The organism is Hydrogenophaga palleronii (assembly GCF_031457455.1).
In the GTDB taxonomy this organism is placed as follows: Bacteria; Pseudomonadota; Gammaproteobacteria; order Burkholderiales; family Burkholderiaceae_C; genus Hydrogenophaga; species Hydrogenophaga palleronii_A.
Window position 1 is genome coordinate 1 of record NZ_JAVDWU010000011.1, and the last position, 57,671, is coordinate 57,671.

Consider the following 57,671-nt stretch of genomic DNA (forward strand, 5'->3'; position numbering starts at 1 on the left):
GCGGCGTCATCAAGGTCGGCGAAGAAATCGAGATCGTCGGCATTGCCGACACCCAGAAGACCACCTGCACCGGCGTGGAAATGTTCCGCAAGCTGTTGGACCAGGGCCAGGCGGGCGACAACGTGGGTATTCTGCTGCGCGGCACCAAGCGTGAAGACGTGCAGCGCGGCCAGGTGCTGTGCAAGCCCGGCTCCATCAAGCCGCACACGCACTTCACCGGTGAGATCTACGTGCTGTCCAAGGACGAAGGTGGCCGTCACACGCCGTTCTTCAATAACTACCGCCCGCAGTTCTACTTCCGCACCACCGACGTGACCGGTTCCATCGAGCTGCCAGAGGGCAAGGAAATGGTCATGCCGGGTGACAACGTGTCGATCACGGTCAAGCTGATCAACCCCATCGCCATGGAAGAGGGCCTGCGCTTCGCCATCCGCGAAGGTGGTCGTACCGTCGGCGCCGGCGTTGTGGCCAAGATCATTGCCTAACTTCCCCGTAAGGGGCACCAGCCAGTAGGGGTATAGCTCAATTGGCAGAGCGTCGGTCTCCAAAACCGAAGGTTGTAGGTTCGATTCCTACTGCCCCTGCCACCCAATGGGAACCAAATCCGGTTTGATCTGGTCCTGTTTAGTGGTCAACAAGCCCACCGAAGTCGTCAAGACCTCTGGTGGGCTTGCGTGTCTCAAGGTTTTGCCTTTCTGACACGTGTTTTTTTTGTAATGAGACCTTATGGCCACTTCTGAAGTTGAAACAGTCCACTCCGGCGCAGACAAGGCGAAGCTGGGTGTGGCCGTCCTGTTGCTGGCGGGGGCATTCGTTGCCTACTTCATGCTGGCCCCGCAGGGTGGTTACGCTCAATGGGGTGGTTTGCTGGTGGGGCTGGCGGCGGCGATTGCTGTCTTCCTTTCTTCGGAATCGGGTCGTCAGTTGCTTGCTTTTGGTCGCGATTCCTGGCGGGAAGTCAAGAAAGTGGTCTGGCCCGCCCGCAAGGAGGCGATCCAGATGACGGCGTACGTGTTTGCGTTCGTGTTTGTCATGGGCTTGTTCCTGTGGCTGACCGACAAGACCGTCGAGTGGGTTTTTTACGATCTGATTCTGGGTTGGAGATAAGCATGAGTGATCAGAGCAGCCCGGTGACCGACGGTGTGGCAGCTGAAGGCATGCGTTGGTATGTGGTTCATGCCTATTCGGGCATGGAAAAGGCAGCCGAGCGCAATATCGTCGAACGCATCAACCGTGCCGGCATGCAGGACAAGTTTGGCCGCATTCTTGTGCCCACTGAAGAAGTGGTTGAAGTCAAGAACGGTCAGAAGCGCACCACCGAGCGCAAGTTTTTCCCTGGCTATGTGCTGGTGGAAATGGTGATGGATGACGACACCTGGCACTTGGTCAAGCACACCAACAAGGTGACGGGTTTTGTCGGCGGTGCAAAGAACCGTCCGGCGCCCATTTCTGAAGAAGACGTTCAGAAGATCGTTGACCAGATGCAGGAAGGTACCGACAAGCCGCGTCACAAGGTGGAATTTGTGGTGGGCGAGTACGTTCGTGTCAAGGAAGGCCCTTTCACCGACTTCAATGGCACGGTGGAAGAAGTCAACTACGAGAAGAACAAGATGCGCGTGTCGGTGACCATCTTCGGTCGTGCCACGCCCGTCGAACTCGAGTTCAGCCAGGTCGAAAAGACCTGAGATTTTCAGGTGCCGGCGGGTCGACCCGACGCCGATGCCCTTGTTTCATTCGGGTCCCCAATCGCGAGGAGGTCGTTTTAGATGACGGCCGATTGCACTCGCAGGAGCTAAAAAATGGCGAAAAAAATCGTCGGCTTCATCAAGCTGCAAGTGCCAGCTGGTAAGGCCAACCCCTCTCCCCCGATCGGTCCGGCGCTGGGTCAGCGCGGCCTGAACATCATGGAGTTCTGCAAGGCGTTCAACGCCCAGACCCAGGGCGTCGAGCCCGGTCTGCCGCTGCCCGTGGTGATCACGGCATTTGCGGACAAGAGCTTCACCTTCATCATCAAGACGCCGCCTGCGACGACCTTGATCAAGAAGGCCATCAAGCTGGACAAGGGCTCCCCGGTGCCCAACAAGCAGAAGGTCGGCAAGATCACCCGCGCTCAGCTGGAAGAAATCGCCAAGACCAAGATGAAAGACATGACCGCTGCCGACGTGGACGCCGCTGTGCGCACCATCGCCGGTTCGGCCCGCTCGATGGGCGTGATTGTGGAGGGCGTGTGACATGGCCAAGCTGACCAAGAAACAAAAAGCCTTCGAAGGCAAGGTCGACAGCAACAAGCTGTACCCGCTGACCGACGCACTGGCCATCATCAAGGAGTGTGCGAACGCCAAGTTCGACGAGTCCATCGATGTGGCCATTCAGTTGGGCGTGGACGCCAAGAAGTCTGATCAGGTGGTGCGTGGTGCCGTCGTGATGCCCAACGGCACCGGCAAGACCAAGCGCGTGGCCGTGTTCGCTCAGGGTGCCAAGGCCGAAGAAGCCAAGGCCGCCGGTGCCGACATCGTCGGCATGGACGACCTCGCTGCCGACATCAAGGCCGGCAACATGCCTTTTGACGTGGTGATCGCCTCGCCGGACGCCATGCGCGTTGTGGGTACCCTGGGCCAGATCCTGGGTCCCCGTGGCCTGATGCCCAACCCCAAGGTTGGCACCGTGACCCCTGACGTGGCCACCGCCGTGAAAAACGCCAAGGCAGGTCAGGTTCAGTTCCGCGTCGACAAGGCCGGCATCGTGCATGGCACGATCGGCCGCCGTTCGTTTGACGCTGACAAGCTGCAAGGCAACCTGGTTGCGCTGATCGAAGCCCTGAACAAGGCCAAGCCTGCCACCAGCAAGGGTCAGTACCTGCGCAAGGTGGCCGTGTCGTCGACGATGGGTGTGGGCGTGCGCGTCGACACGCAATCCATCTCGGCGTGATCGCTGGCTGGTAGCGAAAAGAATTCGGGAGGCTTCGGCCGCCCGGGTGTGGTGGGTCCAGTGGCTTGGCAGCAATGCCAGCCGGTGGGGCCATCCAAGACCGTTGGTGTCGTTCAAAACCCTTTGGGGCAGCGATCGACTTAATTGTGAAAAGCCAACGCAGATGGCGATCCCGCTGCAGATGGAACGAGTTCCGGAAGACAGTTGGTCGCTGCAATGAGGCGTGCCCCAGGTCCAAGGACCGAAGGCACATTTAAGGAGTAGACCTTGAGTCTGAATCGCAGTGAGAAAGAAGCGGTCATTTCCGAAGTGACCAGCCTCGCCGCTAAAGCTCAAACGCTCGTGATGGCGGAATACCGTGGCATCACGGTCGCGAACATGGACAAACTGCGCGTCAATGCCCGCAGCAACGGTGTGAGCCTGAGTGTGTTGAAAAACACCCTGGCCCGCCGTGCGGTGGCTGGCAGCACGTTTGAAGTGGCCGCAGACCAGATGACCGGTCCGCTGATCTATGGCTTCTCTGAAGACGCCGTGGCCGCCGCGAAGGTGGTCGCCGAGTTCGCGAAGACCAACGACAAGTTGGTGATTCGCGCTGGCGTGTACGGAGGCAAAGTCCTGGATGTCGAGGGCGTGAAGCAACTCGCCAGCATTCCTTCGAAGGAAGTGCTGCTGGCCCAGTTGTGTGGCTTGCTGATGTCGCCCATGTCGCGTACGGCCGTTGTGCTGGGCGCGCTGGCGGCGAAAAAAGGCGAAGGCGCTGCCGCACCGGCAGCCGAGGAAGCCGCCGCAGCCTGAAGGCGCGGTGGATTCGTTTAACCAATTGTTAGGAAATCAAAATGGCATTCGATAAAGACGCATTTCTGACCTCGCTGGACAGCATGACGGTCATGGAACTCAACGACCTGGTGAAAGCCATCGAAGAGAAGTTTGGTGTGAGCGCTGCCGCCATGGCCGCCCCTGCCGCTGGTGGCGGTGGTGGTGCAGCCGCTGCTGCAGAAGAGAAGACCGAGTTCAACGTCGTGCTGCAAGAAGCCGGCGCCAACAAGGTGTCCGTCATCAAGGCCGTGCGCGAAATCACCGGCCTGGGTCTGAAGGAAGCCAAGGACCTGGTCGATGGCGCACCGAAGAACGTCAAGGAAGGCATTGCCAAGGCCGACGCCGAAGCTGCTGTGAAGAAGCTGGTGGAAGCCGGCGCCAAGGCCGAACTGAAGTAATTCAGCGCCTTTTCCGAGGCTGGAGTGCCCCAAAAGGGCCTCCAGCCTTCTGTGCTTTCAGAGCGCACCCACAAGCCTGGTCGCCGACCCCGTTTGTGAGTGTCTTCTGACCCCGACTGCAGAAGACGACTTGGTTCGGGCCTGTGTGCAACGCACAGGCCGTCCGCCAATGGTTGGTAGAGGCCAGCCACCAAGAAAAGCCCCTGGCGTTTGACGCGTCAGGCGGGCAAGACAGTCGCCGCAGAGCTCGGAGATTTCATGGCCTCAGCATCGAACTATTCATACACCGAACGCAAACGCATCCGCAAGAGTTTTGGCAGTCGCGAGAACGTTCTCGAGATTCCTTACCTGCTGCAGATGCAGAAGGACGCTTACACGGCGTTCCTGCAAGCCGACTCGGCGCCCAAGAAGCGCACCAACGAAGGCCTTCAGGCCGCATTCGAAGCCGCCTTCCCCATCGTCTCGCACAACGGCTTTGTCGAGATGAAGTTCGTTGAATACAACCTGGCCAAGCCCGCCTTCGATGTGCGCGAATGCCAGACCCGAGGCCTGACATTTGCATCGGCCGTGCGTGCGCGCGTGCAACTGATCATCTACGACCGTGAGTCCTCGACCAACCAGTCCAAGGTGATCAAGGAAGTCAAGGAGCAAGAGGTCTACATGGGCGAAGTGCCCCTGATGACCGACAAGGGTTCCTTCATCATCAACGGCACCGAGCGCGTGATTGTGTCGCAGCTGCACCGCTCACCCGGCGTGTTCTTCGAACACGACAAGGGCAAGACCCACAGCTCGGGCAAGCTGCTGTTCTCTGCTCGCATCATCCCCTACCGCGGCTCCTGGCTCGACTTCGAATTCGACCCCAAGGACGTGCTGTTCTTCCGCGTCGACCGCCGCCGCAAGATGCCGGTCACCATCCTGCTCAAGGCCATTGGCCTGACGCCGGAAACCATTCTGGCCAACTTCTTCGTCAACGACCACATGCGTCTGATGGACAGCGGTGCGCAAATGGCCTTCGTGCCCGAGCGCCTGCGCGGTGAAGTGGCCCGCTTCGACATCACCGACAAGTCCGGCAAGGTTGTGGTGGTGAAGGACAAGCGCATCACGGTCCGACACACGCGTGAACTGGAGCAGTCCGGCACCAGCCACATCAGCGTGCCCGAAGACTTCCTGATTGGCCGCGTCGTTGCACGCAACATCGTCGATGAGGACACGGGCGAAATCATCGCCAAGGCCAACGAAGAGCTGACCGAAGCGCTGTTGAAGAAACTGCGCGCCGCTGGCGTGCAGGACCTGCAAGTCCTCTACACCAACGAACTCGACCAGGGCGCCTACATTTCTCAGACCCTGCGCATCGACGAAACCGCCGACGAATTCGCTGCTCGCGTGGCCATCTACCGCATGATGCGCCCCGGCGAGCCGCCAACCGAAGACGCGGTGCAGGCTCTGTTCCACCGCCTGTTCTACAACCCGGACACGTACGACCTGTCGCGCGTGGGCCGCATGAAGTTCAACGCCCGCGTGGGCCGAGACGAATCCACCGGCCCCATGGTGCTGTCCAACGAAGACATCCTGGCCGTGGTCAAGATTCTGGTGGACCTGCGCAATGGCCGCGGCGAAGTCGATGACATCGATCACCTGGGCAACCGCCGCGTGCGTTGCGTGGGCGAACTGGCCGAGAACCAGTACCGCACCGGTCTGGCGCGTATCGAGAAGGCCGTGAAGGAGCGTCTGGGCCAGGCCGAGCAAGAGCCGCTGATGCCGCACGACCTGATCAACTCCAAGCCGATTTCTGCGGCCCTCAAGGAGTTTTTCGGTGCGTCGCAGCTGTCGCAGTTCATGGACCAGACCAACCCGCTGGCCGAGATCACCCACAAGCGCCGTGTTTCGGCGCTTGGCCCGGGTGGTCTGACCCGCGAACGCGCTGGCTTCGAGGTGCGTGACGTGCATGTGACCCACTACGGTCGCGTTTGTCCGATCGAAACGCCTGAAGGCCCGAACATCGGCCTGATCAACTCGCTGGCTCTGTACGCCCGCCTGAACGAATACGGTTTCATTGAAACCCCGTACCGTCGCGTGATCGAAGGCAAGGTCACGAACCAGATCGACTACCTGTCTGCCATTGAAGAAGGCAAGTACGTCATTGCACAGGCCAACGCCGCACTCGACGCCGAAGGCCGCCTGACCGGTGACCTGATCTCTGCGCGTGAAAAGGGCGAATCGATCCTGACCCCGTCCGACACCATCCAGTACATGGACGTGTCGCCGGCGCAGATCGTGTCGGTGGCGGCGTCGCTGGTGCCGTTCCTGGAGCACGACGATGCCAACCGCGCACTGATGGGCGCCAACATGTCGCGCCAGGCCGTGCCTGTGCTGCGTCCTGAAAAGCCACTGGTGGGTACCGGCATCGAACGCGTCGCCGCGATCGACTCCGGCACCGTGGTGACCGCCACCCGTGGCGGCAAGGTCGACTACGTGGACGCAACCCGCATCGTGGTGCGCGTGAACGACGCCGAAGCCGTGGCCGGCGAAGTGGGTGTGGACATCTACAACCTCATCAAGTACCAGCGTTCCAACCAGAACACCAACATCCACCAGCGCCCCATCGTGAAGAAGGGCGACATGCTGGCCAAGGGTGACGTGATTGCCGACGGCGCATCGACCGACCTGGGCGAGATCTCGATCGGCCAGAACATGCTGATCGCCTTCATGCCCTGGAACGGCTACAACTTCGAGGATTCGATCCTGATCTCGGAGAAGGTCGTGTCCGAAGACCGCTACACCTCGATCCACATCGAGGAACTGGTGGTCATGGCGCGCGACACCAAGCTGGGCGCGGAAGAAATCACCCGCGACATCCCCAACCTGGCCGAGCAGCAGCTCAACCGCCTGGACGACTCCGGCATCATCTACGTGGGCGCCGAAGTGCTGCCCGGCGACGTGCTGGTGGGCAAGGTCACGCCCAAGGGCGAGACCACCCTCACACCTGAAGAGAAGCTGCTGCGCGCCATCTTCGGCGAGAAGGCTTCCGACGTGAAGGACACCTCGCTGCGTGTGGACCAGGGTTCGCAAGGCACCGTGATCGACGTGCAGGTGTTCACCCGTGAAGGCATCACCCGCGACAAGCGCGCCCAGCAGATCATCGACGACGAGCTCAAGCGTTTCCGCCTGGACCTGAACGACCAGTTGCGCATCGTGGAAGCCGACGCCTTCGACCGGATCGAGAAGCTGCTGACCGGCAAGGTCGCCAACGGTGGCCCCAAGAAGCTGTCCAAGGGCACCACCATCGACAAGGCCTACCTCGACGACGTGGAGAAATACCACTGGTTCGACATCCGTCCGGCCGACGACAACGTGGCCGCCCAGCTGGAGTCCATCAAGAACTCCATGGAGCAGACGCGCCACAGCTTCGACCTGTCCTTCGAAGAAAAGCGCAAGAAACTCACGCAAGGCGACGAGCTGCCAGCGGGCGTGCTGAAGATGGTCAAGGTCTACCTAGCGGTCAAGCGCCGCCTGCAGCCTGGCGACAAGATGGCCGGCCGTCACGGCAACAAGGGTGTGGTCTCCAAGATCGTGCCCGTGGAAGACATGCCCTACATGGCCGATGGCACCCCCGCCGACATCGTGCTCAACCCGCTGGGCGTGCCTTCGCGCATGAACGTGGGTCAGGTGCTGGAAGTGCATCTGGGCTGGGCCGCCAAGGGCCTGGGCCAGCGCATTGGTGACATGCTGCAGGAAGAGGCCAAGGCCGCCGAGCTGCGCCAGTTCCTGGAGACGGTCTACAACCAGGCCGGCAAGAAGGAAACCTTGTCTGACCTCAGCGATGCCGACGTGCTGGAGATGGCCGACAACCTCAAGAACGGCGTGCCGTTTGCCACGCCCGTGTTCGATGGTGCCTCGGAAGACGAGATCCGCGCCATGCTGAAACTGGCCTACCCCGACGACATCGCCACCCGCAAGGGCCTGACCGAAACCCGCACCCAGGCGCAGCTGTACGACGGCCGCACCGGTGACGCTTTCGAGCGCAAGACCACCGTGGGCTACATGCACTTCCTGAAGCTGCACCACCTGGTGGACGACAAGATGCATGCCCGCTCGACCGGTCCTTACTCCCTGGTTACCCAGCAGCCGCTGGGCGGCAAGGCACAGTTCGGCGGACAGCGTTTCGGCGAGATGGAAGTGTGGGCGCTGGAAGCCTACGGTGCTTCCTACATCCTGCAGGAAATGCTCACCGTCAAGTCGGACGACGTGCAAGGCCGCACCAAGGTGTACGAGTCCATCGTCAAGGGCGAGCACTCGATCGACGCGGGCATGCCCGAGTCGTTCAACGTGCTGGTCAAGGAAATCCGTTCGCTGGGTATCGACATCGAATTGGAGAGGAGCTGACCCCCCTGCGCCGCTTCGCGGCTTCCCCCCAGGGGGACAACACCTGCGGCCCGGCCAAGCCGGTTCCGCGGTGTTCTTGGTCAAGTCACTGCTCTCCTAACGTTGTCTCAAGTATTTAAGGAAGTTCGATATGAAATCCTTGCTCGACCTGTTCAAGCAATTCACGCCCGACGAGCATTTCGATGCCATCCGCATCGGCTTGGCGTCGCCCGAGAAAATCCGTTCGTGGTCTTTTGGCGAAGTCAAGAAGCCCGAGACCATCAACTACCGCACGTTCAAACCCGAGCGCGACGGGCTGTTCTGCGCCAAGATCTTTGGTCCCATCAAGGACTACGAATGCCTGTGCGGCAAGTACAAGCGCCTCAAGCACCGCGGTGTGATCTGCGAGAAGTGCGGCGTTGAAGTCACGCAGACCAAGGTGCGTCGCGAGCGCATGGGTCACATCGATCTGGCCGCGCCTTGCGCCCACATCTGGTTCCTGAAATCGCTGCCATCGCGTCTGGGTCTGATCCTGGACATGACGCTGCGCGACATCGAACGCGTGCTGTACTTCGAAGCGTACGTGGTGACCGACCCCGGCATGACCCCGCTGAAGAAGTTCGGCATCATGAGCGAAGACGACTTCGACGCCAAGCGCAAGGAATTCGGCGACGAATTCGTGGCCAAAATGGGCGCCGAGGGCATCAAGGAATTGCTGCAGGCCATCGACCTCGACATCGAGATCGAGAAGCTGCGCAACGACCTGACCGGCTCCGAGCTCAAGATCAAGAAGAACGCCAAGCGACTCAAGGTGCTGGAAGCCTTCAAGAAATCGGGCATCAAGCCCGAGTGGATGGTGCTCGACGTGCTGCCCGTGCTGCCACCGGACCTGCGTCCGCTGGTGCCCCTGGATGGCGGCCGTTTCGCCACTTCCGATCTGAACGACCTGTACCGCCGCGTGATCAACCGCAACAGCCGGCTGCGTCGCCTGCTGGAGCTGAAGGCCCCTGAGATCATCGCGCGCAACGAAAAGCGCATGCTGCAGGAAGCCGTGGACTCGTTGCTGGACAACGGTCGCCGTGGCAAGGCCATGACGGGCGCCAACAAGCGCGCCCTGAAGTCGCTGGCCGACATGATCAAGGGCAAGAGCGGTCGTTTCCGCCAGAACCTGCTGGGCAAGCGCGTCGACTACTCGGGCCGTTCGGTCATCGTGGTGGGCCCAACGCTCAAGCTGCACCAGTGCGGCCTGCCCAAGCTGATGGCCCTGGAGCTGTTCAAGCCTTTCATCTTCTCGCGCCTGGAAGCCATGGGCATCGCGACCACCATCAAGGCCGCGAAGAAGGAAGTGGAAGCCGGCACGCCGGTGGTGTGGGACATCCTGGAAGAGGTGATCAAGGAGCACCCGGTGCTGCTGAACCGCGCACCCACGCTGCACCGCCTGGGCATTCAGGCGTTTGAGCCCATCCTGATCGAAGGCAAGGCGATCCAGCTGCACCCGCTGGTCTGTGCCGCCTTCAACGCCGACTTCGACGGTGACCAGATGGCTGTTCACATCCCGCTGTCGGTGGAAGCGCAACTGGAAGCCCGCACCCTGATGCTGGCCTCCAACAACGTGCTGTTCCCCGCATCGGGCGAGCCCTCCATCGTGCCGTCGCAAGACGTGGTGCTGGGCCTGTACTACGCCACCCGCGAGCGCATCAACGGCAAGGGCGAGGGCATGATCTTCGCGGATCTGGCCGAGCTGCAACGCGCACTCGACAACGAAGTGGTTGAAATCACCGCCAAGGTCAGCGTGCGCCTGGTGCAGTACACCCTGGACAAGGCCACCGGCGAGTTCACGCCGTTCACCACCCTGGTGGACACGACCGTGGGCCGCGCATTGCTGTCAGAGATCCTGCCCAAGGGCCTGCCTTTCGACGTGCTCAACAAGGCGCTGAAGAAGAAGGAAATCTCGCGCCTGATCAACACCTCGTTCCGCAAGTGCGGTCTGAAGGAAACGGTGGTCTTCGCCGACAAGTTGCTGCAGAACGGTTTCCGCCTGGCCACGCGCGCCGGCATCTCCATCGCGGTGGACGACATGCTGGTGCCCAAGGAAAAGCCGGGCATCATCGACCGCGCCGAAAAAGAGGTCAAGGAAATCGCCCAGCAGTACGCTTCCGGTCTGGTGACCGCAGGCGAGCGCTACAACAAGGTGGTGGACATCTGGGGCAAGGCCGGCGACGAGATCTCCAAGGTCATGATGGCCCAGCTGGCCAAGCAGAAGACCACGGACCGAGACGGCAAAGAAGTGGACCAGGAGTCGTTCAACTCCATCTACATGATGGCCGACTCCGGTGCCCGTGGTTCTGCCGCGCAGATCCGCCAGCTCGCCGGCATGCGTGGTCTGATGGCCAAGCCTGACGGCTCCATCATTGAGACCCCGATCACGGCGAACTTCCGTGAAGGTCTGAACGTGTTGCAGTACTTCATCTCCACCCACGGCGCCCGAAAGGGTCTGGCCGACACGGCGCTGAAGACTGCGAACTCGGGTTACCTGACCCGCCGCTTGGTCGACGTGACACAGGATCTGGTGGTCAACCAGCAGGACTGCGGCACCTCAAATGGCACGGTGATGCGCGCCATCGTCGAAGGCGGTGAAGTGATCGAATCGCTTCGCGACCGCATCCTGGGCCGCACCATCTGTGAAGACGTGGTGCACCCGGAAAACCGTGCGGTGATGTTCACGGCAGGCACCCTGCTCGACGAAGACATGCTCGACGAGATGGAAGCCGCTGGCGTGGACGAAGTGAAAGTGCGTACCGCACTGACCTGCGAAACCCGCTTCGGCATCTGTGCCAAGTGCTATGGCCGCGATCTGGGTCGTGGCGGTCTGGTCAACATCGGTGAGGCGGTCGGCGTGATTGCCGCCCAGTCCATCGGTGAACCCGGCACGCAGCTGACCATGCGCACCTTCCACATCGGCGGTGCGGCGTCGCGTGCGGCGGTGGCCTCCAGCGTGGAAGCCAAGTCCAGCGGTTCGATCGGCTTCAACGCCACGATGCGCTACGTGACCAACAGCAAGGGCGAGCTGGTGGTGATTTCCCGTTCCGGCGAAATCATCATCCACGACGAAATCGGTCGCGAGCGCGAACGCCACAAGGTGCCTTACGGCGCCATCCTGGCGGTCAAGGCAGACCAGCAGATCAAGGCCGGCGCGATCCTGGCCAACTGGGACCCGCTGACCCGACCCATCATCACGGAATTCGCCGGTCAGGTGAAGTTCGAGAACGTGGAAGAAGGTCTCACGGTGGCCAAGCAGGTCAACGATGTGACCGGTCTGAGCTCGCTGGTGGTGATCGATCCCAAGCACCGTGGTTCGGCCAAGGTGGTCCGTCCGCTGGTGAAGCTGCTCGATGCATCCGGCAACGAAGTGAAGATCCCGGGCACCGACCACTCGGTGACCGTGGGCTTCCAGATCGGCGCGCTGCTCGAAGTGCGCGACGGTCAGGACGTCGGCCCCGGCCACGTGCTGGCACGCATCCCGGTTGAAGGCCAGAAGACGCGCGACATCACCGGTGGTCTGCCGCGTGTGGCCGAGCTGTTCGAGGCCCGCAGCCCGAAAGACAAGGGCATGCTGGCCGAGATGACCGGTACCGTGTCGTTCGGCAAGGAAACCAAGGGCAAGGTCCGCCTGCAGATCACCGACCCCGAAGGCAAGATCTGGGACGAGCTCATCCCCAAGGAAAAGAACATCCTGGTGCACGAAGGCCAGGTGGTCAACAAGGGCGAGAGCGTGGTGGACGGCCCGGCCGATCCGCAGGACATCCTGCGCCTGCTGGGTATCGAAGAGCTGTCCCGCTACATCGTTGACGAAGTGCAGGACGTTTACCGTCTGCAGGGTGTGAAGATCAACGACAAGCACATTGAAGTGATCGTGCGCCAGATGCTGCGTCGCGTGATTGTCGAGAGCGTGGGTGATTCGAACTACATCGCCGGTGAGCAGATCGAGCGTTCGGAGATCCTCAACACCAACGATGCCTTGCGCGCCGAAGGCAAGATCCCCGCGACCTACAGCAACGTGTTGCTGGGTATCACCAAGGCATCGCTGTCCACCGACTCGTTCATCTCTGCCGCGTCCTTCCAGGAAACCACGCGCGTGCTGACCGAAGCCGCCATCATGGGCAAGCGCGACGAGCTGCGTGGTCTGAAGGAAAACGTCATCGTGGGTCGCCTGATTCCTGCAGGCACCGGCATGGCTTATCACGAAGCGCGCAAGGTCAAGGAGAAGATGGACGACGAAGAGCGCCGCGCCATCGCCGAAGCCGACGCCCTGTCGCTGGCAGCCGATCAGGCTGATCAGGCCGACCAGTCTGACGCTTCCAGTGCCAGCGAGGCTGCCGAGTAAGCTCGCGCAAAGCGGTACACGCTGAAGCGGCCCGGTGCCGCCTGAGCCATGAACGCCCCCGACCGTCAGGTCGGGGGCGTTTTTCTTGGTGATTGTTCACCCGGTCCCTTCGGGCCTTCGAAGGGGCTGGGGTATATTGCCTTCGATACCAACAGATTTTGTTACAGGTGAGGCGGTGTGGGTCGCTGATCCACCAACGGGTCGTTCCAAATTGAAGGAGTGAAAGACATGACGGTCACGCTGTGGGTCTTGCTGGCTGTGGCACTGGGGGTTTTCTTCTGGGCGGTGGGTGCCTACAACCGGTTGGTGCGACTGAAGAATGCCATCGCCAACGCTTTCGGGCAGATCGATGTGCAGCTCAAACGCCGCTATGACCTGATTCCCAACCTGGTGGAGGTGGCGCGCAAATACCTGGCGCATGAAGCCAGCACGCTCGAGGCGGTGATTGCCGCGCGCAACCAGGCCAAGTCGGCCGAACAGACCGCTGCCGGCAGCCCGCTGAATGCGGGTGCACTGGGTGCGCTGGCCGGTGCCGAACAGATGCTGGGGGGCGCCCTGGGGCGCTTGTTCGCCGTGGTGGAAGCCTACCCGGACCTCAAGGCCGACCAGAACATGCGCGAGCTGAGCGAAGAATTGGCCAGCACCGAGAACCGTATCGGCTTTGCGCGCCAGGCCTACAACGACCATGTGCTTGAATTCAACGACGCCGCAGCCCAGTTCCCGACCCTGGTCGTCGCCCGCCTGTTTGGTTTCCTGCCCCAGAGCATGCTGGAGTCCACCACCAGCGAGGTCGAGCGTCAGGCCGTCCGCATCGAAATCTGATGCGCAAAATGAAGCACCCCCCGCGTCGCCGTTGGCGCCACCCCCCTGAAGGGGGGCGACACCTGAGGCCCGGCAGAGCCGGTTCCTCGGTGTCTCTGGGTTGGCGCTGCTTCGCGCGCTGCGGGTCGGCAGAACGCTGACATGCGCTTTTTCGAGTTCCAGCGAGACGCACGCGGACAAACCCGCAAGCTGGTGCTCGCGTTTGCCGTCACCGTGGCGCTGCTCGTGGTGGCCGTGAACGCGGCATTGGCGCTTGCCTGGGGGTTGACCTGGGGGTTCTGGGTGCCTGGAGAGATGCACTATCCCCGCCACTACTTTGCGGTGAACACGGGGGTGACCTTGTTGTTCGTGCTGGGCGGTTGGTGGGTCGAGACCTCCCGTCTGGCTGGCAACGGTGGCGTGCGTCTGGCGGAACAGATGGGGGCGCGGCTGGCACAACCATCGGGCGACTTCGATGAAAAACGCTTCGCCAACATCGTCGATGAGATGAGCATTTCGTCCGGCATGAAGCGGCCCACCGCCATGGTGGTTCCGCGCGACGACGGCATCAATGCCTTTGCCACCGGGTGGGACGAGAACGATGCGGTGGTGGCCGTCACGCGGGGCGCGCTGGACAACCTCAATCGCGAAGAGTTGCAGGGCCTGGTGGCGCACGAATTCAGCCACATCGGCGAAGGCGATACCCGGCTCAACATGCGTCTGGCGGGCATGGTGTTCGGACTGGAGATGCTGTATCGCATGGGCCAGACCTTGTTCGAGCCCGACACGCGCGACCGCCGCATGGCCGCTGCGCTGATCGGCCTGGCCATCATGTGCGCAGGCTGGCTGGGCTGGGTGGCGGGGCATGCCCTGCAGGCCGCCGTGTCCAGACAGCGCGAGTACCTGGCCGACGCACGCGCCGTGCAATGGACCCGCAGCCGGGATGGCCTGGGTGGCGTGCTGCGCAAGGTGCTCAGCCAGCAGCGGGCAGGGGTGGTCTCGCGCCCCGTGGGATCGGTGGTTCAGCACATGCTGCTGGTGGCCAACGAAGCCGGTTCGGTCGCGCACTGGCTGGATTCGCATCCGACGCTGGACCAGCGTATCCGGCGCATCTACGGGCGCAGCATGGGGCCATTGCCTCTGGGTCGATCAGAAGAGCCACCGGTTCAAACTGCGCCGGCCCCCAAAGAAAGAAGCACCGATGCCGGCGACAAATCCCCTGACTGGACGCTGATTTGAGCAAGTCCGCACATCGACTCACCCCAGGCGCCCCGCCATCCGATTCATCCCCCAGTCTCGCGACCCAGCTGAGGCAGGCGGCGCGCTGTGTGCAGGCCGTCGAGCAGGGGCAATCCCTTGCCGATGTGCTTCCTCAGGTGCCCTCGCACCTGCGGCCTGGCGTTCAGGCCTTGACCTTCCACGCATTGCGGCAGTTGGGCACCACCCGCGCGCTGCTTGCCTGCCTGGTGCAGCGCAAACCCGACCCAGCGGTCCAGGCGTTGTTGTGCTCTGCGCTGTCGCTGCTGCTGACCGACGCTGACAACCCATCTCGTACGGTCGATCCAGATGCGCCCAGGTATTCCGCCCACACGGTCGTGAACCAGGTGGTGGAAGCCGCCAAGGCCGACCGAGGATTGCAGCGGCAGGGTGCGTTCATCAATGCCTGTCTGCGACGTTTTCTGAGAGAGCGTGAGGCATTGCTGGTGCACGTGGCCGAACAGCCGCAGGCACGCTGGAACCACCCGCTCTGGTGGATTGAGCGTGTGCAGCGCGATCACCCGGACCATTGGCAAGCCATTCTGGAAGCCAACAACCGACCTGGCCCGATGGCGCTTCGCGTGAACCGCCAAAAAACCGACCGGCAGGCCTACGCTGGCTCACTCGCTACCGCTGGCATTGCCGCCATGCCCTTCGGCGACGATGGTCTGGAGCTCCGCGTGCCACACCCAGTGGAGCAACTGCCGGGGTTTGACCAGGGTCTTTGTTCGGTGCAGGACGCTGCCGCCCAGATGGCTGCAGGCTTGCTGCTGGAGGGCCGGGACTGGGCACCCGCCGATCGGGTGCTGGATGCGTGCGCTGCACCGGGCGGCAAGACCGCGCATGTGTTGGAGCTGGCCGACGTCCAGATGCTGGCGCTCGATCTGGACCCGAAGCGCTGTGAACGTATCCACCAGAACCTGGATCGCCTGGGGCTTGCGGCCCAGGTGCTCAGCGCCGATGCCGCCCAGGCGGCGCAGTGGTGGGATGGCAAGCCCTTTGACGCGATCCTGCTGGATGCGCCGTGTACCGCCTCGGGAATCGTGCGGCGCCATCCGGATGTGCGCTGGTTGCGCAGGGCCACAGATGTCGAACAACTGGCGCGCACCCAGCGAAACCTGCTCGACGCCCTGTGGCCGCTGCTCAAACCGGGGGGGCGTCTGGTCTATGCCACCTGCTCGGTTTTCAGGGCCGAAGGTCAGGATCAGGTGCAGGCGTTCCTTGAGCGCCACACCGACGCCGTGCTTTGCCCTTCACCAGGCCATTTGCTCCCGGGCGATGCGTCTGCCGCCGAAGAGTTCAACGACAATCATTCGGGTGGACATGACGGATTCTTCTACGCCCGTTTCGACAAGGCCTCGCATTGAATCGGGGGGCTGGAAGGTGCCTGTGAAGATCTGCCGCCATGGCGGGTGCGCCCGCTGGCTGATGTCCTGGCTGCTGTTGCTCACACTCTGGCTGCCGGCACAGGCACAGCCCCTGTCGGTGATCCAGGAAGAGCTGTTGCGCACACCTGACGCGGTGCATCTGACGGCCCGCCTGCATATCGTGCCCGGGCCCTTGGTGGAAGACGCGTTGCTCAGGGGCGTGCCGCTGTATTTTGCGTGGCGTGCCGAGGTGATCCGCCCGCGCTGGTACTGGACCGACAAACGCGTGGCCAGCGCCTACCGCACCCTCAGGCTGGCCTACCAGCCCCTGACGCGACGCTGGCGCGTGAGCCTGTCCAATGAGGCCGCAGGTGGAACCAGTGGGGCGGGTCTGCAATACGCTTTGCACCAGAACTTTGACAGCCTGATCGAAGCCCTGGCTGGGGTGGGGCGGGTCTACCGTTGGAAAGTCGCCGACGGGGCGGGTGTGGCGGATGGTGATCCGGACGACTACCGGGTCGAATGGAGCATGCGGCTGGACCTCTCTCTGTTGCCCCGACCCTTTCAGATCGGCGTGGGCAACCAGCCGGAATGGAACATTGAGCGAGAAGGCCGACTCGTGTTGCCTCCCATCCACGCCAGCGAGCGGGTGCGAGCGGAAGAAACGGTCATCGGTGAGCCCTCGCCGCAAGCCGAACCGGATGCAGGTGTGCTGGGACGCTGACCGATCAGGTGATGGCGCCCGATTCCCGTACTCCCCGTGACCAGACCGACGTGAGCAGCGCCGGCTCCACGCACCATTCGCTCAAGCTTGGAAAGTCCGGCATGCGCTGGGCGGTGGCGACCGGTCTGGTATTCATGACCGGTGTGGGCATGGTGCTGCTGTTCCTGCTCACGGTGGCCACACGCAATCGCGCGCTCTACGAGCAGAATTTCTCCTGGCTGGTTGGGGTCAACGTGGCGGTGGCGGTGCTGCTGTCGCTGATCCTGCTCTGGCTCGTGGTGCGCCTGGCCTTGCGCCTGAAGCGCGGAAAGTTCGGCAGCCGGCTGCTGATCAAACTCGCCTCCATCATCGGTCTGGTGGGTGTGCTGCCAGGCTTGCTGATCTACACCGTTTCCTACCAGTTTGTTTCCCGCTCCATTGAAAGCTGGTTCGATGTGCGCGTGGAGTCGGCGCTGGCGGCCGGCCTCAATCTGGGCCGAACCACGCTCGACACGTTGGCGGCGGACCTCAGCGGCAAGACCCGCGTGGCCGCCGAAGGCCTGGCGCGCGTGCCCAGTGCTTCTGCGGTGCTGGCGCTGGAGCGGCTGCGTGAACAGCTGGGCGTGACCGATCTGGTGCTCTGGAATGCAGCGGGTCAGCCGCTGGGCAGCGCGGGAAGCTCACGGTTCGATCTCAGCCCCGAGCGGCCCAATCCCGCCCAGTTGCGCAACCTGCGCACGGTGCGGGTCATGGCGCAGATCGAAGGCCTGGAAGAAGGCAGCGACGGCGAAGAGGAAGCCAGGCTGGCCGTGGGGCAAGCCCGCATCAAGGTGATGGCGCTGGTCAGTTCACCTGACTTCGGCTTTAGCGCCGAGCCGCGCTATCTGCAGGTGGTGGCGCCGCTGCCCCCGGCGCTGGTAGCCGATGCACTGGCGGTGCAGGTGGCCAACCGCGAATACCAGGAGCGTGCCCTGGGACGGCAAGGCTTGCGACGCATGTACATCGGTACCCTCACGCTGGCGCTGTTTCTGGCGGTGTTTGGCGCCGTGCTGCTGGCCGTGCTCCTGGGCAACCAGCTCATCCGCCCCCTGCTGGTGCTGGCCGAAGGCATGCGGGAGGTCGCGGCTGGCAACCTCTCGCCCAAGCCCGCGCTCACTTCGCGCGACGAGCTTGCGGGCCTGACCCGCACCTTTGCGCACATGACCCAGGATCTTTCGGATGCCCGCACCGCCGTGCAGCGCAGCATGGAACAGGTCGATGCCGCGCGCGACAACCTGCAGACCATTCTGGACAACCTGACCGCAGGTGTGGTGGTGCTGGATGAGCAAGGCCGCTTGCAAAGCGTGAACCCCGGCGCAGCGCGCATCCTGCGCACACCGTTGTCGCTGCACATGGGACAACCGTTGTCTCAGGTGCCGGGCCTGGAAGCGTTTGCCAGCGGTGTGCTGCAGCAATTCGAACGGTTTCTTTCAGACCAGACACCCCACCAGGGCGGTCACTGGCAACAGTCGTTTGAGCTCACCGCCACGGGCACCACGCCGTTCGACGAAGGCATCACCCTGATTGCACGAGGCGCGCTGTTGCCGCGCAACGAGCGCCTGCTGGTGTTCGACGACGTGTCCGAGATGGTTTCGGCGCAGCGGGCCAAGGCCTGGGGCGAGGTGGCCCGGCGGCTGGCGCACGAAATCAAGAACCCGCTCACACCCATCCAGCTCTCGGCCGAGCGGCTGGCGATGAAGCTGGAAGGCAAAGTGCAGCCGCCCGAGCAGGCCATTCTGAACAAGTCGGTTCGCACCATCGTGGACCAGGTCGACGCCATGAAGCGCCTGGTCAACGAGTTCCGTGACTACGCCCGCCTGCCAGCGGCCCAACTGGCCGCCGTGGACCTGAACGCGCTGGTGCGAGAATTCATGAGTCTGTACGAACATGCGCCAGTGCCCGTGCGCTGCGAACTGGCCGAAGGGCAGGTCATGGCCATGGCCGATGCGCATCAGGTGCGCCAGATTCTGCACAACCTGGTGCAGAACGCGCAGGACGCCATGAGCGGGCAGCCAGGGGCCGAAGTGCAACTGCGCACCGCCCGATCCGAGTCGGGAAAATGGGTGCGGCTGGTCATCAATGACCGCGGCCCCGGGTTTGCCGAGCACATCCTAAAGCGGGCGTTCGAGCCTTATGTGACCACCAAGACCAAAGGCACCGGCCTGGGGCTGGCCGTGGTCAAGAAGATCATGGACGAGCACGGTGGTCGCGTGGACATCAGCAACCGCCAGATCGAGGGGCAGCCTGCAGGCGCCCAAGTATCGCTATCATTCGCAGTTGCGAATTGACAACATCGACAGAGAGAACGAACCGAGCCATGGCCACTATTCTGGTTGTAGACGATGAACTGGGAATCCGGGATTTGCTCTCCGAGATCCTGAATGATGAAGGCCACACGGTCGAACTCGCCGAGAACGCTGCCCAGGCCAGGGCCGTGCGCGCACAAATGCGGCCAGACCTGGTGCTGCTCGACATCTGGATGCCCGACACCGATGGCGTGACCCTGCTCAAGGAGTGGGCCAGCACCGGCCTGTTGTCCATGCCTGTCATCATGATGAGCGGGCATGCCACCATCGATACCGCCGTCGAAGCCACACGCATCGGCGCCAGTGCGTTTCTTGAAAAACCGATCACGCTGCAGAAGCTGCTCAAGGCGGTTGATCAGGGCCTCAACAAGTCGGCCGAACGGGCGGCCGTGGCCATGGTGACCGCCGCAGTGTCGGGCACCAGCTTCACCAGCGAGCTCACCGTGGAAGAGGCCATGACCGGCGGCACACTGCCCGAGCCTGTCATGGACGTGGGCCCACAACCCCATCAGTCGTTCAACCTCGACGGCCCGTTGCGCGAGGCGCGCGACGAATTCGAGAAAGCCTACTTCGAATACCATCTGGCACGGGAGTCCGGCTCGATGACGCGGGTCGCAGAAAAGACCGGCCTGGAGCGCACGCACCTGTACCGCAAGCTCAAGCAACTGGGCGTCGATCTGGCCCGCAGCAAGCGCAGCGCACTCTGAGCCCCGCCTGATTTTGGCGATGGCAAAGCTGCTATACTTCCGCTTCTGTTTGGCCCGGTAGCTCAGTTGGTAGAGCAGCGGATTGAAAATCCGCGTGTCGATGGTTCGATTCCGTCCCAGGCCACCAAAAGTTCAGTCTCTGCATGTTCGGCATGCCTCATAGGCCCCTAAGTAAGTCAAATACTTAGGGGCTTTTTGTTGATGGAGTTGGTATGGGTGTCGTCCACGCGCGAGGCGATTTTGAGTGATCTGGAGGGAATTGACTTTCCATCGGACGCTTCCGGGCTGTGCTGGCGGGTGGCCCTTCCAGTCGTGGATGGGGAGCCGCGGCCGTTGAAGCGCAGGCTATGAGGTGCTCTTGATTGAAGTTCGATTGAGCAGGTGGTCCAAAGCGGCCCACCAGTCGCTCACCCCACGTCTCGTAGGGGTGCCATGGTGACTAGGTTATTGCACCCACTCGCTGCCTTTTGCGTACTGTCGGCGCTTGGCGTGCTGTTCATTTTGAACAGCTACCCCTTCATGTACCCGGGGTACGACATGTGGTGGCACATGGGAGCCATTGACACCGCCCAGTTGGCCGGCCCGCGAATTTCAGGCTCGCGATTTTGGCACTGGGTTTGGAGCGGAGCACTTTCCTGGCTGCCCTCCGCTTCCTTCTTTGACCGGGCACTTATCGTGCACCGCGTCCAGTTTTTGCTTGCCGTTGCCCTCGTCGGGCTGTCTGGGTATTGGATCCTTCGCACGATCTTCCATCGCACCACCGTTCACCGAGCGGAGCTCCTCCTATTCGCCTGGCTGGGCGTGCTCATCTGGTTGATCATGCAGGGCACTTATTCGCAGGCGGTTTTTGGTGGTCGGGAGTCCCGGGTCGTCATGTCGTGGATGTCCTGGTACTCCATCAACTACCAAATTGCGCTCTCCACATGTCTGCTGGCGGGCGCGGCGCTGCTGTACGCGGTTGTGATGCCCTTGTCTACTGAGCGACGCATGCTCATGTTGCTGGCCTCTACTGCCAGTCTGCTGCTCACGGCGCTGATCCACGCGGCCGAGGTTCCCTACTTCCTCTTTGCCATGGCGATTGTTGTTGCTCTATATGTCCGAGGGCGCAGGGGCTTGCTGTGGGTCTTGGTTTTGTTCATGGCGGTCGCTCTCAGTCTCTACCTGGCGCTGCGCTTTTCATACCGCACCCCAGAACTGTTGAGGGTGGCAATGCAGGGCGATTGGGGCATGCTCGCCGATCGTGTTTCCCGGTATGGTCAATACTTGGTTGTGCAGGGTGCCAACAGGCGTTCTACCGGCTGGAACACGCTCTACACTCTGAGCACATTGCTGCTCTGCGTCAGTCTGCTCGTCGCATGGCGATTGCCATCGAGGGCGGCCATCAAGCCCATGCTGTTCGTGCTTCTGACGGGTCTCCTGCCGTTGATGCTGCTGTTTCAGTGGAGCGCCGGCTTGCTGGCTACCATTACGTATGCCAATCTAGCGTGGCGGTTTGCCTTTTCGAGTTTTTTGTTTCTTGCCATTCCCATTTTTCTGGTCTTGCTCGGCCAACTTCTTCCCGTTCGAGCCAAGGCATGGGGTCAGGTGACTGCGGCAGTGCTGATCGCTTTGTGCGTCTACGTCCACTCACGCTGGGTGGATAGCCAACAGATCGTCAACACCTTTGCGGCTTCGATTGTGCGAAGTACGGACCCTCGCCAGATGTACTTTGACCTTTCGACCGAAGAACAAGAGGCTCTTGATTCGATGCATGCGCGTCTGATTCAGTCGCCTCCCGGCAAACCGCTGTGCGTGGACATTTTCAGCGCTTACTACCTCTTTTTCCTGAAGGATTTCCGTGGGGTCTATGTTCCTGGCAATGTCAACCGCCTGCCCACTGTCGAGCATCGAAAGCATCGCTGTCGCTTCCCGCGCGATGGCGGGGACCTTGTTGCACTGGGAATCAAGCAGCCACCCTGGCGCTTTCGCTTGGCGCAAGACCCTGTGAATTGACTGGTCCGACTCACTCCCAAAAAAACGCTTGCTCATGACCTCCGCCCATCCACTCATTGCCATCATCGGCCTCGGCTACGTTGGCTTGCCTTTGGCAGTCGAATTCGGAAAACACCGCCCGGTGTTGGGGTTCGATATCGACGCAACGCGCGTGGCCGATCTGCAGGCAGGAAATGATCACACCCTGGAATGCAGTGCGTCGGACCTGGCCGCTGCCACCCACCTCCAGTACAGCGCCAATCCTGAAGACTTGAAACGGGCCCAGATATTCGTGGTGACGGTGCCCACACCTGTGGATCAGGCCAACCGCCCCGACATGACACCATTGCGCAAAGCGAGCCAGACCGTGGGCCGCGCGCTCAAGGCGGGCGATATCGTCATCTACGAGTCCACCGTGTATCCGGGCGCCACCGAAGAAGTGTGTGTGCCCGAACTCGAACAAGCCAGCGGGCTCAAGTTCAACCAGGATTTCTTCTGTGGCTACAGCCCGGAGCGCATCAATCCGGGCGACAAGGTCAACACACTCACGACCATCAGGAAAATCACCAGCGGTTCAACGCCCGAAGTGGCGGACGTGGTAGACCAACTCTATGCGCAGATCATCAAAGCGGGTACCTGGAAGGCCAGCAGCATCAAGGTGGCAGAGGCCGCGAAAGTCATTGAAAACAGCCAGCGCGATCTCAACATCGCCTTCGTCAATGAACTCTCCGTGATCTTTGATCGCATCGGGATCGACACGCTTGAAGTGCTGGAGGCTGCCGGCAGCAAATGGAACTTTCTTCCTTTCCGGCCGGGCATGGTGGGTGGCCACTGTATTGGCGTCGATCCGTACTACCTCACCCACAAGGCCGAAGAGCTTGGCTATCACCCCCAGGTGATTCTGGCGGGACGGCGCATCAATGACAATATGGCGCGCTATGTGGCGCGCAACACCGTCAAGCGCATGCTGCAGAACCGCATGGATGTGCCGCGTTGCCGCATCGGCGTTCTGGGTATCACGTTCAAGGAAAATTGTCCCGACATCCGCAACAGCAAGGTCGTGGATGTGGTGAACGAGCTACTGGGCTGGGGTGCCCAGGTGGTGGTCGCCGATCCTTGGGCCAGTGCGCAAGAAGTGCAGCGCGAATACGGCCTCTCGCTCGGCGAAATCACCCCCGAGCAACCGGTGGACGCCCTGATCGTCGCAGTGGGCCATAACGAGTACCGGAACGCCGAGCTGAGCGACTTGCGCCGACTTTGCAGGGGCGAACACCCCGTGCTTTCCGATGTGAAAGGCCTGTACAACCGCCACGAGGCTGCCGCACTGGGGTTTACCGTTTTCCGACTCTAATCACACCATGAAGAACTTTGCCCTGATTGGCGCGGCTGGCTACATTGCCCCCCGCCACATGCGTGCCATCAAAGACACGGGAAATCACCTGGCCGTGGCCTATGACATCAACGACTCCGTGGGCGTGATAGACAGCATCTCACCGCAGAGCGAGTTTTTCAGCGAGTTTGAGCGCTTCTACGAGCATGCCCAATGCCTGAAGCGTCAACCCGCCAATGCGCTCGACTATGTCGCCATCTGCAGCCCCAATCACCTGCACCATGCGCATATTGCCGCAGGCCTTCGATTGGGATGTGACGTGATCTGTGAAAAACCGCTGGTTCCCACGCCCGAATTGCTGGACGAACTGGCGCGTGTGGAACGGGAAACCGGCAGGCGGGTGTACAACATTCTTCAACTGCGCCACCACCAGGCCATCGTGAACCTGCGCAACAAGGTGAGCGCTGCCGCCGACAACACCAAGTTTGATGTGGAGCTGACTTACATCACCAGCCGCGGCAAGTGGTACGCAGAAAGCTGGAAAGGCGACCCACGCAAGTCCTTTGGGGTGGCCACCAACATCGGTGTGCATTTCTACGACATGCTGCATTTCATCTTTGGCAAGCTGCAACGCAACGTGGTCCACTACAGTGGCGAGGCGAAGGCGGCAGGCTACCTGGAATACGAACGTGCCCGCGTGAGGTGGTTTCTGTCGATCGACGCCAACGATTTGCCAGAAGAGGTCAAAGGCCGCAAGACGACCTACCGCAACATCGACATCAGCGGCGAACAACTCGAGTTCAGCGAAGGATTCACGGATCTGCACACCATCAGCTACCAGGAAATCCTCGCTGGCCGGGGGTATGGTCTGGACGATGCGCGCCACTGCATTGAGACTGTCAATGTGATCCGCACGGCGCAGGCCGTCAGTGGCACAGGTGGTGAAGCGCATCCTTTTCTGGCGAGGCTGAAATGAACTACACCGCACACCCCAGCGCGGTGATCGACGATGGTGCCGAAATCGGAGAGGGTTCAAGAGTCTGGCATTTCGTGCACGTGTGCAGCGGTGCCCGTGTGGGAAAGGGCGTGTCGCTTGGGCAAAACGTGTTCGTGGGCAACAAGGTGGTGGTGGGCGACCGTTGCAAGATCCAGAACAATGTCAGCCTCTACGACAACGTCACGCTCGAAGAGGGGGTCTTTTGTGGGCCCAGCATGGTGTTCACCAACGTCCACAACCCCCGAGCTCTCATTGAGCGCAAAAGCGAATACCGCCATACGCTGGTCAGGAGGGGCGCGACACTCGGTGCCAACTGCACCATCGTTTGTGGCGTCACCATTGGTGAGCACGCCTTCATTGGTGCCGGGGCCGTGGTCAACCGCGACGTCAAGGCCTATGCGCTCATGGTAGGCGTGCCGGCCAGGCAGATCGGGTGGATGAGCGAATTCGGCGAACAATTGCCTCTGCCATTGCTAGGTGCGGGAGAAACCACCTGCAAGCACACCGGTGAGGTATACAGCCTGGACGGCGATACCTTGCGCCGCCACCCTTGAGCAAACTGCGTCAATCATGGAATTCATCGACCTGAAATCCCAGTACCAGCGGTTGAAAGCCGACATCGACGCGGGCATTCAGCGCGTGCTTGACCACGGCCAGTACATCCTGGGTCCCGAGGTTGCCGAACTGGAAGACAAGCTCTGTGCCTATACCGGCGCTAGCCACTGCATCACGGTGGCCAATTGCACCGATGCCCTGCAGATTGCCCAGATGGCCTTGGGCATTGGGCCGGGTGACGAGGTCATCACGCCCGGCTTCACCTACATCGCCACCGCCGAAACGGTGGCGCTGCTCGGCGCCAAACCGGTATACGTAGACATCGATCCGCGCACCTACAACCTCGACCCGGCGCTGCTTGAGGCAGCCATCACGCCGCGCACCAAGGCCATCATTCCGGTCAGCCTGTACGGCCAATGTGCCGACTTTGATGCTATCAATGCGGTCGCCGCAAGGCATGGCGTTCCAGTCATTGAGGATGCCGCCCAAAGCTTTGGTGCCCAGTACAAGGGGCGAAAGAGCTGCAATCTGACCAGCATTGCCTGTACGAGCTTTTTCCCCAGCAAGCCACTGGGGTGCTACGGTGACGGTGGCGCCATCTTCACCAACGACGACGAACTGGCCAAGGTCATGCGCCAGATCGCGCGCCACGGACAAGACCGCCGTTATCACCACGTTCGCGTGGGCGTAAACAGCCGGCTGGATACCCTGCAGGCGGCCATTTTGCTGCCCAAGCTGGCCGTGCTGGAAGAAGAGATACAGCAACGGCAGAAGTTTGCGGCCACCTACGACCGCATGTTCAAGGAGGCGGGCATCAGCACAACGCCTTTTGTGGAACACCACAACATCAGCGCTTGGGCTCAGTACACCATCCTTGTGGACGATCGTGAGGCGGTGCAAGGTGTGCTGAAGGCTGCAGGCATTCCCACCGCGGTCCATTACCCTATTCCGCTGAACAGGCAGCCAGCTGTCGCGGATCAGCAGGCAAAACTACCGCATGGCGATGATGCTGCCAAGCGAGTGATGAGTTTGCCGATGCATGCCTATCTCAATACCGACACCCAACGATCGATCGTGGATGCGGTGATGAATTTGACAAAAAATTCAAAGATCAAGGCTTGATGAAACCCAACGCCGCTGCCACAACCCTGCCAAGCGATACAAAAGGCGACCGGCGCGGCTTGATCGCTCGTCTATGGGGTCATATTGCTTCTCGTCGACGCAGACAGTTTGCCATGCTGCTGGTGTTGATGTTCGTCGCTTCGCTGGCGGAGTTGTTCTCTATTGGTGCTGTCATGCCATTTATTGGAATACTCACCGCACCGGAACAAGTGTTTACGCATGAACTTTTGCAACCTGCGATTCGCATCTTCGGCATTCAGGAAGCACAAGAGCTCTTGATTCCAGCCACCATTGTGTTTTGCATGGCCGCCTTGGTCGCGGCTGCAGTGCGCTTTTTGCTCATGTGGGTCGGCACTCGATTGTCGTTTGCGACAGGTGCCGATCTGAGCCTTGAAGTCTATCGGCGCACTTTATATCAGCCATATTCCGTTCATATCTCGCGCAACAGCAGCGAAATCATCACCGCCGTGAGCAGCAAGACACAAGCAGTCGTATCTGGCGCCATCTACCCGATGGTGCAAATGCTCGCGGCCAGTTTCACCCTGATCATTGTTACTGGTGCACTGATTGCCTATCAGCCAATGATTGCACTGGTTAGCATCGTCAGCTTTGGTGTGCTTTACCTGACCATCACCCGATTGGCTCGTGCCCGCCTGGTAGCCAACAGCCGTAAGGTCGCCCTACACGCATCTCGCCGCGTCAAAGCATTGAATGAAGGCCTGGGGGGCATTCGAGACCTGCTGCTTGACGGCACCCAGCCCACCTACTGTGCGATCTTTCAGGACGCCGACCGCCATCTTCGCCAAGCACAGGCGCAAAACACGGTCATTTCTTCAAGTCCTCGTTTCCTGATGGAAGCAACAGGTATGGTGCTGATCGCATTGCTGGCCCTCTGGCTGACAGTGCGTCCAGGCGGTTTTGGCAGTGCCTTGCCTTTGCTGGGGGCGCTCGCGGTATCCGCTCAGAAGCTGCTGCCGATGTTGCAGCAGCTCTATCAAAACTGGACAAATTTCAAGGGCAATAATCGCTCCATTCTCGATGTCCTTGATCTTCTCGATCAACCACTGCCCGAGCATTTGACCCATACGTCTCTGCCTCCCCTGCCATTCACAAGAGAGATACGCCTTGATGGCGTTGGATTTCGGTACCGACCTGATACTGCTTGGGTGCTGGACGATGTCCATCTCCAAGTGCCAAGAGGAAGCCGCGTTGGCATCGTCGGCACCACAGGCAGTGGCAAGAGCACCTTGATCGACATTGTCATGGGCCTCCTGATACCAGGGCGGGGACGGATGCTGGTTGACGACGTTGAAGTTTCTTCCGCCAACAATCTTGCATGGCAGGCGCACATAGCACATGTCCCACAAGCGATCTTTCTCGCGGACGCTAGCATCGCTGAGAACATCGCCTTTGGCGTACCTACCCACAAGATGGATTTGGCGCGAGTGGAAAAAGCCGCCAGACAAGCCCAACTTGCTCTCACCGTCGACACCTTCCCTGATCGCTATCACACACGGGTGGGTGAGCGCGGCGTACAGCTTTCGGGAGGCCAACGTCAGCGAATTGGTATCGCGCGGGCACTCTACAAGGCGGCAGATGTGATCGTGCTCGACGAGGCGACCAGCGCACTTGACAACACCACCGAAGAAGCTGTCATGGGCGCGATCGATGGGCTCGACCGAGACCTCACCTTGTTTATCGTGGCCCACCGTATCAGTACTCTGAAGAATTGTGACTTCATCATTGAAGTTGCTGATGGAAAAGTGATGCGGCAAAAGGGTGGTGGATGCGTATGAATGGTATTTCTTTTTATTGAGGCCAAAATGGCAATGTTGACCAACTGGTGTCGGATGGGTGGAGTGGTGACCTCTGCTTCATATGGCGCGGCCTTCAGTCTTGATTGATCTGGGCTGGAGATTGCCATGAATTTATTATGCTCTGCACCAATTGATCGCTTTTGGTCAAATGTTATCGAGGATCTGGAAAAAAAACTCTCGCTCAAGTTGGTGTATTGGGTGGGAGCGAATCGCACGGAGAATGTGCTGCAAGGAGTCTTTCTTCACGATGTATGGAAGGCGTTCTCTTTAGAGGGTTGTGTGCCTGGATGGGAAAATCAAGGGGACGTCTTTGATATAGGAGAAGTGAGTAGAGTCGAGTATTATAACTATTTAAAGATTCTTGATAGAGTTGACTATGGCGGATTCAGTTTTTCTGAGCGAGATGATCTATTTAAGAGGCAGTTGAGCTATTGGATGTTCGTATTGAAGAAATACGACATCGGTTTTGTACTATTCTCTAACGCCCCGCATCTTCCCTATGACTATCCTTTGTATCTCTGTGCTAAAGCTCTTGGCATAAAGACTGTCATGTTCAACGCTTCTTCTATTCCTGGATGGTGCTATCTAACCACTGAAATAGGTGGGGAAGCGATCGAGGCAGGTAATGGGGGGTGTCAACAAGCCGTTTTGGCGAGAATGCATAAAGAAGGAATTGAGCCCTTCCTGTTTTCTGCGCATCAGAACCCCTGGTATATGAAGATGCAGGCTCGAGAACAGAACTCGCTAAGACGTCGAATATCGTCAACTGCAGGAGCATCCACCGTTTACGCCTTCGCCTTGGGACTGTATCGTTGGGTTGTGAAAAGAAAAGACTTTCGCGCAAGTTTTACTGTCTCTGGAAAGCTCGCGACGTTCAAGTTCTATGATGGTATCTACAGAACCAAAAGCCTGGGTGTTGTTGAGCTTTCCCAATTAAAGGTCGCAGGGCAAAAAAAGAAGGAGGAGCTAAGTAATGAGTATCGAAAATTCGCCAGAAGAATTGATCCTCATGAAATAGGGCCGTACGTCTACTTCGCATTGCATTATCAGCCAGAGCTAACTACAACCCCATTGGGTGGCGATGCTTCCGACCAGTTCTACCTCGTGCGAGCGCTCAGTCGTGCACTGCCTGATGGATACAAATTGGTCATCAAGGAGCATCCATCTCAACTCGCTCGTGTGCTCTATGGCGAGCAGGGGCGAAGCCGGGGCTGCTGGGAGATGTTGTCAGCGTTGGACAATGTCATCATTTGTGATCTTGAAGTGCCATCAATTACTCTGGTCAAGATGGCATCCTTGGTGGTAACTGTCACAGGAACTGTGGGCTGGGAAGCAATGGTCAATGGGAAACCATGCCTTTACTTTGGAGGGGCTTGGTATCAGAAGTTTCCTCAGGCCACCAAGGGAACAATCGGTAACCTGAAAGCTCAGTTGATTGAGCTCTTGGGTTTGGAGAGAGTTGAACCTATCTCCCCTGCTCAGCTTGTGGAATTTTTTGGCCGTTGCGCAATCAAGTGTGACGTTCATGGGCCAATGAAAAATCCGGCTGTCAGGGACCCGGCATTGGCTGCAGAATATTTGACCCACGCAATTGATGTGCTATCCGCTGCTAAAAATTGAGGTGGTTAAAATTGTTAACAAAGACTTCCATTCAAAATGCTCTCTAATCAAACCATTCTCGTCACCGGCGGCACCGGCTCTTTCGGCAACACCTTCGTGCCCATGACGCTGGCCAAGTACAACCCCAGGAAAATCATCATCTTCTCGCGCGACGAGATGAAGCAGTGGGACATGGCCAAGAAGTTTGAAGGTGATCCACGTGTGCGCTTTTTCATCGGAGACGTGCGCGACAAAGACCGGCTGTACCGTGCACTCGATGGCGTCGACTACGTGGTCCACGCAGCGGCTACCAAAATCGTGCCCACGGCCGAGTACAACCCTTTTGAGTGCGTCAAGACCAACATCAACGGTGCCATGAACCTGATCGACGCCTGCATTGACCAAGGCGTCAAACGTGTGGTTGCTCTTTCAACTGACAAGGCAAGCAGCCCGGCTAACCTGTACGGTGCTACCAAGCTGGCCTCAGACAAGCTGTTCGTGGCAGGCAACTCGTATTCTGGTGGCCACGATACCGGCTTTGCCGTCGTACGCTATGGCAACGTCATGGGCTCACGTGGATCGGTCATTCCCTTCTTCATGTCCATCAAGGACAAAGGTGTGCTGCCGATCACAGACCCGCGCATGACCCGTTTCATGATCTCGCTCGAGCAGGGTGTGGAGCTTGTCTGGCACGCATTTGATGACATGGTCGGCGGTGAGATCTACGTCAAGAAGATCCCTTCCATGAAAATGACCGATCTGGCAAGCGTGGTGGCACCCCAGGCCAGGCAGGAAGTGGTGGGTATCCGCCCCGGTGAAAAGCTGCACGAGCAGATGATCAGTACCGAAGACGCCTATTACACCTACGAGTACCCTGAGCACTACAAGATTCTGCCCGCTATTAACGGTTGGCACGAATGCAAGGAACGCATCAAGGACGGCCAAAAAGTGCCCGAGGGCTTCAGCTACACCAGCGACAACAACCCCAGCTGGATGGCGCCGGAGGATCTTGAGGCTTGGATAGAAAGCAACCGCAGCAAAATCGGGAGCATCTGAATAGCTAGGCCTCGGAATGTATATCGCAATCATCCCAGCGCGTGGAGGAAGTAAACGGATTCCACGCAAAAACATCAAGAGTTTTCATGGAAAACCCATGATCGCTTGGTCTATTGAAGCGGCTAAGCAGTCGGGACTGTTCGACAAAGTAGTCGTCTCGACCGACGATCAGGAAATTGCGATGATCGCCACGGCATTTGGGGCTGATGTTCCCTTTATGCGCCCTCCGACGCTTGCCGACGACCATACTCCTACCGTGCCTGTTATAGCGCACGGAATATCCGAAATGGCGGACCTCGGCACCTGCCCTGAGGCTGTTTGTTGTATCTATCCCTGCGCTCCATTCCTCCGGTCAGAAGACTTGGTTGCCGGTTTGGCGTTAATGAATGGAAGTGGTTCAAACTTCGCGTACCCAGTAGCAGAATTCGCCCATCCCGTACAACGGGCTTTGCTGAGGGCAAAAAACGGCAAGATGCAATTCCTATCGCCAGAACATGAAATGACTCGCACCCAGGATCTGCCGCCGACCTTCCACGACGCAGGCCAATTCTATTGGGGGAAAACAGAAGCATGGACAGCTCAGCGGAAAATGCACTCGGAAGGTGCTGGTTTGATAGTGCCCCATTGGCGAATTGTCGATATTGACACAGACGATGATTGGCTGCGTGCGGAGTTGCTATTTGCACTTTTGGCTGAGAAGGGTGGTGACTGAATGAGCGATTCTCGCCAGAATGTGCTGATCCTGGGAGCAACCGGGCTGCTTGGTAGCAATTTAACGTCGGGAACCTATTTGCAGAACTATTGTTGCATCGGCCAAGGACGAGGTCCAGAAGCAGATATTCAATCAGATTTGCAGGAAATCGAACAGGTTCGCGAAATGTTGGTTCAAACACAACCAACCGCAATCATCAACCTGGTTGGACTCACAAATGTAGATTCGTGTGAACAGTATCCAAACGAGGCCTACAGGGTGAACGTACTTCCCGTGGAGAACGTGCTGAAGGCAGCAGAGTCTCTATCATTCAAAACACGTTTGATTCACATCTCGACGGACCAGGTTTACGATGGCGCTGGTCCACATCGCGAAGGAAGCGTAATGTTGACCAACTACTATGCTTTTTCCAAATATGCCGCAGAGTTGGTTGCAAGGACAGGCGATGGCCTCGTATTGCGCACAAATTTTTTTGGTAAAAGTCGAACAGAGAAAAGGAAAAGCATCACTGACTGGCTGTATCAAGAGCTCACGTCCGATCGTGAGGTTCAGGTATTTGAAGATGTATTGTTCAGCCCTCTATCAATGCACAGTTTATGTGAACTCATTGAGCAGACTGTCGAAACCGATCTCGCAGGCATCTTTAACCTTGGAACCCATGAAGGTGCAAGCAAGGCTGATTTTGCTTTTCAGTTCGGCGAATTGACCGGCTTACCAACGTCAAACCTGAAACGTGTCACAACAAGTGAAGTGAGCTTCCTAAAGACTTATAGACCAAAAGATATGCGAATGGATGTTTCGGCGATCGAAGGGGCAATGGGCATGACTTTGCCAAAACTGCGAACGGAACTTGAGCGCGTCGCAAAGGAGTACATACTATGAACGCAAATCCTTCATTCTTCATCGAAAACAAAAAAGTTGGTGCTGACAGTCCCGTTTACTTTATCGCGGACATTGCGGCAAACCACGATGGTGACCTGGAGCGAGCCAAGGATCTGATTTTCCTTGCTGCAGAGGCTGGAGCTGATGCAGCCAAATTTCAGCATTTCACGGCAGAAACTATTGTCAGTGATCGCGGCTTTCGTTCACTGGGAGGGCAGCAGTCGCATCAAGCGGGCTGGAAAAAATCAGTCTTCAGCGTTTACAAAGATGCTAGCGTTAGTGTCGAATGGTCCGATACGCTTAAAGAAACATGCGACAAGGCAGGCATCACGTTCTTTACCAGTCCTTACAGCATGGAACTGGTTGATCATATTGACCCATACGTACCAGCCTACAAGATTGGCTCAGGAGACATCACTTGGTTGGAGATGATCGAGTACATTGCGGCGAAAAACAAACCCTATATATTAGCGAGTGGCGCATCCACCTTTGATGATGTTCAGCGCGCCATGAATGTTGCTATTGCTTTGAATGGCAATGTTTGCCTAATGCAATGCAACACCAACTACACAGCCAGCCTTGAGAACTTCAAATACATCCAGCTCAATGTTCTTAAGGTCTACAGGGAAATGTATCCGAATATGGTGCTGGGTTTGAGCGATCACACGCCGGGGCATGCATCGGTACTTGGTTCTGTTGCACTGGGAGCCAAGATGATTGAGAAGCACTTCACGGACGACATCTCTCGTGACGGCCCAGATCACAAGTTCTCGATGGACTCCCGCACCTGGCGCGAAATGGTCGATCGGACACGAGAACTTGAGAACGCATTGGGTAACGGTGTAAAGAAGGTGGAGGCAAATGAGGCGGAAACTGTCATTCTTCAGCGACGTGCAATTCGGCTGGCAACGAACATTCCGGCGGGGGCCGTGCTCAAGCGCGAAGACCTGGAGGTATTGCGGCCCTGTCCCATTGGTAGCCTGCCACCCTACCTTCTCAACAGTGTGGTTGGGAAGGTTCTGCGTCAAGACATGCAACAAGGCGAGCATCTCAAATGGACCGATCTCGAGTAGCCTTCGTTATTCCCGCATTCAACGAGTCAAGTACGATTTTTGATGTCATAGCTGCTGCAAGCGCTTTTGGCCAATCCATCGTTGTAAACGACCATTCGCTAGACGATACCGCCACGATTGCTGAGGCTGCGGGTGCACTTGTCGTCAATCATACAATTAATCAAGGCTACGATAATGCATTGAATTCGGGCTTCAAGGCGGCGGCTAGTCTGGGCGTGGATTATATTGTTACGCTTGATGCAGATGGCCAGCATGATCCTGCGCTTCTGCCGCGATTGATTGCTGAACTGGAAAATGGCGCTTCACTTGTACTCGGTGTAAGAAGTTCTAAAGCGCGATTTGCCGAGCATGTGTTTGGGTTGTATACGCGCTTGCGCTATGGAGTTCTGGATCCACTTTGTGGATTGAAAGGGTACCGACGCGACCTGTATGAATCCATTGGGCATTTCGATTCCTATAAGTCCATTGGGACTGAGTTAATGCTACGAGCTGTGGCGTCCGGCGTCGGCTATAAGCAAGTGCGTTTTCAGGTTCGAGATCGCGCAGATGCGCCAAGATTTGGGCGTTCACTTGTCGCCAACGCGAAAATTCTACGGGCTTTAATCATTTGGATCTTGAGTTAGCTATTATGGCCCGCGCACCGGAAGATTGGGCGGGTGTCGAATCGATAGTCAGGCCTTCAACCAGCGATCCTAGGAATAGATATGAGTTTTAAAACGGAGCAGGAAACCTTTTGGGCCGGTGATTTTGGCTCAGACTATGTTAAGCGCAATCAAGGTAATGCACTTAAGGCTGCCAATATAGACTTTTTTAGCAAAGCGCTTCGTGCAACACGTGGTCTCAGGAGTTGTATGGAGTTCGGTGCCAATATTGGCATGAATTTGATGGCCATAAAGTTGCTGTATCCAAGCATCAAGTTACATGGAATAGAAATTAATGCTGAGGCTGCAAGCCTGCTGTCTGAGGTGGTGCCTCCAGCTCAAATTCACCTTGGCTCTGTTCTGGATTTCGAGCCAGTGCAAACCTATGATCTTGTCCTTATTAAAACAGTTCTCATCCACATCAACCCCGGTGAGCTTGCGCAGGTGTATGACAAGCTTGTAAAGAGTTGTGGTCGCTATTTGCTTGTTGCTGAATACTATAATCCCACGCCAATGTCGATTTCTTACCGGGGTCACACGGATCGGCTTTTTAAACGTGACTTTGCAGGGGAACTCATGGACAGGCATCCCGGGATGAGCCTGGTTGATTATGGATTCGCCTATCACCGCGATCCCAATTTTCCACAGGACGATATCAATTGGTTCCTGATGGAAAAGAGATAGAAGCCCAATCCGTGCAAACAGCTCTCGACGCTAGTGCCTCATCGCAGATGGATGCATGGCTTGAAGGTTCCAGTGACAAGCTGGATGAGCCTGCAGCAATCGCATATTCGGCGTTGGTTGCTTCGATCATTGATAGGCACATGCCCATGGATAAAGGTGACACCGCTACTGCCGGCGGCTTTTCGCTTGACAGCAGCCTGCCCGGACAAGCGTGGACTTGATGAATGCAATAGAAAAACTTGAGGTAATTAAGGCTTTCGAGGCCACCCATGATGTAACGGCGTACAAGGCTGATGGATGGCACGTGTGGCCGTTGGTGCGGATCTTGCTGGGTTTCAATGCCTTTCCGCGCAAATCACCGACTGTACTGAACCGAGTTTGGATGGGGCTGATTCGCCCAATGGTCGGTTATCTTAGGGCTCTGATTCGACAGTCGAGAGGCACTGAAAAAGCAGCCGGTAGCGAAACAAATACCGCGTCAGTGGTATTCCTTACTCAGTCAGGACGTCGGGTATGGTGGCGCGAATGCTTTTATGAAATCTACACCGATCCATTGATCGAAATACTTAAGAGCATGGATAAGCCGGTGATCGTCTGGGAGGTGGGCGACAGCAAAATGCCCCAATATTCTCCGAGTCACAAAATATCGATTGAAGTCGTTGATGAGTTATATCGAACCTTTGCGCATCTCAGGAAACTACCGGAACCCGGTTGGTTTTCAGAATTGCAGCCAATGTTTATCAAAACTGTCGGACGGTCTTTGAAATGGGAAGAAGTATGTGGTCACATTGTATTGGTGACCGAGATGGCAAAAATTTTTGAAAGAAAACTAAGTAAAATCCAGCCAAAGATCGTGATTGCTGTATGCTGGTACAGTAATCGCACGATGGCGCTTACATTGGCTGCTTCGCGCCTGGGTATTTCGACTGTGGAACTCCAGCATGGTGTGCAAGGGAGGGGGCATTTTGCCTATTCTGGTTGGCAGAAATATCCCCCTGGCGGTTATGAGGTTTTTCCGGATATATTCTGGTGCTGGGGTCGTACGTCAGTTCATGATTTGATAGCCTACAATCCTGGTTTGCAAGGTGGATCACAATTGTTGATTGGAGGTAATCCTTGGTTGAATAGATGGCGTTCCAATGATTTTTCGCTTAGAAACTCTGATCCAGGGCAGAAGACCATTTTGGTTACTCTGCAGCACGAAGTTTCCAGTATTCTATTGGATGCTATAAAAAAAAGTCCCCAAGCCTGGGATTGGATGATTCGATTCCATCCTATCAGATCGACAAAAGATCGTGAAACGGATTGTGCACTTTTTGCTGCTACCGGGCATAAAGGGGTCAAGATCGTCGGCGAGAGCGATTCGCTGCTGTATGAATTGTTTCAGAACATTGACGTGCATATCACAGAGTCCTCAACATGTGCATTGGAAGCAATGGCGTTTGGTGTTGGGACCATTGTTGTAACTGATACCGCCTATGGCCGGATCGGGAAGTTTTACTTTGACTCGTATATAAATCGCGGTGTAATGTGTGTTGCTGACACAGCAGGGGAACTCCTTGCCAAGGTGCAGTCGATGGCTCCGCTCGCTTCGACTTATGAAATCGCGTCAGATTATTTCGCCGAATCAAATATCACTGTAAGGACGCTCGAGGAGTTGTTGAGTCGGGAGCACGGTACAGCGGTGGAAAATATCAAAGGCAATCGTGAAAGCAAAAATTGTTCTGATCGTCCTGAATGATTTCACAAATGATTCAAGGGTGCTGAAGGAAGCCATTTCCTTGCAATCCTTGGGGCATGCCGTACATGTGATTGCCTTGCATGGTCGAGATCTGTCCGAGCACGAAGTTATTGATGGTATTCCTGTGCGCCGGGTCAAACTCGTGTCCAGACCATGGTCCAAGGTTAAACTGGTCCAGTTGCTAAAATATTTTGAATTCTTTTTTCGTGCGCTGTTCTACTGCCGCCACGCTGACATCGTTCACTGCAACGATCTGAATGCCCTTCCAATCGGTGTGGCGGCAAAAATATTAAATCTTGGGCGTGTGAAAGTGGTCTACGACGCTCATGAGTATGAAATTCATCGAGTCAGCCCGACGAGGCGTGTCAACATAGCGGTCAACTACATGCTGGAGCGAATATTGATTCGCTTTGCTGACCGCGTAATGACCGTGAGTGAAGCGATTGCCAACGAGTACGTGCGTCTGTATCGCATACGTAAACCTTCGCTGGTGTTGAACTGTCCCCCGTTTTCGGAATCAAAAAAGCGGGACGTTTTTCGCGATCGCTTTGGTATTCGGCAGGATCAGATCATTGTGCTATACCAAGGAGGGCTCAGCAAGGGAAGAGGCATCGAAATCCTGCTTCAGGCATTTTCTGAACTCTTAGATGACAAAGTGGTTTTTGTGGTGATGGGATATGGGCCACTAGAGAGTTTGGTTCTCGAGTATCAGATTAAAGATGCCCGTGTATTTTTCCATCCCGCTGTATCTCCTCGAGAGCTGCTTGACTATACATCCTCAGCTGATTATGGAGTTCTCTTCTATGAAGACAACTGTCTGAATCACAGGTATTGTTCGCCCAACAAGATGTTTGAATACCTCATGGCAGGTATTCCCGTGTTGAGCTCCAATCTGGTCGAAATGAAGCGCTTGATCGAGCAGAACAATATTGGTGTGGTCGCCGAGAGCAACGATGCGGAAGGATTCCGCAGGGCCTTGGCATCCCTGCAGGCCATGGATTACGAGTCGCTGGTCAGCCGCGTCAAGACTGTGCGTCGCAGGTATTGCTGGGAGGAGCAGGAAAAGGTGCTCGTGGAGGTGTACCATGACCTGTGAGATCCGCATCGTTCACCTCACATCTGCTCACCCCCGCATCGACACGCGCATTTTTCTCAAGCAGTGCCGGTCCCTGGCGCGAGCGGGTCACGAAGTGGCATTGGTGGTGGCTGACGGTATCGGAGATGCAGTGCGAGACGGGGTGTCAATCCATGACGTGGGAGCGCCATCTGGTCGTTTGGACAGGATGCGCAATGTCACCCGTCGTGTGTTGGCAAAGGCCGTTGAGCTGGATGCTGATGTCTACCACCTGCATGACCCAGAACTGCTTCCCGTGGGGCTCAAGCTCAAAAAACTTGGCAAGCGCGTGATCTTCGACGCCCATGAGGATGTGCCTAAGCAGCTATTGGGTAAGCCTTACCTTAATCCAGTCGCTCGCAGGCTGGCGTCATGGGCCTTTGCTGCGTATGAGAATCGAGTTTGTCGCCGCCTGGACGGAATCATTGCGGCGACCCCCTTTATCCGCGAAAAATACCTTCGCATTCACTCGAATGTGGTTGATATTAACAATTTCCCTATGCTGGGTGAGCTTGCACCTGGGACGATCGACTGGTCAAAGAAGAGAAAGCAGGTTGCCTATGTCGGGGGTATCGCTCGCATAAGAGGGATCCTCGAGGCGGTGCAAGCAATGGCATTGACCAACTGGCCGGGAGGAAGACTATCATTGGGCGGACGGTGTTCTGAACCTGAGTTCAGAAGAGAGTTGGAGTGCCAAGCAGGTTGGATTTTTGTTGACGATCTCGGATTTCTTAATAGAGATCAAGTTCGTGTTTTGCTGAAAGACTCTGTGGCCGGGCTAGTAATCTTGCATCCAGTGGTCAACTATCTGGACGCTTTACCCGTCAAAATGTTTGAGTACATGAGTGCAGGGATTCCGGTAATTGCCTCCGATTTTCCCCTTTGGCGGGAGATCGTGGAGGGCAATCAGTGTGGCCTATGCGTGGACCCGCTAAACCCACGAGCGATAGCGGAGGCTATAAACCAACTTGTGGCTGACCCTGAAAGTGCAGAGAGAATGGGTCGCAACGGTCAAAAAGCAGTACAAGAGCGCTACAACTGGGGCATTGAGGAGAAGAAGCTGCTTGCTTTCTACGAGAAACTGTTTGCCACAAAAGAAGAACCGGTATGAAGAAAATCGTCACTGTGCTGGGCGCTCGCCCACAGTTTATCAAGGCAAGCGTGGTGTCGCACGCCATCAAAAAGGCCGACAACTTGAAGGAGGTTCTGGTGCACACCGGCCAGCATTTCGACGCGAACATGTCCGAGGTTTTTTTCTCTGAACTCGACATGTGCAAGCCTGATTATTTCTTGGATATTCATGGCGGCACTCACGGCGCCATGACAGGACGCATGTTGGCCGAAGTGGAGCGTGTGCTGCTATTGGAAAAGCCAGATGTTGTTCTCGTCTACGGCGATACGAACTCCACACTGGCTGGCGCCTTGGCTGCGGTGAAGCTTCACATCCCTGTGGCGCACGTGGAGGCCGGTTTGCGCAGTTTCAACATGGCCATGCCGGAAGAAGTTAACCGGATTCTCACAGATCGTATTTCCAGGTGGTTATTTGCGCCCTCCGACGTCGCTGTCGGGCATTTGCGTCGTGAAGGCTTTGCCGCTGAACAGATTATCAATGTGGGAGACGTGATGCTGGATGTGGCGCTGCATCATGGTGGCTTGAAGAGCACCAGGCCGGGATTGCTGGAACAATTCGAGATACATCCTGGTGAGTATGTTCTGGCTACCATCCATCGTGCCGAAAACACCGATCACCCGGAACGCCTGCGAGTGATCGTAAATGCTCTTTTGCGTGTGGCCGCTGAAATACCGGTGGTATGGCCGCTGCATCCGAGAACCCGAGCGATTCTACAGCAATTGCACGATTGGGAGCTATTAAAAAGGAGAATCCATATCACTGAGCCCTTGGGATATCTTGAAATGATTGAGCTTGAAAAGAATGCTGGTTTGATTGCAACTGACTCCGGTGGTATGCAAAAAGAAGCATTCTTTCACAAAGTGCCTTGTGTGACTTTGCGTGATGAGACCGAGTGGGTCGAGCTGGTGCATTCCGGATGGAATATCTTGCAACCGCCGATCAATGATGTTGAAATTGCAAAAACAATGTTCGCCCGTATTGGAGTAAAGGGTGAAAATGTTGTGCCCTACGGCGAGGGTGGTGCTGCACGCAAAATCGTATCGGTATTGCGCTCCGTGAGTTAATTTGTAATTTCATGCTGCACTCGACGAGCATCTGCAGCCTTTCATTGTCTCTTTTTCCTCGGTTTTCTGATAGTTGATTTCCCTGGTCCTTTTGTGGGGGACCTTGCCGTTTGCTTTAAATGGCGTCAATATCCATATTTGATTGTTTGAGTCAAAATGTTGGTATCTATTATAATGCCTTGCTTCAATTCAGCCTCTTTTATTGGGGTTGCCATTGAGTCCGTGATTGAGCAGACGTTCAAGGAATGGGAATTGATTGTGGTTGATGACCGCTCAACCGATAATTCGGTAGATGTGGTGAGGTCTTACCAGGTTTCGGATTCTAGAATAAAACTTCTGATCCTTCCAGAGAACCGGGGGGCGGCAGGCGCACGAAATGCGGCAATTAGTGTTTCGCAAGGACGGTATATTGCTTTTTTGGACAGTGATGATTGGTGGCGCCCTGAGAAACTTGCTACACAACTGGAGGCGCTTAAGACTGGTAATGCTCACATGTGTTTCTCTTCATATGAAAAAATTCATCAAGACGACCGTGGGCATAGATTGATCACTGTACCTGCCGTAGTCTCTTTTAAAGATCTTTTGAAATTTAACCCGATTGGTTGCTCAACAGCAATATATGATACCGTCCGCTGCGGCGGAAAGCTCTTGATGCCAAATATTAGAAAGAGGCAGGATTACGGACTTTGGCTTCGGATTCTCAAAAATGGTGGTTGCGCGATAGGATTACAAGCGCCCTTGGCGTTCTATAGGGTGAGGCGTAATTCTGTTTCCAGCAACAAGATTTCTGCAGCTCTCTATCATTGGAGGGTGTTGCGGGGAGAAGGTGGCGTTTCTGTTGTTCGCGCGGCTTACTATTTTTGTTTTTATGCCGTTCACGGCTTGAAGGCGTACTGAATATTCGGCCGCCTGAAGGTCGTATAAGTCTGAAGATTTCGGCATTTAGTTTGCGAACTTAATTCTAGGTTGAGTATGTCGATTAGATCTAGCGCGCCCCGAAACCAGTCAAGATGGTTCTAACGGTTTTTACAGCGATCAGAAGATCAAGCGCAATCGAATAATGCGAAACGTAGTACAGGTCGTACTGCAGCTTCAAATGCGTTTCACCAGCACTCGCTGCGTAGCCCTGCATTACCTGCGCCCAACCGGTCAGGCCGGGGCGAACCAGATGGCGGTACGGATAGCTTGGAATTTCGATTGCAAATTTTTCGACGAATGCATGCTGCTCGGGTCGTGGGCCAATCAGGCTCATGTGGCCGAGCAGCACGTTCACCAGTTGGGGGATTTCGTCGAGACGGCTCTTGCGCAGGAAACGCCCCAGCCGGGTGATTCGCGAATCGTTTTTTTGTGCGAATTGGGTTTCCTGGTGCTTGCTCTGGACCATGGTCCGGAACTTCCAGATTCGAAACGGCTTGCCGTGCCAGCCAGTCCGCGTCTGGCTGAACAGGGCGGGGCCAGGGGAGTCCATGCGGATGGCCGCCGCCACCAGCAGCCCAAGTGGCACCCAGAATGGCGCGAGCAACACAACCAAAGTGCAGTCGGCGATTCGCTTGACTGCATCGTAGGCAGGATTGCTGTCGGGCTGCCAAAGCGGGTCGGTGAGGGCTTCGCGAGCTTTTTTTCCGGTCAGGGACTCGGCCAAGACTGCCACTGAATACAGCCGGATGTGATGCAGCTTGAGCTGAGCCAGCTGGTGGGCTTGTTCAGGGCTCTCTGGCTTGTCGGTGATGAGCGCCCCGTTGCAGGCTGGTAACGAGGTTTCGCCAATGGGCCAAAACACCAGCTCGATGTGCCGCATGAGCTCTGCTTGTCGTGCGCCCAACTTGTTTTTCAGGTTGGCTGGGGCTTCTGGGTCCAGGTGTACCAGCACCAACTTCTGGCGCTTGCGGGCCCGCATTTCCACCAGCCAGAACCACGTCATCGTGATCAGTGCGGCCGTTAGCACTGCGCCGCGCGAATAGCGGTGTTGCAACAACGCAAAGCCCAGCATCAGCACCGGATAAGGAGCCAGGCTGTTGATAATCAACATGCTGAACTGCTCCACCACAGGTAGGTGCACCGAGCGGTAAATCAGGTGAGCGGCCAACAAATAGGCAGGCAGACACCACAACACTGTATTGGGGAAGAGGTTGGTCACGAGGCCCAAGCCCTGGAGCGCCAGACCTGCGACGTAGGCCAACCCGAGCAAGGGCAGGCCGCCCAGGCTGTGGATCAAGTGGTGCGTCTGCCGCGCAGCGTGCTGCGAGGCCAGTTTGTTCTTTTGGTTCAAAAGTGAGTGGCTGAAATCGCCAGCAGAGAAGGAGGGCTTGGAGCCCGCTAACCGTGGGCGAAGCGTTCAAACATGTTCGGATTGCACTGGAGTTCGCGAAGTGTAACTGTGGTGCGCTCAGCAGGCGGCCGTGTGGAACCTGCTGACACCAGTTGTCGCTGACCACCTATCTCCATCCTAGGCGGACTCAGTTCGACGCCTTCTGCAATTACCCGCAACGCAAGACCAGGCGGATGGCCATGGATCGCCAACACAAACAGTTCCTGACGGGTCTGGCCCCTGCACAGCCAGATTGGACATTGCTCCAATGCCCGCATGCGTCTGAACTGCCTGCGCTGCGCTGGAAACTCGGCAACTTGCAGACCTTTAGCCAGCGTCGGCCAGCAGACTTTGAAAAGCAGGCGGCAAAGCTGTAGGCCTTGCTTGCCTGAACCCTGTGTGCAGTCTGAACCGGAGGACTGCGGGCAGTTGATCGAGGTAGCCCTCTGGCCTGGCCAACGAAGTCGACGAACGCGACGACCATGATCAGCGGCCACCGGCGTGGTCTCCTTGCGCCGTTTGGCGTGCTGGAGCGAATGCGACATAATCCAGTGCAGCAGCGGAAATGTCTGTGGAGCGGAGCCGCAATTTCCGGTTTTCTGCAGGCCTGTTAGGTGTATCCCAGCGTGTACCCTGCGAAAATTGACGGTTGTGAGAGTGAGGAATGGCGGGGCCTATAGCGAATCTTTCGATTCTGTCCCAGCCACCAAATAATTGTTTTGCTGGCCAACTGGTTAGCAAAGCAAAAGCAAAAACAAAAGCAAAAAGCGGCCTTCGAAAGACGGTCGCTTTTTCTTTTCTGACATCGTTTTCCGGCAGTCGGGGTGGCTGGGTGCAAAACGTGGTGCCACCGTGAGTACCAACGCCCCTTTCAAGAGTGCATCATGAACATCAGATACAAAGCTGGCCTTCTGGCAATCACTGTCACGCCGCTGATTCTTGCCGGCTGCGGGCTCGAAAGCGCCGGCACCGCCGCCACGGCCGGAGCCACCAAGCAGATGGAACTGGAACAGGCCCGCAAGACGCAGGAACAGGTGCGGCAGCAGGTTCAGCAGTCGATGGAGCAAATGAACAAGCGCAACGAACAATTGGATGGGGCTGCGCAGTAGCGCTGTGGGCTGCCAAGCCTGTGTTCTGTCCTGCGAAGGCATTGCCGAGCGCTGGGTTGTGGCAGTGAAGGACAATCGCACGCAACCCCGCCCTTGAGCCGCTGCACACCTTCAATGCAGCTCGTTGATTGCCTCCATGCCCACTCAGCCTGAAACCTTCTGGTCTTCATGCGGTCACGACCGCCTTTCCAGCGACGCGCGAGGCTGGCTGGTGCCCACTGCCGACTACTGGCACCTGTGGCTGGAGCGGCCCGAGCTGGCGCTGGTGGAGGAGTCGTGTGACGCCGAGCGTGCGTTGCACGAGGCTTTGCAGCATGACCCTTTGCGTGCGGTGCCGCGGGCGGAGCTGGATGCCTTGGCGGACGACGACGTGCGGGCCAATCACCGGCTGTTCCTTGATTTTCGCGATGCCGTGATGGCGGCGGGTTCGCTTGAGGCGGCCTATGCCGGTTTCTTCAAGCAAGGCTCCATTGTGGTGCCGCCGCTGTTCCTGGACCTCATGGTGCAGGCCATCGTCAGCCACTTGCTGGCAGACGAGGCAGATCCCCTGTGCTGGCGAGCAGCTGAAATGCTGTTCCGTCGGCAACGGGTGAGTGTGAGCGAGGGGCGGGTGCTCAGCGGTGACGCCGACACGCTGGACATGCTGAACGAGACGGGTGGCGCTGGCGCGGTGGGGCGGCTGCTGTTGCAGGGCGGGGCTGCCTTGCCTGCGGTGCAGGTGGAGGTGTTGGCCGAGGCCAATGGCGCGCGCTACATGGAAAGCCGGTTGGGTGCGGGGCGGTTCAACTTCGTGCTGGACCTGACGCACGAGGTGCAGAACGAGCTGCCGCACGGGCTCACGCTCACGATGACGCGCTCAAACTCCGGGCTGAAGGCCTTGGCCCGCGTGTTGCAACGCTGGGTGCGGCATTTCCTGGGGACGGGCGTTCAGATCCGCCCGGAAGCACGGGTGGACGATCCGTCTTGGCGCTGGCACCTGGGGCTCGACGTGGAATCCAGTCGATTGCTCAACGATCTCTACCAGGGTCACGCGGTGGAGCCCGAGCGGCAGGCGCGCCTGATCAGCCTGTTTCGCCTGCAGTTCGATGATCCTGCCCACGTCTTGCCCGAAATGCACGGCAAGCCGGTGTACCTGGGCATGGCCATGACCGAGGGCGGCCTGCTCAAGCTTAAGCCACAGAATCTGCTGCTCAATCTGCCGCTGGCGAACCGGTCGTAGGCGCTCCCTGGCGCCCGAGGGCGCCGGCTGTGCTGGGCAGCCAGCTTCACATGTTGCGCCGGTACTGCCCCCCCACCTCGAACAGGGCGCGCGTGATCTGCCCCAGGGAGCACACGCGCACCGCATCCATCAGCACCTCGAACACGTTGCCGTTGTCGATCACCGACTGCTGCAGGCGTTTGAGCATGGCGGGCGATGCGCTGGCATGGCGGGCATGGAAGTCGGCCAGACGCTGCAACTGGCTCTGTTTCTCTTCGTCGGTGGAGCGGGCGAGTTCCAGCGTGTCGGGTGCGGCCTCGCCGTTGGGGTTGCGGAAGGTGTTCACGCCCACGATGGGGTACTCACCCGTGTGCTTGAGCATCTCGTAGTGCATGGACTCGTCCTGGATCTTGCCGCGCTGGTAGCCGGTTTCCATCGCGCCCAGCACGCCGCCGCGCTCGGCGATCTTTTCGAACTCCTGCAGCACCGCCTCTTCCACCAGTTCGGTGAGCTCGTCGATGATGAAGGCGCCCTGGTTAGGGTTTTCGTTTTTGGCCAGACCCCACTCGCGGTTGATGATGAGCTGGATCGCCATGGCGCGACGCACCGAATCTTCCGTGGGCGTGGTGATGGCCTCGTCGAAGGCGTTGGTGTGCAGGCTGTTGCAGTTGTCGTAAATGGCGATCAGCGCTTGCAGTGTGGTGCGGATGTCGTTGAACTGGATCTCTTGCGCGTGCAGTGAGCGGCCACTGGTCTGCACGTGGTACTTTAATTTCTGGCTGCGTTCGTTGGCGCCGTACTTGTCGCGCATGGCCACGGCCCAGATGCGGCGGGCCACCCGCCCCAGCACGGTGTACTCCGGGTCCATGCCGTTGCTGAAGAAGAAGCTCAGGTTGGGCGCGAAGTCGTCGATGTGCATGCCGCGCGCCAGGTACGCCTCCACGAAGGTGAAGCCGTTGCTGAGCGTGAAGGCGAGCTGGCTGATGGGGTTGGCGCCGGCCTCGGCGATGTGGTAGCCACTGATGCTCACCGAATAGAAGTTGCGCACGTCGTGGTGCACGAAATACTCGGCGATGTCGCCCATCACCTTCAGGCTGAACTCGGTCGAGAAGATGCAGGTGTTCTGGCCTTGGTCTTCCTTCAGGATGTCGGCCTGCACCGTGCCGCGCACGTTGGCCAACACCCACTCGCGGATCTTGGCGGCTTCGGTGGCGGTGGGCTCGCGGCCGTTCTCCGCCTGAAACTTTTCCAGGTTCTGGTCGATGGCGGTGTTCATGAACATCGCCAGGATGCTGGGTGCCGGTCCGTTGATGGTCATGGAAACCGACGTGGCCGGGTGGCAGAGGTCGAAGCCGCTGTAGAGCACTTTCATGTCGTCCAGCGTGGCAATGCTCACACCGGAGTTGCCCACCTTGCCGTAGATGTCGGGACGCGGGTCGGGGTCGTTACCGTAGAGCGTGACCGAGTCGAAGGCGGTGGAGAGGCGCTTGGCAGGCGTGCCGGCAGAGAGCAGCTTGAAGCGGCGGTTGGTGCGGAAGGCGTCGCCTTCACCGGCGAACATGCGGGTAGGGTCTTCGCCTTCGCGCTTGAAGGCGAAGGTGCCGGCGGTGTAGGGGAAGCTGCCGGGCACGTTGTCCAGCATCAGCCACTTCAGGATCTCGCCATGGTCTTCGTACTGCGGCAGAGCCACCTTGCGGATGGTGGTGCCAGAAAGGCTCTTGGTGGTCAGCGCGGTGCGGATTTCCTTGTCGCGGATCTTCACCACGTACTCGTCGCCCGCGTAGGCCTTCTGCATGTCGGGCCATTGGGCCAGCAGCTTGCGGGCGGCCGGGTCCTGGTTGAGTTCGCGTACCTGGGCCAGGTCGATCACGGCTTCGGCTGCGCGCGAGCGCTCCGGCTTCTCCACACGCAGCATGGCTGCGCTGGCGTGCAGCTGCTGGATTTCACGCGCCAGGCGCGCCTGCTCGCGCGCTGCCTTTTTGTAGCCGCGCACGGTGTCGCTGATCTCCGCCAGGTAGCGCGTGCGTGCGCCGGGCACGATGGGGGTCTGGTTGGTGCTGTGGCGCACGGCCACCTGGGGCAAGCGGCCTTCGGCCAGTGCCAGCCCCAGTTCGGTCAGGCGGACCTTGAGCGCCTGATACAGGGCGGTCACACCGTCGTCGTTGAAGCGCGCGGCCATTGTGCCGAACACCGGCATCTGTTCGGTGGGCGTGGTCCAGGCTTCCTTGTTGCGCTGCACCTGCTTGGCCACGTCGCGCAGCGCGTCACTGGCGCCTTTGCGGTCGAACTTGTTGATGGCCACGAACTCCGCGAAGTCGAGCATATCGATCTTCTCCAGCTGGCTGGCGGCGCCGAATTCCGGCGTCATCACGTACATGGGAATGTCCACGTGCGGCACGATGGCCGCGTCGCCCTGGCCGATGCCGGAGGTCTCGACGATGATCAAGTCAAAGGCGGCGACCTTGCAGGCGGCGATCACGTCGGGCAGGGCGGCGCTGATTTCGCTACCAAAGTCGCGAGTGGCGAGGCTTCGCATGAACACGCGTTGCTCTTGTTGCCATGGCCCGATCGCATTCATGCGGATGCGGTCGCCCAGCAGCGCACCGCCACTCTTGCGGCGCGAGGGATCGATGCTGATCACCGCCACGCGCATCGCATCGTCTTGATCCAGCCGCAGGCGGCGAATGAGTTCGTCGGTGAGCGAGGACTTGCCTGCGCCGCCGGTGCCGGTGATGCCCAGAACCGGCACTTTGCGCGCCTTGGCCTGTTCGTGCAGGGCGGTCACGATCGACGGATCGGCCTTGCCACTTTCCAGCGCCGTGATGAGTTGGGCCAGCGCGCACCAGTTCATCTCGCCCTGGCCTTCGATGGCACTCAGCGCCTTGGGTGCGTGCGGGGTGAGGTCACGATCGCAGCGCATCACCATTTCGCCGATCATGCCGGCCAGGCCCATGCGCTGGCCGTCTTCGGGGCTGTAGATGCGCGCCACGCCGTAGTCCTGCAGCTCGCGGATCTCGCTGGGCACGATCACGCCACCGCCGCCACCGAACACCTGGATGTGCTCGCCCCCGCGTGCCTTGAGCAGGTCCACCATGTACTTGAAGTACTCCACATGGCCGCCCTGGTACGAGCTGATGGCAATGCCCTGCACGTCTTCCTGCAGGGCCGCCGTCACCACTTCGTCCACGCTGCGGTTGTGGCCCAGGTGGATCACCTCGGCGCCCATGCCTTGCAGGATGCGACGCATGATGTTGATGGCCGCGTCGTGGCCGTCAAACAGGCTGGCGGCGGTGACGAAGCGCACCTTGTGCGTGGGGCGGTAGCTGGCGAGGGCCTGGTAGTCGGCGTTGAGTTGGGTCATGGCGGGTGGGGTTGGGTCAGGTCAGGTATTCAATGTCAGGCAATGCGCAGGCCGGCCAGCGAAGGGTCATCGGGCGGGTAGCGGAGGTCAAGCGCCTTGAGCGTGTCGCGCACCAGGGTGGCGATCATCAAATTGCGGTGGGTCTTGGAATCGGCGGGCACCACCGTCCATGGGGCCCAGGGCGTGCTGGTGGCACCGAGCAGGTTTTCATAGGCCTTCTGGTAGTCACCCCATTGCTGTCGCACCTCCAGGTCGCCGTGGCTGAACTTCCAGTGCTTGGTGGGGTCGTCGATCCGGGCCTGCAGGCGTTCGCGCTGCTCATCGAATCCGATGTGCAGCATGCACTTGAGAATGACCGTGCCTGTCTCGGCCAGCATGCGCTCGAAGGCGTTGATGTGTTCAAAGCGCTGACGGGTCTGTTCCGGTGTGATCCAGCGGTTGACCGGTGGAACCAGCACGTCTTCATAGTGGCTGCGGTTGAAGACCATGATCTCGCCTGCGCCCGGCACCCGCTGGTGGATGCGCCAGAGGTAGTCGTGCGCGCGTTCGGTTTCGGTCGGTGCCTTCCAGCCCACGGTGTGCACCCCTAGCGGGCTAGTGCGCGAGAACACACCGCGCACGGTGCCGTCCTTGCCCGACGTGTCGGTGCCTTGCAGCACCAGCAGCAGCTTGAAGCGCTTGTCGGCATAGAACACTTCCTGCAACCGATCGAGCTCTTCGGCCAGAACCTCGACAGCGGCCTTGTCTGCAGTCTTGTTGCCGTTGGAATAGGGTTTGGCGCCGGTGTCGAGCGCCTTGAGATCGACGTCTTTTCCATTGCGCGCGACCGGTACCTGCCAGTCGGCCCACAGGCTGCCTTTGGAGGCCTGGATGGCGGCCACGGGAAATGGCAGCGAAATCTCGCTCGAGCTGGGCATGCAGTGCTCCGGTAGGCCACGGGTGCGATGAGCCGGGCAACGGGTGGACGGGATTGATTGACGTTTACGTAAACGTCAATTGTGAATCTTACTCCAGCACTTTGTCAAAGACCATGGTGTTCACCCTTGGTTGAGGGTCTCCCGCCGTCGTGTTCTGAGGTCGCATGCCCGGTCTGGTCTTGTGAGTGCCGGGGCATAAAAATACCCTAAGGAGTATAAAATTGCGGATCCTTTGTCCCTGTCACCATCCATCCCGCCTTGCCGGGATGGAACCCAATGGAGCCCATTCATGACCATCGTCCGAGATGCTGAGCGCAAACGTTCACTGATTCTGCGACTCAAGCGCGCAGAAGGCCAGGTGCGAGGCATTCAGAAGCTCATCGAGACCGAAGCCGACTGCGAGAAGGTGGCCCAGCAACTGGCTGCCGTGCGCAAGGCGCTCGACAAATCCTTCTTCGCCCTGGTGGGCTGCGTGATCGCTGAGGGCAGCGTGCCGGCCGACGACGTGGCCGAGATGCTGTCGAAATATTCCTGACATAAGGAGGATTGCCATGAAACCGATTCAGCTTTTTGACCCCACCTCCAGCACCTACACCTATGTGCTGTTTGACCAGGGCACGCGCGACGCCGTCATCATCGACCCGGTGGATGAGCAGCTTGAACGCGACCTGGCCACGCTGCGCGAATACGGACTCAAGCTGGTGTGGGCGGTGGAGACCCATGCCCATGCCGACCACATCACCAGCGCTGGCAAGCTGGCCGAACTGGCAGGTGCTCGCACCGCCGCGCCACAAGGCTGTGGCATCGGCACCGCCGGGGTGCAGCTCCGGCATGGCGACAGTCTCCCTTTTGGCGGCGAAACCCTCAAGGCCCTGCACACCCCGGGGCACACGGCGGGCAGCATGAGTTATGTGTGGCGGGACCATGTGTTCACGGGCGACACATTGCTGATCAACGGCTGTGGCCGAACCGATTTCCAGTCAGGCAATGCTTCGGATCTGTACCGCAGCCTGACCGAGGTGTTGTTTGCCTTGCCAGACGACACCACCGTCTGGCCAGGTCACGACTACCAGGGGCGCAGCCACTCCACCATCGGGCAGGAAAGGTCTGGCAATCCGCGCGTTGCTGGCAAGAGCGAGGCCGAGTTCGTGGCCATCATGGCGGCGCTGGACCTGCCCAAGCCGAAGCGGATCGATGAAGCAGTCCCTGCCAACCTGACCTCGGGCATCCGGCACGACCTGGATGGTGCCTTGCTCCTGCAGCCCCGCCCGGTCCAGGCCGGTTACGCCGGTGACGTGTCGCCGCAACTCGCCTGGCAATGGGTGCAGGAGGGAGTGGCGACCCTGGTGGACGTGCGGACGGACGCCGAGCGCGAATGGGTTGGTTTTGTACCGGATGCGCTCGCCGTGGCCTGGAAGCAGTGGCCCGGCATGGCCATGAATCCGGCGTTTGACGAGGGCGTCCGCCAGGCGGGCGCTGGCGGCAAGAAGCTGGTGATGCTGTGTCGCAGCGGTGTGCGGTCCATTGCTGCCGCCAAGCGGGCGACCGAACTGGGCCTGGAGGCCTACAACATCCTCGAGGGATTTGAGGGCGATCCCGACGCCCAGGCACAACGCGGGCATCGCGGGGGCTGGAAGCGCCACGGCCTGCCCTGGCGCCAGAACTGATCGCGGCCGTCCGGTTGCAAGCCCTTTTATCGGCGGCTATACATCAAACTTGAGTAGAAAGAGTAACAACCCCTGTCAGATATGACAGGGGTCACGGTCATATTGCCCAATTTCTTCTTTCAATGGGGTTTTCCATCCTTTTAGGAGAACACCATGGAAGCGTTGGGGCAAATTGAATCCACCAAATCTCGAGATCCCGGCCTGTCGGCCACCTTGCAAGCAAGAATCGAGCGGGAATTCATGCCCCGCTGGAATGGTTCCTGGGGCGGCAAATTTGTGCTGCACGGGCGGGCGCCTGGGCCCAATGCCGTGCGGCTCGACGGCAATGACTACCTGGGTGTGACCGGCCACCCGGACATCGTCAAAGCCCAGGTCGATGCCATCACCAAGAGCAGCGAATTCGTCGTTCAATCGGGCGTTTTCCTGCTGCAACAGCATCCCTCCCGGGTGTTCGAGCAGACCCTGGCCGACTGGGTGGGCAAGGAAGACGCGTTCCTGTGCCAGTCCGGCTATTCGGCGAATGTGGGCCTGCTGCAGTCGATCGCAGACCCGCAGACGCCGGTCTACATCGACACCATGGCCCACACCTCGCTTTGGGAAGGTGCGCATGCGGCCCGAGCGCCGGCACATGCGTTCCGCCACAACGACCCCGATCACCTCGATCGCATGATGAGCAAGAAAGGGCCTGGTGTTGTGGTGGTGGATTCGGTCTACAGCACCACCGGCGCCGTGTGCCCGCTGAAGGCCATGGTGGAGGTGGTCGAAAAGCACGGCAGCATGATCCTGGTCGATGAATCCCACTCACTGGGCACCCATGGCCCGGCGGGGGCGGGACTGTGCGCCGAACTGGGGCTGACCGATCGCGTGCATTTCATCTCCGCGAGTCTGGCCAAGTCGGTGGCCGGGCGCGCCGGCTTCTTCACCGCGCCCGCCAGCATGCGCTACTACATCCTGAGTTCAAGTTACCCGAACATCTTCAGTTCGTGCCTGCTGCCCTCGGAAATCGCCGGCCTCAAGGCCACGGTGGGGGTGTTGAAAGCGGCAGACGTGGCCCGCGAGCGACTCAGGAGCATGACGCGCCGGGTGCGGCAGTCCCTGTCCGACATGGGCTACCCGATCCACCAGGGCACCGAGCAGATCATTGCACTGGAGGCCGGCACCGAGCCCGAAACCATGGCGCTGCGGGATGCGCTCGAAGAGCGGGGCGTGTTCGGTGCCATCTTCTGTGCACCGGCAACCAGTCGCAATCGCGCCCTGGTACGCCTCACGCTGAACGCTGCACTCACCGAAGCCGAGCTGGAACACCTGGAAGCCGTGGCCAGAGACATTGCGCCCATCGTGAAGCCCTGGGACTGGATCATTGCGCGACGGGCGCGGATGAACGCGCAGAGCGCGACCCACGACGAGTGAAGCAACGCCCTCCAGGGGCACCGCCGGGCTGGCTTTGCCAGACGGCCAGTGCCGCCCCCCATTGAAGGGGGTGACGCGAAGCGGCGCGGGGGTGTTTACTTCAGCTATTCATCGCGCCGGAGCGCCCACCCGCGACGAGTGAAATGACGCCCACCAGGGGCACCGCCGGGCTGGCTTTGCCAGACGGCCAGTGCCGCCCCCCTTGAGGGGGGTGACGCGAAGCGGCGCGGGGGGTGTACTAATCATCGCAAATGGTGCGTGAGCTCATGCCGCTCAGCACGTGCTGGTAGCCATAGATGGGCTGAGGCAGCTCGTCGGCTTCCAGGGGGAAGGAGGCTGCCAGCAGCATGCTGTCGCTGCCCATGGGAATGGCTGGCGCCGTGCGCACGGGGCCGCGCAGCCCCAGTTGCTGGTGCAGTTCGACGGCCGCCAGCAGGCGTCCGGCCCGAACGGCGCGCACCGTGTCGAAAGGCAGACCCGCCGTGGCTACGAGTTCTGCCAGATCCCCCAGACTGGACGCGACTTCCAACTGCAGCCACTGGCAGCGCCCGGTGGCGTCCAGTCCGAGCAGACCGAAGGGCTGGCCGAGCACGGCGTATTCGACCCAGTGCTGCTCGACATAAGCCTGGAGCGCCTGAGACACCGACGGTACCTGCAAGATTGACTGCTGGACCGGCTGCAGCGCGCCCCGCCACATCGCATTGACCCGGGCATGCGGCGCAGTTGACAGTCTGCGCAGCACGCTCATGAGCAGCCGGGTGATGTCGGGCGCCTGTTTGGGCACGAACTGGTCGATGAGTCCGTTGTTGAAGGCCTGCACGGCGATCTGCTCGTCGGCCTGACCGGTCAGCAGCACGCGGGAACCCGGCCAGTCCAGTAAGGTGTCCAGCACCTGCAGGCCGTTGGTGCCGGGCATGGCGAAATCGATCACACAGGTTTTGGCCAGGTTGTACCGGGAGGGGTTGTTCCCCCAGTACCGGAGCACCTGAGGGATGAGCGGCTGACCCTGTCGCCAGCGATCGATCATCTGCAACTGGAGGTTGGCGTCGGCTTCCCAGCGGGCGGGTTCCTGGCGCATGCGTTCGCTGAAGCCCGACGGGCGGGAGAACAGCTCGATCTGCCAGTTGGCGGGCACCACCATGCCCAGCATGTCGAGGTAGTCAGGGTCGTCGTCGAGGAACAGGATGCTCCCCGGACGGTGAAAGAGTGAAAGTGTCAGTGCCATCGCATTGTCATTCTGTGGTGTCGGTTAGGGCGCGCGGAATCTGCGTGAGCGGCAGATCGATCATGAAGACGGCTCCTCGCGAAACTTCGGAGTGCACGCTGAGTGTGCCGTGGGCGGATTCCACGACGTTCTTGCAGAAAGTGAGTCCGAGACCGCTGCCGGCGCCGGACTGGGTCGAGTAGAACGGCTCGAAAATCCGCTGTTGCAGGTCGTGGGGGATGCCGACGCCTTCGTCGGACACCGCGATGCGCCCTTTACCGTGGTGAATGCCCACGTCGACCCGAAGGTCGCCCGGACTCGGTGCGCTGCTGGCGGACGCCAGCGAGTGCAGCGCGTTCTTGATCAGGTTGGACAGCACCTGCCCAAACAACGGGCGCGAACCCTGGAAGCAGAAGTCCTGCTGGATGTGCACACGCACACAATCACGTTCGCGCGTGGATCGGTAGGGATACTGATTCACCGTGTCCTGCACCACCTCGGCGGCCCTGATGAGCGTCTGGTTGCGCGGCAGCCTGAAGAGCTGCGCATTGGAGATCTGGGTGTCGATCTGCTGGTTCATGCTGCGCACCAGGCTCTGCAACCGGCCCGAAAGCTCTTCGATGCGCTTGCGTTTGCTTTCGGGTACATCGTGCTGCACCAGGTTGCGCATCACATCGCCCAGCAGGTTGACGGTGGCCAGCGGCGTGCGCAGTTCGTGCGCCATCACACCCATGGTGCTCAGCGTGTTGAGCATGCGCGTTCTGCGCAGGTTGGCACTGGAGAACCCGAGCATGAGTCCCATGATCCAGGCAAAGCCGATGACCACAACGGCCACGCCAGGGGTGCTGAATTCTGGCGGTTGGCCTTGCATCGCATGCGCGACCAGGTAGCCCGTGGGCAAACCGGCGATCAGGCCCAGTGTCGCCAGTCGCCAGTCGGTGGCATGGTAGTAGATCAGGATCATGGCCGTCATGCTGGCCAACCAGGCCGCGTTGCCCCCGTTCATTGCGTACATCCAGCTGAAAAACCACGGAAGCTGTATCCAGGTGGCGGCACCGAAGTAGCGACCGCTGCTGTGCGACATGGGATCGCGCAGCACCTCCGGCATCACATACATGATCGAAAGCAGCGCCATCAGCGCCCGTACCGCAAAGTTTTCGTAGGGCTGAGGAATCAGGTACCCCCAGACGATCGCGATGATGATGTGGCCAAAAAAGGTAAAAAAACCGATCCAGATCAATCGGTAGCGCGATGGATGCAAAATAGCCTCCAGCGGGGCGTGGACGATCTCGTCCTGCATCCCTCGCCAAAGGCGAGCTTTTGTACTGTGGAGCCACAATCGGTCCAGACGCACTATGTATTCCTTCCGTTGGGGAGTCTTGACCGCCAGATGAGACCGAAACGTATTGTCACAGTTGAAGGCTTTTCCTGATCATGACCATGACCTTACCTGTCAACTTTGACAGTGTCGGCCTGGACGCTGTCCTGGCCGACTGGGTTTGCGCACTGCACGACCAAGGTGTTGAAGCGGTATTGGTGCTGGGTCCCGATCCCATGGGTGGGCGCGACGACCGACAGGTGCTGGCCATTCACCCGCCCCGGCTGCTGGGTGCTGCACAGGCGCTGGCCGACAGCCGGGATTTTGGGGCAAGCTGGCGCGACAGTGACGCGCCTCTGGTCGCTTGGCAGGACATTTCCAAATCGTCGATGGACAGCGGCAGTCGCTGGCGCCGTCTGTGGCTGGCGCACGGCCACCAGACGCTGGTTCGTGTGGCCTTCACCCTGCCGGCAGGACGCGCCTTCGAGTGTTTCATGTTTAGCCCGAAGTCCTTTGCAGATCGGTCGGAAGCGGCGGTACTGGCCTGGTCGGCCTTCAACATCTGGCCCATGCTCAAGCGATCGATCGCTGAGAAACGTGTCACGCTGAGTCCTCGCGAGCAGGAAAGCCTGCATCTGGCATTTGAAGGGCTGACCGCCCGCGAAACAGCGCAGCGCATGGACTGTTCCGAACGGACGGTGAACTACCACCTGTCGAACGCCATGGCCAAACTGCAGACCGACAACAAGCTCGCGGCGGTGCAGAGAGCCTGCTGGATCGGCGTGTTCTGATCCGACACGACCGGTTCATCCTACCTCTGTTGCGCCGCCGCATTGCACGCGGCGCCTCATGGTCATAATGCGGCCATGACTTTTTTGGCCCTGGACGTTGGGAACACCCGCCTGAAATGGGCACTCTACGAAGCACCACGCGTGGGCGCCCGGTTGCTGGCGCATGGGGCCCAGTTCCTGGAAAACATTGAAAAACTGGCGGAAGGCGACTGGGCCGACCTGCCGCCGCCGAACTGGGTGATGGGTTGCGTGGTGGCGGGCGACGCCGTCAAGCGCCGTGTCGAAGAGCAGCTGGAGTTGTGGGATGTGGTGCCGCGCTGGGTGGTTTCCAGCAGCGAAGAAGCGGGTGTCGTCAATGGTTACGACCACCCTGCGCGCCTGGGTACCGATCGCTGGGTTGCCATGATCGGTGCGCGCCAGCGGCTGTTGTCTCAAGGGCCAGCCAGGCCTTGCGTGGTCGTGATGGTGGGCACGGCGGTCACGGTTGAGGCCCTCGACATCGACGGCCGTTTCCTCGGCGGCATCATCCTGCCCGGGCACGGGATCATGTTGCGCGCATTGGAGTCAGGCACCGCCGGACTGCATGTGCCCACCGGCGAGGTGCGCGATTTCCCGACCAACACCAGCGACGCCCTCACCAGTGGGGGCACGTTCGCGATCGCCGGTGCGGTCCAGCGCATGGTGGAGAACCTGCAGAAACACAGCGGCTATGCCCCGGTCTGCTACATGACCGGTGGCGCGGGCTGGAAGATGGCACCGAGCATGTCCACGCCAGTGGAGCTGGTGGAAAGCCTGATCTTTGACGGCCTGCTGGAGATCGCCGATCGAAGGTTGGGCTGACCCCGCGCGCCGCCTGCGGCGCGCGGGGTCAATCTCCTCCCCACGGCAACATCAGCGTCAAAGTCAGCAGGCGGCGGAACTCGGGTTCGAACTCATCGATGATTTTTTGCGGATCGGGGCACAGCGTGGTGTCGGCGATCACACCAAACTGAACCCCCCCGCCATAGCTCAGGATCGACACGCCGAGTCCCACGGTGCCGGACTGCGGCACCCAGAACATCGTCTGTTCCAGCGTGGAGCCGCAAACCTTGAGCTTTTCGCTGGGTCCGGGTACGTTGGTCATGACGGCCGTGGTCTTGCGCCCGAACAGGCTGAGCATGGCGTCTTGCGCCGGCTTGATCAACAGGCCAGCGACCGACAGCAGCCCGAAGGTCAACAAGGGCTGGAGGCTGCCCTTGAGGCTGGTCATGCGGGCGCGAACCGCCAATGCGCGCTCGATGGGGTTGTCCAGGCCAATCGGCAGCACCAAAGGCACGAGACCAAAACGGTTGCCCAGTTTCCATGCGTCGGACATGGGCCGCAGATTGATCGGTACCATGGCGCGGATTTCTTTGCCCCGGGGGTCATCGCCCTGGTGGCGAAGGTAGGCGCCAATGGCGCCGGCCACGCAGCTCAGCAGCACGTCGTTGATGGAGCACTTCAATGCCTTGCTGATGGCCTTGACTTCGTCGAGCGGGATGGGTTCGCACCAGGCAACGCGCTTGTGCTGGCCGGGCTGGCCTTTGAGCCGGGTGGGGGAGTCGTCCGGCATGAGGGCCAGCGCGGCCAGATCGCTGGCCAGTTGCCCGCCGATGCGGGCGATGTCCATGGCTTGGCTGAGGGTGTCGCTCAGGCCCTGTTGCGGCGAGGCGAGCATGGATAGCGATTTCGCAGCGCCGCCGCCTGCCACTTCCAGTGCGCGCGCGGTCAGTTCGCCCAAAGGGCGGATCAGCGAATCGGCCACCCAGTCTTCGGCCGCTTCCATGCCTGCTCGGGCAGTTTTGGGTGATTTGCGTTGCGGCGGCGGGGCGCCGCCGTCGACCAGGCTCATCATCACGCTGATGAGCGCGATCCCGTCGGCGATGCAGTGATGGATGCGAGCGACCAGCGCGGAGCCGCCCTGGTATTGCTCGATCAATTCGAACTGCCACAACGGGTGATCGGGATCGAGCGGCTGCATGGTCAGGTGCGCCACACGGTCTTGCAGGGCCGCTTGTTCGCTCTGCCCTCTCTGACGTTCGAGCGGCCGTGCAAGCACATGCCTTTCGAGCTGGAAGTCTGGATCGTCTGCCCAGTGGGCGCCTGCGGCATCCTGGCGAGCGATCTGCACGAAACGACGGTAGGGCAACAGGCGCTCGCGCACGCGTTCGCTCAGGGCGGCCAGGGTGATGCCCGGGCGCAGCACCCAGACCCCGACAATCATCATGAGGTTGGACGCCGAGTCCATGCGCAGCCAGGCCGTGTCGACCTTGCTCATGCGCTCCCCCTCAAGGCCCAGACTGTTGGCGATCGAAGGTCTGGCTTGAGGTGCCCGGGGCTTCGTTGCCTGGGTTTCTCTTTGTGGGACAGATGCTCTCTTTCGGCGGGACAAGGGGGCGGCCGCGGCTGGCGTGGCGGGGTGAGCCGCTGGGCGGCGAACGCGCTGAACCATGGTGTCTCCTGCTGCCCTGAGCCCGCCCGATCGGTGCGATCGTGTGCGGCTGGGGGGTTGTTGTTGTGAGAGTGTCGCCTCTATTCTGCCGTCAGGTCAGCACGTAAGATACCGGGCGAGCCCTAAGAACGTGTTGACGATCTCCGCGATCCCCACGGCAATCGTCTACACGTTCTTTGGTCGGCATTATCCGATTTCATCACGGTGGCCCTGCGAGGCGCACCGGCTCGACACTACCGACGTTGATCCATTCCAACAGGAGACCTTTATGTCTGATCTCAAAGCCCGCTTCGAAGCTGCCGTTGCCAACTCCAAGAACCTCAGCGAGCGCCCCGACAATGCGACACTGCTGAAGATCTA

Annotated in this window: 49 protein-coding genes, 2 tRNA genes and 1 pseudogene (1 of these 52 running past the window's edge); 46 read left to right on the forward strand and 6 right to left on the reverse strand. The window is 59.1% G+C overall.

Features of this window, described 5'->3' with window-relative positions:
- The 36 genes from J2W49_RS21260 to J2W49_RS21435 form a co-directional block, all read left to right on the forward strand.
- The coding region (locus J2W49_RS21260) for an EF-Tu C-terminal domain-related protein (protein ID WP_310320884.1) at positions 1 to 485 on the forward strand (485 nt) is incomplete at its 5' end.
- Positions 486 to 511: 26 nt separating this feature from the next.
- A tRNA-Trp gene (locus tag J2W49_RS21265) sits at positions 512 to 587 on the forward strand.
- Between the two features lie 139 nt (positions 588 to 726).
- Positions 727 to 1,107 carry a preprotein translocase subunit SecE gene (gene secE, locus J2W49_RS21270; RefSeq protein WP_310320885.1) on the forward strand — a complete coding sequence of 127 codons (381 nt, stop codon included), beginning with the start codon at positions 727 to 729 and terminating at the stop codon, positions 1,105 to 1,107.
- Between the two features lie 2 nt (positions 1,108 to 1,109).
- Positions 1,110 to 1,685 (forward strand): transcription termination/antitermination protein NusG, encoded by a 576-nt coding sequence (nusG, locus tag J2W49_RS21275; RefSeq protein ID WP_310320887.1) that lies wholly within the window; start codon positions 1,110 to 1,112, stop codon positions 1,683 to 1,685.
- 114 nt (positions 1,686 to 1,799) lie between these two features.
- Positions 1,800 to 2,231, forward strand: a complete 432-nt coding sequence (rplK, locus tag J2W49_RS21280; protein ID WP_304914070.1) for a 50S ribosomal protein L11 — start codon at positions 1,800 to 1,802, stop codon at positions 2,229 to 2,231.
- Position 2,232: 1 nt separating this feature from the next.
- Entirely contained in the window at positions 2,233 to 2,928 is a 696-nt protein-coding gene (gene rplA, locus J2W49_RS21285) for a 50S ribosomal protein L1 (RefSeq protein WP_310320888.1), read from the forward strand.
- Positions 2,929 to 3,195: 267 nt separating this feature from the next.
- Positions 3,196 to 3,723, forward strand: coding sequence for a 50S ribosomal protein L10 (gene rplJ / locus J2W49_RS21290; protein WP_310320890.1), 528 nt, complete (start codon positions 3,196 to 3,198; stop codon positions 3,721 to 3,723).
- Positions 3,724 to 3,764: 41 nt separating this feature from the next.
- Positions 3,765 to 4,142, forward strand: coding sequence for a 50S ribosomal protein L7/L12 (gene rplL / locus J2W49_RS21295; protein ID WP_310320892.1), 378 nt, complete (start codon positions 3,765 to 3,767; stop codon positions 4,140 to 4,142).
- Between the two features lie 258 nt (positions 4,143 to 4,400).
- Entirely contained in the window at positions 4,401 to 8,525 is a 4,125-nt protein-coding gene (gene rpoB, locus J2W49_RS21300) for a DNA-directed RNA polymerase subunit beta (protein WP_310320894.1), read from the forward strand.
- 130 nt (positions 8,526 to 8,655) lie between these two features.
- On the forward strand, positions 8,656 to 12,888 hold the full coding sequence (gene rpoC / locus J2W49_RS21305) for a DNA-directed RNA polymerase subunit beta' (protein WP_310320896.1): 4,233 nt from the start codon (positions 8,656 to 8,658) through the stop codon (positions 12,886 to 12,888).
- Between the two features lie 228 nt (positions 12,889 to 13,116).
- On the forward strand, positions 13,117 to 13,710 hold the full coding sequence (locus J2W49_RS21310) for a LemA family protein (protein WP_310320898.1): 594 nt from the start codon (positions 13,117 to 13,119) through the stop codon (positions 13,708 to 13,710).
- A 141-nt stretch (positions 13,711 to 13,851) separates the two neighbouring features.
- Positions 13,852 to 14,928: a M48 family metalloprotease gene (locus J2W49_RS21315; RefSeq protein WP_310320900.1), complete on the forward strand. Its 1,077-nt coding sequence runs from the start codon at positions 13,852 to 13,854 to the stop codon at positions 14,926 to 14,928.
- A complete protein-coding gene (gene rsmB / locus J2W49_RS21320) occupies positions 14,925 to 16,313 on the forward strand; it encodes a 16S rRNA (cytosine(967)-C(5))-methyltransferase RsmB (RefSeq protein WP_310320902.1) in 1,389 nt (462 codons plus the stop codon). Before J2W49_RS21315 ends, rsmB begins: the two co-directional genes overlap by 4 nt.
- A 22-nt stretch (positions 16,314 to 16,335) precedes the next feature.
- Positions 16,336 to 17,037 carry a DUF4390 domain-containing protein gene (locus tag J2W49_RS21325; RefSeq protein ID WP_310320903.1) on the forward strand — a complete coding sequence of 234 codons (702 nt, stop codon included), beginning with the start codon at positions 16,336 to 16,338 and terminating at the stop codon, positions 17,035 to 17,037.
- An 11-nt stretch (positions 17,038 to 17,048) separates the two neighbouring features.
- Complete coding sequence (locus J2W49_RS21330; RefSeq protein ID WP_310320905.1) at positions 17,049 to 19,343, forward strand: sensor histidine kinase; 2,295 nt, start codon at positions 17,049 to 17,051, stop codon at positions 19,341 to 19,343.
- 29 nt (positions 19,344 to 19,372) lie between these two features.
- A complete protein-coding gene (locus tag J2W49_RS21335) occupies positions 19,373 to 20,068 on the forward strand; it encodes a response regulator (RefSeq protein ID WP_310320907.1) in 696 nt (231 codons plus the stop codon).
- Positions 20,069 to 20,119: 51 nt separating this feature from the next.
- Positions 20,120 to 20,195, forward strand: a tRNA-Phe gene (locus tag J2W49_RS21340).
- 362 nt (positions 20,196 to 20,557) lie between these two features.
- Positions 20,558 to 22,060 (forward strand): hypothetical protein, encoded by a 1,503-nt coding sequence (locus tag J2W49_RS21345; RefSeq protein ID WP_310320909.1) that lies wholly within the window; start codon positions 20,558 to 20,560, stop codon positions 22,058 to 22,060.
- A gap of 34 nt (positions 22,061 to 22,094) precedes the next feature.
- Complete coding sequence (locus J2W49_RS21350) at positions 22,095 to 23,390, forward strand: nucleotide sugar dehydrogenase (RefSeq protein ID WP_310320911.1); 1,296 nt, start codon at positions 22,095 to 22,097, stop codon at positions 23,388 to 23,390.
- Positions 23,391 to 23,397: 7 nt separating this feature from the next.
- Positions 23,398 to 24,345 (forward strand): Gfo/Idh/MocA family protein, encoded by a 948-nt coding sequence (locus J2W49_RS21355; RefSeq protein ID WP_310320912.1) that lies wholly within the window; start codon positions 23,398 to 23,400, stop codon positions 24,343 to 24,345.
- Positions 24,342 to 24,920: an acyltransferase gene (locus J2W49_RS21360; protein WP_310320914.1), complete on the forward strand. Its 579-nt coding sequence runs from the start codon at positions 24,342 to 24,344 to the stop codon at positions 24,918 to 24,920. Before J2W49_RS21355 ends, J2W49_RS21360 begins: the two co-directional genes overlap by 4 nt.
- Before the next feature lie 13 nt (positions 24,921 to 24,933).
- Positions 24,934 to 26,043 carry a DegT/DnrJ/EryC1/StrS family aminotransferase gene (locus tag J2W49_RS21365; RefSeq protein ID WP_310321325.1) on the forward strand — a complete coding sequence of 370 codons (1,110 nt, stop codon included), beginning with the start codon at positions 24,934 to 24,936 and terminating at the stop codon, positions 26,041 to 26,043.
- Positions 26,043 to 27,839, forward strand: a complete 1,797-nt coding sequence (locus J2W49_RS21370; protein WP_310320916.1) for an ABC transporter ATP-binding protein — start codon at positions 26,043 to 26,045, stop codon at positions 27,837 to 27,839. The genes J2W49_RS21365 and J2W49_RS21370 overlap by 1 nt, the downstream gene beginning before the upstream one ends.
- A 126-nt stretch (positions 27,840 to 27,965) precedes the next feature.
- Positions 27,966 to 29,480, forward strand: a complete 1,515-nt coding sequence (locus J2W49_RS21375) for a capsular polysaccharide export protein, LipB/KpsS family (RefSeq protein ID WP_310320918.1) — start codon at positions 27,966 to 27,968, stop codon at positions 29,478 to 29,480.
- A gap of 36 nt (positions 29,481 to 29,516) precedes the next feature.
- The gene (pseB, locus tag J2W49_RS21380) at positions 29,517 to 30,515 is read left to right on the forward strand and encodes a UDP-N-acetylglucosamine 4,6-dehydratase (inverting) (RefSeq protein ID WP_310320920.1); all 999 of its coding nucleotides are present in this window, start codon (positions 29,517 to 29,519) and stop codon (positions 30,513 to 30,515) included.
- 16 nt (positions 30,516 to 30,531) lie between these two features.
- Positions 30,532 to 31,227, forward strand: a complete 696-nt coding sequence (pseF, locus tag J2W49_RS21385; protein ID WP_310320922.1) for a pseudaminic acid cytidylyltransferase — start codon at positions 30,532 to 30,534, stop codon at positions 31,225 to 31,227.
- On the forward strand, positions 31,228 to 32,109 hold the full coding sequence (locus J2W49_RS21390; protein ID WP_310320924.1) for an SDR family oxidoreductase: 882 nt from the start codon (positions 31,228 to 31,230) through the stop codon (positions 32,107 to 32,109).
- Positions 32,106 to 33,182, forward strand: a complete 1,077-nt coding sequence (locus J2W49_RS21395) for an N-acetylneuraminate synthase family protein (RefSeq protein ID WP_310320926.1) — start codon at positions 32,106 to 32,108, stop codon at positions 33,180 to 33,182. Before J2W49_RS21390 ends, J2W49_RS21395 begins: the two co-directional genes overlap by 4 nt.
- Entirely contained in the window at positions 33,164 to 33,805 is a 642-nt protein-coding gene (locus J2W49_RS21400) for a glycosyltransferase family 2 protein (RefSeq protein ID WP_310320928.1), read from the forward strand. The genes J2W49_RS21395 and J2W49_RS21400 overlap by 19 nt, the downstream gene beginning before the upstream one ends.
- 81 nt (positions 33,806 to 33,886) lie before the next feature.
- A complete protein-coding gene (locus J2W49_RS21405) occupies positions 33,887 to 34,507 on the forward strand; it encodes a pseudaminic acid biosynthesis-associated methylase (protein ID WP_310320930.1) in 621 nt (206 codons plus the stop codon).
- Positions 34,508 to 34,518: 11 nt separating this feature from the next.
- Complete coding sequence (locus J2W49_RS21410) at positions 34,519 to 34,728, forward strand: hypothetical protein (RefSeq protein WP_310320932.1); 210 nt, start codon at positions 34,519 to 34,521, stop codon at positions 34,726 to 34,728.
- On the forward strand, positions 34,719 to 36,248 hold the full coding sequence (locus J2W49_RS21415; protein ID WP_310320933.1) for a hypothetical protein: 1,530 nt from the start codon (positions 34,719 to 34,721) through the stop codon (positions 36,246 to 36,248). The genes J2W49_RS21410 and J2W49_RS21415 overlap by 10 nt, the downstream gene beginning before the upstream one ends.
- The gene (locus J2W49_RS21420) at positions 36,214 to 37,344 is read left to right on the forward strand and encodes a glycosyltransferase family 4 protein (RefSeq protein WP_310320935.1); all 1,131 of its coding nucleotides are present in this window, start codon (positions 36,214 to 36,216) and stop codon (positions 37,342 to 37,344) included. The genes J2W49_RS21415 and J2W49_RS21420 overlap by 35 nt, the downstream gene beginning before the upstream one ends.
- Positions 37,334 to 38,473 carry a glycosyltransferase family 4 protein gene (locus J2W49_RS21425; RefSeq protein WP_310320937.1) on the forward strand — a complete coding sequence of 380 codons (1,140 nt, stop codon included), beginning with the start codon at positions 37,334 to 37,336 and terminating at the stop codon, positions 38,471 to 38,473. The genes J2W49_RS21420 and J2W49_RS21425 overlap by 11 nt, the downstream gene beginning before the upstream one ends.
- Positions 38,470 to 39,558, forward strand: a complete 1,089-nt coding sequence (gene wecB, locus J2W49_RS21430; RefSeq protein WP_310320939.1) for a non-hydrolyzing UDP-N-acetylglucosamine 2-epimerase — start codon at positions 38,470 to 38,472, stop codon at positions 39,556 to 39,558. Before J2W49_RS21425 ends, wecB begins: the two co-directional genes overlap by 4 nt.
- Positions 39,559 to 39,714: 156 nt before the next feature.
- The gene (locus tag J2W49_RS21435; RefSeq protein ID WP_310320941.1) at positions 39,715 to 40,455 is read left to right on the forward strand and encodes a glycosyltransferase family 2 protein; all 741 of its coding nucleotides are present in this window, start codon (positions 39,715 to 39,717) and stop codon (positions 40,453 to 40,455) included.
- A gap of 88 nt (positions 40,456 to 40,543) precedes the next feature.
- On the opposite strand, the gene J2W49_RS21440 is transcribed toward J2W49_RS21435, so the two are convergent.
- The gene (locus J2W49_RS21440; RefSeq protein WP_310320943.1) at positions 40,544 to 41,827 is read right to left on the reverse strand and encodes a sugar transferase; all 1,284 of its coding nucleotides are present in this window, start codon (positions 41,825 to 41,827) and stop codon (positions 40,544 to 40,546) included.
- Positions 41,828 to 41,979: 152 nt separating this feature from the next.
- On the opposite strand from J2W49_RS21440, the gene J2W49_RS25800 reads away from it, so the two are divergent.
- The 3 genes from J2W49_RS25800 (at position 41,980) to J2W49_RS21455 (ending at position 44,194) form a co-directional block, all read left to right on the forward strand.
- Positions 41,980 to 42,243, forward strand: a complete 264-nt coding sequence (locus tag J2W49_RS25800; protein ID WP_310320945.1) for a hypothetical protein — start codon at positions 41,980 to 41,982, stop codon at positions 42,241 to 42,243.
- A 507-nt stretch (positions 42,244 to 42,750) separates the two neighbouring features.
- The gene (locus J2W49_RS21450) at positions 42,751 to 42,975 is read left to right on the forward strand and encodes a hypothetical protein (protein WP_310320948.1); all 225 of its coding nucleotides are present in this window, start codon (positions 42,751 to 42,753) and stop codon (positions 42,973 to 42,975) included.
- A gap of 136 nt (positions 42,976 to 43,111) precedes the next feature.
- The gene (locus J2W49_RS21455) at positions 43,112 to 44,194 is read left to right on the forward strand and encodes a DUF6352 family protein (protein WP_310320949.1); all 1,083 of its coding nucleotides are present in this window, start codon (positions 43,112 to 43,114) and stop codon (positions 44,192 to 44,194) included.
- A gap of 46 nt (positions 44,195 to 44,240) precedes the next feature.
- Here J2W49_RS21455 and icmF read toward each other — a convergent pair whose 3' ends face one another.
- The gene (gene icmF, locus J2W49_RS21460) at positions 44,241 to 47,534 is read right to left on the reverse strand and encodes a fused isobutyryl-CoA mutase/GTPase IcmF (RefSeq protein WP_310320952.1); all 3,294 of its coding nucleotides are present in this window, start codon (positions 47,532 to 47,534) and stop codon (positions 44,241 to 44,243) included.
- 35 nt (positions 47,535 to 47,569) lie between these two features.
- Entirely contained in the window at positions 47,570 to 48,451 is an 882-nt protein-coding gene (locus J2W49_RS21465; RefSeq protein WP_310320954.1) for a PPK2 family polyphosphate kinase, read from the reverse strand.
- A gap of 289 nt (positions 48,452 to 48,740) precedes the next feature.
- On the opposite strand from J2W49_RS21465, the gene J2W49_RS21470 reads away from it, so the two are divergent.
- The 4 genes and pseudogenes from J2W49_RS21470 to cqsA all read left to right on the forward strand — a co-directional run bounded on the left by J2W49_RS21470 (position 48,741) and on the right by cqsA (position 51,528).
- Positions 48,741 to 48,986: a metal-sensitive transcriptional regulator gene (locus tag J2W49_RS21470; RefSeq protein WP_310320955.1), complete on the forward strand. Its 246-nt coding sequence runs from the start codon at positions 48,741 to 48,743 to the stop codon at positions 48,984 to 48,986.
- Between the two features lie 16 nt (positions 48,987 to 49,002).
- A pseudogene (locus tag J2W49_RS21475) lies at positions 49,003 to 49,503 on the forward strand (MBL fold metallo-hydrolase); the annotation flags it as partial.
- Between the two features lie 204 nt (positions 49,504 to 49,707).
- Complete coding sequence (locus tag J2W49_RS21480) at positions 49,708 to 50,118, forward strand: rhodanese-like domain-containing protein (RefSeq protein ID WP_405001066.1); 411 nt, start codon at positions 49,708 to 49,710, stop codon at positions 50,116 to 50,118.
- Positions 50,119 to 50,271: 153 nt separating this feature from the next.
- The gene (gene cqsA / locus J2W49_RS21485; RefSeq protein WP_310320957.1) at positions 50,272 to 51,528 is read left to right on the forward strand and encodes an alpha-hydroxyketone-type quorum-sensing autoinducer synthase; all 1,257 of its coding nucleotides are present in this window, start codon (positions 50,272 to 50,274) and stop codon (positions 51,526 to 51,528) included.
- A gap of 238 nt (positions 51,529 to 51,766) precedes the next feature.
- Here cqsA and J2W49_RS21490 read toward each other — a convergent pair whose 3' ends face one another.
- Entirely contained in the window at positions 51,767 to 52,753 is a 987-nt protein-coding gene (locus tag J2W49_RS21490; protein WP_310320959.1) for a DNA-binding transcriptional response regulator, read from the reverse strand.
- A gap of 7 nt (positions 52,754 to 52,760) precedes the next feature.
- Positions 52,761 to 53,993: a sensor histidine kinase gene (locus tag J2W49_RS21495; protein ID WP_310320960.1), complete on the reverse strand. Its 1,233-nt coding sequence runs from the start codon at positions 53,991 to 53,993 to the stop codon at positions 52,761 to 52,763.
- Between the two features lie 179 nt (positions 53,994 to 54,172).
- Between J2W49_RS21495 and J2W49_RS21500 the strand changes: the two genes are divergently transcribed.
- Both J2W49_RS21500 and J2W49_RS21505 read left to right on the forward strand, forming a co-directional pair.
- On the forward strand, positions 54,173 to 54,841 hold the full coding sequence (locus J2W49_RS21500; RefSeq protein WP_310320961.1) for a helix-turn-helix transcriptional regulator: 669 nt from the start codon (positions 54,173 to 54,175) through the stop codon (positions 54,839 to 54,841).
- 75 nt (positions 54,842 to 54,916) lie between these two features.
- A complete protein-coding gene (locus J2W49_RS21505; RefSeq protein ID WP_310320964.1) occupies positions 54,917 to 55,681 on the forward strand; it encodes a type III pantothenate kinase in 765 nt (254 codons plus the stop codon).
- 28 nt (positions 55,682 to 55,709) lie between these two features.
- On the opposite strand, the gene J2W49_RS21510 is transcribed toward J2W49_RS21505, so the two are convergent.
- Positions 55,710 to 57,137, reverse strand: a complete 1,428-nt coding sequence (locus J2W49_RS21510) for a wax ester/triacylglycerol synthase family O-acyltransferase (protein ID WP_310320968.1) — start codon at positions 57,135 to 57,137, stop codon at positions 55,710 to 55,712.
- 442 nt (positions 57,138 to 57,579) lie between these two features.
- Here J2W49_RS21510 and J2W49_RS21515 point away from each other — a divergent pair, with 442 nt between their 5' ends.
- Positions 57,580 to 57,671, forward strand: the 5' end (the start) of a protein-coding gene (locus J2W49_RS21515) for an acyl-CoA-binding protein (protein WP_310320971.1). The gene runs 163 nt beyond the window's last position; 92 of the gene's 255 nt are visible here — the first part of the coding sequence; it begins with the start codon at positions 57,580 to 57,582; its stop codon lies beyond the right edge, outside the window.

Bases quoted from the DNA above. Each gene is read 5' to 3' on its own strand.
- cqsA (WP_310320957.1), top strand. From the start codon at position 50,272: ATGGAAGCGTTGGGGCAAATTGAATCCACCAAATCTCGAGATCCCGGC.
- pseB (WP_310320920.1), top strand. From the start codon at position 29,517: ATGCTCTCTAATCAAACCATTCTCGTCACCGGCGGCACCGGCTCTTTC.
- J2W49_RS21425 (WP_310320937.1), top strand. From the start codon at position 37,334: ATGACCTGTGAGATCCGCATCGTTCACCTCACATCTGCTCACCCCCGC.
- rpoB (WP_310320894.1), top strand. From the start codon at position 4,401: ATGGCCTCAGCATCGAACTATTCATACACCGAACGCAAACGCATCCGC.
- J2W49_RS21335 (WP_310320907.1), top strand. From the start codon at position 19,373: ATGGCCACTATTCTGGTTGTAGACGATGAACTGGGAATCCGGGATTTG.
- J2W49_RS21500 (WP_310320961.1), top strand. From the start codon at position 54,173: ATGACCTTACCTGTCAACTTTGACAGTGTCGGCCTGGACGCTGTCCTG.
- J2W49_RS21375 (WP_310320918.1), top strand. From the start codon at position 27,966: ATGAATTTATTATGCTCTGCACCAATTGATCGCTTTTGGTCAAATGTT.
- secE (WP_310320885.1), top strand. From the start codon at position 727: ATGGCCACTTCTGAAGTTGAAACAGTCCACTCCGGCGCAGACAAGGCG.
- J2W49_RS21355 (WP_310320912.1), top strand. From the start codon at position 23,398: ATGAAGAACTTTGCCCTGATTGGCGCGGCTGGCTACATTGCCCCCCGC.
- J2W49_RS21450 (WP_310320948.1), top strand. From the start codon at position 42,751: ATGAACATCAGATACAAAGCTGGCCTTCTGGCAATCACTGTCACGCCG.
- J2W49_RS21310 (WP_310320898.1), top strand. From the start codon at position 13,117: ATGACGGTCACGCTGTGGGTCTTGCTGGCTGTGGCACTGGGGGTTTTC.
- J2W49_RS21465 (WP_310320954.1), bottom strand. From the start codon at position 48,451: ATGCCCAGCTCGAGCGAGATTTCGCTGCCATTTCCCGTGGCCGCCATC.
- J2W49_RS21405 (WP_310320930.1), top strand. From the start codon at position 33,887: ATGAGTTTTAAAACGGAGCAGGAAACCTTTTGGGCCGGTGATTTTGGC.
- J2W49_RS21490 (WP_310320959.1), bottom strand. From the start codon at position 52,753: ATGGCACTGACACTTTCACTCTTTCACCGTCCGGGGAGCATCCTGTTC.
- rplA (WP_310320888.1), top strand. From the start codon at position 2,233: ATGGCCAAGCTGACCAAGAAACAAAAAGCCTTCGAAGGCAAGGTCGAC.
- J2W49_RS21395 (WP_310320926.1), top strand. From the start codon at position 32,106: ATGAACGCAAATCCTTCATTCTTCATCGAAAACAAAAAAGTTGGTGCT.
- J2W49_RS21390 (WP_310320924.1), top strand. From the start codon at position 31,228: ATGAGCGATTCTCGCCAGAATGTGCTGATCCTGGGAGCAACCGGGCTG.
- J2W49_RS21470 (WP_310320955.1), top strand. From the start codon at position 48,741: ATGACCATCGTCCGAGATGCTGAGCGCAAACGTTCACTGATTCTGCGA.
- J2W49_RS21370 (WP_310320916.1), top strand. From the start codon at position 26,043: ATGAAACCCAACGCCGCTGCCACAACCCTGCCAAGCGATACAAAAGGC.
- J2W49_RS21455 (WP_310320949.1), top strand. From the start codon at position 43,112: ATGCCCACTCAGCCTGAAACCTTCTGGTCTTCATGCGGTCACGACCGC.
- J2W49_RS21360 (WP_310320914.1), top strand. From the start codon at position 24,342: ATGAACTACACCGCACACCCCAGCGCGGTGATCGACGATGGTGCCGAA.
- J2W49_RS21350 (WP_310320911.1), top strand. From the start codon at position 22,095: ATGACCTCCGCCCATCCACTCATTGCCATCATCGGCCTCGGCTACGTT.
- J2W49_RS21315 (WP_310320900.1), top strand. From the start codon at position 13,852: ATGCGCTTTTTCGAGTTCCAGCGAGACGCACGCGGACAAACCCGCAAG.
- J2W49_RS21330 (WP_310320905.1), top strand. From the start codon at position 17,049: ATGGCGCCCGATTCCCGTACTCCCCGTGACCAGACCGACGTGAGCAGC.
- J2W49_RS21510 (WP_310320968.1), bottom strand. From the start codon at position 57,137: ATGAGCAAGGTCGACACGGCCTGGCTGCGCATGGACTCGGCGTCCAAC.
- icmF (WP_310320952.1), bottom strand. From the start codon at position 47,534: ATGACCCAACTCAACGCCGACTACCAGGCCCTCGCCAGCTACCGCCCC.
- nusG (WP_310320887.1), top strand. From the start codon at position 1,110: ATGAGTGATCAGAGCAGCCCGGTGACCGACGGTGTGGCAGCTGAAGGC.
- wecB (WP_310320939.1), top strand. From the start codon at position 38,470: ATGAAGAAAATCGTCACTGTGCTGGGCGCTCGCCCACAGTTTATCAAG.
- J2W49_RS21400 (WP_310320928.1), top strand. From the start codon at position 33,164: ATGGACCGATCTCGAGTAGCCTTCGTTATTCCCGCATTCAACGAGTCA.
- J2W49_RS21505 (WP_310320964.1), top strand. From the start codon at position 54,917: ATGACTTTTTTGGCCCTGGACGTTGGGAACACCCGCCTGAAATGGGCA.
- rplK (WP_304914070.1), top strand. From the start codon at position 1,800: ATGGCGAAAAAAATCGTCGGCTTCATCAAGCTGCAAGTGCCAGCTGGT.
- J2W49_RS21435 (WP_310320941.1), top strand. From the start codon at position 39,715: ATGTTGGTATCTATTATAATGCCTTGCTTCAATTCAGCCTCTTTTATT.
- pseF (WP_310320922.1), top strand. From the start codon at position 30,532: ATGTATATCGCAATCATCCCAGCGCGTGGAGGAAGTAAACGGATTCCA.
- rpoC (WP_310320896.1), top strand. From the start codon at position 8,656: ATGAAATCCTTGCTCGACCTGTTCAAGCAATTCACGCCCGACGAGCAT.
- rplL (WP_310320892.1), top strand. From the start codon at position 3,765: ATGGCATTCGATAAAGACGCATTTCTGACCTCGCTGGACAGCATGACG.